At 71.4% G+C, this 54,757-nt stretch carries 58 protein-coding genes and 1 pseudogene (2 of these 59 only partly in view); 31 read left to right on the top strand and 28 right to left on the bottom strand.

What is annotated here, in order from left to right; all coding sequences use genetic code 11:
- From dnaK to SY2F82_RS34555, 3 genes are all read left to right on the top strand, one after another.
- Positions 1-1,743 carry the 3' portion of a molecular chaperone DnaK gene (gene dnaK / locus SY2F82_RS34565; RefSeq protein ID WP_200423018.1) on the top strand. 123 nt of this gene lie to the left of the window's left edge, so 1,743 of the gene's 1,866 nt are visible here — the last part of the coding sequence; its start codon lies beyond the left edge, outside the window; it ends in the stop codon at positions 1,741-1,743.
- A gap of 2 nt (positions 1,744-1,745) precedes the next feature.
- Positions 1,746-2,270 (top strand): nucleotide exchange factor GrpE, encoded by a 525-nt coding sequence (gene grpE, locus SY2F82_RS34560; protein WP_200423017.1) that lies wholly within the window; start codon positions 1,746-1,748, stop codon positions 2,268-2,270.
- 437 nt (positions 2,271-2,707) lie between these two features.
- Positions 2,708-3,142, top strand: coding sequence for a protease inhibitor (locus SY2F82_RS34555; RefSeq protein WP_200423016.1), 435 nt, complete (start codon positions 2,708-2,710; stop codon positions 3,140-3,142).
- A gap of 139 nt (positions 3,143-3,281) precedes the next feature.
- On the opposite strand, the gene SY2F82_RS34550 is transcribed toward SY2F82_RS34555, so the two are convergent.
- Positions 3,282-3,470, bottom strand: coding sequence for a hypothetical protein (locus tag SY2F82_RS34550; protein ID WP_200423015.1), 189 nt, complete (start codon positions 3,468-3,470; stop codon positions 3,282-3,284).
- Positions 3,471-3,544: 74 nt separating this feature from the next.
- Positions 3,545-5,782, bottom strand: coding sequence for a glycoside hydrolase family 3 N-terminal domain-containing protein (locus SY2F82_RS34545; RefSeq protein ID WP_200423014.1), 2,238 nt, complete (start codon positions 5,780-5,782; stop codon positions 3,545-3,547).
- Between the two features lie 282 nt (positions 5,783-6,064).
- Between SY2F82_RS34545 and SY2F82_RS34540 the strand changes: the two genes are divergently transcribed.
- Genes SY2F82_RS34540 through SY2F82_RS34525 form a run of 4 tightly spaced genes read left to right on the top strand, consistent with a single transcriptional unit; the run spans position 6,065 to position 10,354 of the window.
- Positions 6,065-7,357 carry an extracellular solute-binding protein gene (locus SY2F82_RS34540; RefSeq protein WP_200423139.1) on the top strand — a complete coding sequence of 431 codons (1,293 nt, stop codon included), beginning with the start codon at positions 6,065-6,067 and terminating at the stop codon, positions 7,355-7,357.
- Positions 7,358-7,363: 6 nt separating this feature from the next.
- Complete coding sequence (locus SY2F82_RS34535) at positions 7,364-8,362, top strand: carbohydrate ABC transporter permease (RefSeq protein WP_200423013.1); 999 nt, start codon at positions 7,364-7,366, stop codon at positions 8,360-8,362.
- Positions 8,359-9,231, top strand: a complete 873-nt coding sequence (locus SY2F82_RS34530; RefSeq protein WP_200423012.1) for a carbohydrate ABC transporter permease — start codon at positions 8,359-8,361, stop codon at positions 9,229-9,231. The genes SY2F82_RS34535 and SY2F82_RS34530 overlap by 4 nt, the downstream gene beginning before the upstream one ends.
- A gap of 58 nt (positions 9,232-9,289) precedes the next feature.
- Positions 9,290-10,354 carry an endo-1,4-beta-xylanase gene (locus SY2F82_RS34525; RefSeq protein WP_200423011.1) on the top strand — a complete coding sequence of 355 codons (1,065 nt, stop codon included), beginning with the start codon at positions 9,290-9,292 and terminating at the stop codon, positions 10,352-10,354.
- Between the two features lie 51 nt (positions 10,355-10,405).
- On the opposite strand, the gene SY2F82_RS34520 is transcribed toward SY2F82_RS34525, so the two are convergent.
- Positions 10,406-11,458, bottom strand: coding sequence for a LacI family DNA-binding transcriptional regulator (locus tag SY2F82_RS34520; protein WP_374707230.1), 1,053 nt, complete (start codon positions 11,456-11,458; stop codon positions 10,406-10,408).
- A 294-nt stretch (positions 11,459-11,752) separates the two neighbouring features.
- Here SY2F82_RS34520 and SY2F82_RS34515 point away from each other — a divergent pair, with 294 nt between their 5' ends.
- Positions 11,753-12,616 (top strand): Cof-type HAD-IIB family hydrolase, encoded by an 864-nt coding sequence (locus SY2F82_RS34515; protein ID WP_200423009.1) that lies wholly within the window; start codon positions 11,753-11,755, stop codon positions 12,614-12,616.
- 3 nt (positions 12,617-12,619) lie between these two features.
- Here the strand turns inward: SY2F82_RS34515 and SY2F82_RS34510 are convergent, their stop codons facing one another.
- Positions 12,620-13,624 (bottom strand): zinc-binding alcohol dehydrogenase family protein, encoded by a 1,005-nt coding sequence (locus SY2F82_RS34510; RefSeq protein ID WP_200423138.1) that lies wholly within the window; start codon positions 13,622-13,624, stop codon positions 12,620-12,622.
- A gap of 130 nt (positions 13,625-13,754) precedes the next feature.
- Between SY2F82_RS34510 and SY2F82_RS34505 the strand changes: the two genes are divergently transcribed.
- Complete coding sequence (locus SY2F82_RS34505) at positions 13,755-14,444, top strand: ribonuclease H (protein WP_200423008.1); 690 nt, start codon at positions 13,755-13,757, stop codon at positions 14,442-14,444.
- A 58-nt stretch (positions 14,445-14,502) separates the two neighbouring features.
- Positions 14,503-14,937, top strand: coding sequence for a PPOX class F420-dependent oxidoreductase (locus tag SY2F82_RS34500; RefSeq protein WP_200423007.1), 435 nt, complete (start codon positions 14,503-14,505; stop codon positions 14,935-14,937).
- A gap of 97 nt (positions 14,938-15,034) precedes the next feature.
- On the opposite strand, the gene SY2F82_RS34495 is transcribed toward SY2F82_RS34500, so the two are convergent.
- The gene (locus SY2F82_RS34495; protein WP_200423006.1) at positions 15,035-15,859 is read right to left on the bottom strand and encodes a tyrosinase family protein; all 825 of its coding nucleotides are present in this window, start codon (positions 15,857-15,859) and stop codon (positions 15,035-15,037) included.
- A 35-nt stretch (positions 15,860-15,894) separates the two neighbouring features.
- The gene (locus tag SY2F82_RS34490) at positions 15,895-16,326 is read right to left on the bottom strand and encodes a tyrosinase family oxidase copper chaperone (protein ID WP_200423005.1); all 432 of its coding nucleotides are present in this window, start codon (positions 16,324-16,326) and stop codon (positions 15,895-15,897) included.
- 410 nt (positions 16,327-16,736) lie between these two features.
- On the opposite strand from SY2F82_RS34490, the gene SY2F82_RS34485 reads away from it, so the two are divergent.
- Both SY2F82_RS34485 and SY2F82_RS34480 read left to right on the top strand, forming a co-directional pair.
- Positions 16,737-18,203, top strand: a complete 1,467-nt coding sequence (locus tag SY2F82_RS34485) for an MFS transporter (RefSeq protein WP_200423004.1) — start codon at positions 16,737-16,739, stop codon at positions 18,201-18,203.
- On the top strand, positions 18,200-18,781 hold the full coding sequence (locus SY2F82_RS34480; RefSeq protein ID WP_200423137.1) for a TetR family transcriptional regulator: 582 nt from the start codon (positions 18,200-18,202) through the stop codon (positions 18,779-18,781). Before SY2F82_RS34485 ends, SY2F82_RS34480 begins: the two co-directional genes overlap by 4 nt.
- A 6-nt stretch (positions 18,782-18,787) precedes the next feature.
- On the opposite strand, the gene SY2F82_RS34475 is transcribed toward SY2F82_RS34480, so the two are convergent.
- Complete coding sequence (locus SY2F82_RS34475) at positions 18,788-19,414, bottom strand: alpha-ketoglutarate-dependent dioxygenase AlkB (RefSeq protein WP_200423003.1); 627 nt, start codon at positions 19,412-19,414, stop codon at positions 18,788-18,790.
- 67 nt (positions 19,415-19,481) lie between these two features.
- Positions 19,482-20,153, bottom strand: coding sequence for an AIM24 family protein (locus tag SY2F82_RS34470; RefSeq protein WP_200423002.1), 672 nt, complete (start codon positions 20,151-20,153; stop codon positions 19,482-19,484).
- 146 nt (positions 20,154-20,299) lie between these two features.
- Here SY2F82_RS34470 and SY2F82_RS34465 point away from each other — a divergent pair, with 146 nt between their 5' ends.
- From SY2F82_RS34465 to SY2F82_RS34450, 4 genes are all read left to right on the top strand, one after another.
- Complete coding sequence (locus SY2F82_RS34465) at positions 20,300-21,052, top strand: L,D-transpeptidase family protein (protein WP_200423001.1); 753 nt, start codon at positions 20,300-20,302, stop codon at positions 21,050-21,052.
- Positions 21,053-21,168: 116 nt separating this feature from the next.
- Complete coding sequence (locus tag SY2F82_RS34460) at positions 21,169-21,861, top strand: response regulator transcription factor (protein WP_200423000.1); 693 nt, start codon at positions 21,169-21,171, stop codon at positions 21,859-21,861.
- Positions 21,858-23,684 (top strand): HAMP domain-containing sensor histidine kinase, encoded by a 1,827-nt coding sequence (locus SY2F82_RS34455; RefSeq protein WP_200422999.1) that lies wholly within the window; start codon positions 21,858-21,860, stop codon positions 23,682-23,684. The genes SY2F82_RS34460 and SY2F82_RS34455 overlap by 4 nt, the downstream gene beginning before the upstream one ends.
- Before the next feature lie 160 nt (positions 23,685-23,844).
- Positions 23,845-25,332 (top strand): FGGY-family carbohydrate kinase, encoded by a 1,488-nt coding sequence (locus tag SY2F82_RS34450; protein WP_200422998.1) that lies wholly within the window; start codon positions 23,845-23,847, stop codon positions 25,330-25,332.
- Between the two features lie 47 nt (positions 25,333-25,379).
- Here the strand turns inward: SY2F82_RS34450 and SY2F82_RS34445 are convergent, their stop codons facing one another.
- A complete protein-coding gene (locus SY2F82_RS34445) occupies positions 25,380-26,582 on the bottom strand; it encodes an ABC transporter substrate-binding protein (RefSeq protein ID WP_200422997.1) in 1,203 nt (400 codons plus the stop codon).
- Positions 26,583-26,967: 385 nt separating this feature from the next.
- Between SY2F82_RS34445 and SY2F82_RS34440 the strand changes: the two genes are divergently transcribed.
- The 4 genes and pseudogenes from SY2F82_RS34440 (at position 26,968) to SY2F82_RS34425 (ending at position 30,403) form a co-directional block, all read left to right on the top strand.
- Positions 26,968-27,828: a cache domain-containing protein gene (locus SY2F82_RS34440; protein WP_236041965.1), complete on the top strand. Its 861-nt coding sequence runs from the start codon at positions 26,968-26,970 to the stop codon at positions 27,826-27,828.
- Between the two features lie 357 nt (positions 27,829-28,185).
- Positions 28,186-28,470: pseudogene (locus SY2F82_RS34435) on the top strand (LysE/ArgO family amino acid transporter); the annotation flags it as partial.
- 126 nt (positions 28,471-28,596) lie between these two features.
- The gene (locus SY2F82_RS34430) at positions 28,597-29,904 is read left to right on the top strand and encodes an MFS transporter (protein ID WP_200422996.1); all 1,308 of its coding nucleotides are present in this window, start codon (positions 28,597-28,599) and stop codon (positions 29,902-29,904) included.
- Between the two features lie 109 nt (positions 29,905-30,013).
- Positions 30,014-30,403: a DUF6479 family protein gene (locus SY2F82_RS34425; RefSeq protein ID WP_200422995.1), complete on the top strand. Its 390-nt coding sequence runs from the start codon at positions 30,014-30,016 to the stop codon at positions 30,401-30,403.
- A gap of 32 nt (positions 30,404-30,435) precedes the next feature.
- On the opposite strand, the gene SY2F82_RS34420 is transcribed toward SY2F82_RS34425, so the two are convergent.
- The 3 genes from SY2F82_RS34420 to SY2F82_RS34410 all read right to left on the bottom strand — a co-directional run bounded on the left by SY2F82_RS34420 (position 30,436) and on the right by SY2F82_RS34410 (position 34,094).
- Complete coding sequence (locus SY2F82_RS34420; protein ID WP_200422994.1) at positions 30,436-31,407, bottom strand: ATP-dependent DNA ligase; 972 nt, start codon at positions 31,405-31,407, stop codon at positions 30,436-30,438.
- A gap of 130 nt (positions 31,408-31,537) precedes the next feature.
- Positions 31,538-33,259, bottom strand: a complete 1,722-nt coding sequence (locus SY2F82_RS34415; protein ID WP_200423135.1) for a phospholipid carrier-dependent glycosyltransferase — start codon at positions 33,257-33,259, stop codon at positions 31,538-31,540.
- Between the two features lie 334 nt (positions 33,260-33,593).
- Entirely contained in the window at positions 33,594-34,094 is a 501-nt protein-coding gene (locus SY2F82_RS34410; protein WP_200422993.1) for a hypothetical protein, read from the bottom strand.
- A gap of 228 nt (positions 34,095-34,322) precedes the next feature.
- Here SY2F82_RS34410 and SY2F82_RS34405 point away from each other — a divergent pair, with 228 nt between their 5' ends.
- Positions 34,323-34,853, top strand: coding sequence for a hypothetical protein (locus SY2F82_RS34405; protein ID WP_200423134.1), 531 nt, complete (start codon positions 34,323-34,325; stop codon positions 34,851-34,853).
- 30 nt (positions 34,854-34,883) lie between these two features.
- Here the strand turns inward: SY2F82_RS34405 and SY2F82_RS34400 are convergent, their stop codons facing one another.
- Both SY2F82_RS34400 and SY2F82_RS34395 read right to left on the bottom strand, forming a co-directional pair.
- Positions 34,884-35,339 (bottom strand): hypothetical protein, encoded by a 456-nt coding sequence (locus SY2F82_RS34400; RefSeq protein WP_200422992.1) that lies wholly within the window; start codon positions 35,337-35,339, stop codon positions 34,884-34,886.
- 56 nt (positions 35,340-35,395) lie between these two features.
- Entirely contained in the window at positions 35,396-36,262 is an 867-nt protein-coding gene (locus tag SY2F82_RS34395; protein WP_200422991.1) for an alpha/beta fold hydrolase, read from the bottom strand.
- A gap of 90 nt (positions 36,263-36,352) precedes the next feature.
- Here SY2F82_RS34395 and SY2F82_RS34390 point away from each other — a divergent pair, with 90 nt between their 5' ends.
- Complete coding sequence (locus tag SY2F82_RS34390) at positions 36,353-36,811, top strand: MarR family winged helix-turn-helix transcriptional regulator (protein WP_200422990.1); 459 nt, start codon at positions 36,353-36,355, stop codon at positions 36,809-36,811.
- A gap of 463 nt (positions 36,812-37,274) precedes the next feature.
- On the opposite strand, the gene SY2F82_RS34385 is transcribed toward SY2F82_RS34390, so the two are convergent.
- Complete coding sequence (locus SY2F82_RS34385; RefSeq protein ID WP_200422989.1) at positions 37,275-37,535, bottom strand: hypothetical protein; 261 nt, start codon at positions 37,533-37,535, stop codon at positions 37,275-37,277.
- Positions 37,536-37,696: 161 nt separating this feature from the next.
- The gene (locus SY2F82_RS34380; RefSeq protein WP_200422988.1) at positions 37,697-38,089 is read right to left on the bottom strand and encodes a helix-turn-helix transcriptional regulator; all 393 of its coding nucleotides are present in this window, start codon (positions 38,087-38,089) and stop codon (positions 37,697-37,699) included.
- Between the two features lie 231 nt (positions 38,090-38,320).
- Here SY2F82_RS34380 and SY2F82_RS34375 point away from each other — a divergent pair, with 231 nt between their 5' ends.
- The 4 genes from SY2F82_RS34375 (at position 38,321) to SY2F82_RS34360 (ending at position 41,659) form a co-directional block, all read left to right on the top strand.
- Positions 38,321-38,536 carry a hypothetical protein gene (locus SY2F82_RS34375; protein ID WP_200422987.1) on the top strand — a complete coding sequence of 72 codons (216 nt, stop codon included), beginning with the start codon at positions 38,321-38,323 and terminating at the stop codon, positions 38,534-38,536.
- Positions 38,537-38,743: 207 nt separating this feature from the next.
- Positions 38,744-38,962 carry a hypothetical protein gene (locus SY2F82_RS34370; protein ID WP_200422986.1) on the top strand — a complete coding sequence of 73 codons (219 nt, stop codon included), beginning with the start codon at positions 38,744-38,746 and terminating at the stop codon, positions 38,960-38,962.
- Between the two features lie 80 nt (positions 38,963-39,042).
- Entirely contained in the window at positions 39,043-40,932 is a 1,890-nt protein-coding gene (locus SY2F82_RS34365; RefSeq protein WP_200422985.1) for a hypothetical protein, read from the top strand.
- Positions 40,933-40,984: 52 nt separating this feature from the next.
- Positions 40,985-41,659: a hypothetical protein gene (locus SY2F82_RS34360; protein ID WP_200422984.1), complete on the top strand. Its 675-nt coding sequence runs from the start codon at positions 40,985-40,987 to the stop codon at positions 41,657-41,659.
- 173 nt (positions 41,660-41,832) lie between these two features.
- On the opposite strand, the gene SY2F82_RS34355 is transcribed toward SY2F82_RS34360, so the two are convergent.
- Positions 41,833-42,303 carry a peroxiredoxin gene (locus tag SY2F82_RS34355; RefSeq protein ID WP_236041964.1) on the bottom strand — a complete coding sequence of 157 codons (471 nt, stop codon included), beginning with the start codon at positions 42,301-42,303 and terminating at the stop codon, positions 41,833-41,835.
- Between the two features lie 358 nt (positions 42,304-42,661).
- Between SY2F82_RS34355 and SY2F82_RS34350 the strand changes: the two genes are divergently transcribed.
- Complete coding sequence (locus SY2F82_RS34350; protein WP_200422983.1) at positions 42,662-43,480, top strand: SAM-dependent methyltransferase; 819 nt, start codon at positions 42,662-42,664, stop codon at positions 43,478-43,480.
- Positions 43,481-43,543: 63 nt separating this feature from the next.
- Here the strand turns inward: SY2F82_RS34350 and SY2F82_RS34345 are convergent, their stop codons facing one another.
- Positions 43,544-44,464, bottom strand: coding sequence for a helix-turn-helix transcriptional regulator (locus SY2F82_RS34345; protein WP_200422982.1), 921 nt, complete (start codon positions 44,462-44,464; stop codon positions 43,544-43,546).
- Between the two features lie 98 nt (positions 44,465-44,562).
- Positions 44,563-44,793 carry a DUF397 domain-containing protein gene (locus tag SY2F82_RS34340; protein WP_200422981.1) on the bottom strand — a complete coding sequence of 77 codons (231 nt, stop codon included), beginning with the start codon at positions 44,791-44,793 and terminating at the stop codon, positions 44,563-44,565.
- Between the two features lie 202 nt (positions 44,794-44,995).
- Here SY2F82_RS34340 and SY2F82_RS34335 point away from each other — a divergent pair, with 202 nt between their 5' ends.
- The 3 genes from SY2F82_RS34335 (at position 44,996) to SY2F82_RS34325 (ending at position 46,604) form a co-directional block, all read left to right on the top strand.
- Complete coding sequence (locus tag SY2F82_RS34335; protein WP_236041963.1) at positions 44,996-45,469, top strand: hypothetical protein; 474 nt, start codon at positions 44,996-44,998, stop codon at positions 45,467-45,469.
- Between the two features lie 273 nt (positions 45,470-45,742).
- Positions 45,743-46,252, top strand: a complete 510-nt coding sequence (locus tag SY2F82_RS34330; RefSeq protein WP_236041962.1) for an ATP-binding protein — start codon at positions 45,743-45,745, stop codon at positions 46,250-46,252.
- Between the two features lie 61 nt (positions 46,253-46,313).
- Positions 46,314-46,604 carry a hypothetical protein gene (locus tag SY2F82_RS34325; RefSeq protein ID WP_200422980.1) on the top strand — a complete coding sequence of 97 codons (291 nt, stop codon included), beginning with the start codon at positions 46,314-46,316 and terminating at the stop codon, positions 46,602-46,604.
- 93 nt (positions 46,605-46,697) lie between these two features.
- On the opposite strand, the gene SY2F82_RS34320 is transcribed toward SY2F82_RS34325, so the two are convergent.
- The 8 genes from SY2F82_RS34320 to SY2F82_RS34285 form a co-directional block, all read right to left on the bottom strand.
- Positions 46,698-47,129, bottom strand: coding sequence for an ATP-binding protein (locus SY2F82_RS34320; RefSeq protein ID WP_200422979.1), 432 nt, complete (start codon positions 47,127-47,129; stop codon positions 46,698-46,700).
- Between the two features lie 108 nt (positions 47,130-47,237).
- Positions 47,238-49,004, bottom strand: coding sequence for a PP2C family protein-serine/threonine phosphatase (locus SY2F82_RS34315; RefSeq protein ID WP_200422978.1), 1,767 nt, complete (start codon positions 49,002-49,004; stop codon positions 47,238-47,240).
- A complete protein-coding gene (locus SY2F82_RS34310; RefSeq protein ID WP_200422977.1) occupies positions 49,001-50,071 on the bottom strand; it encodes an ATP-binding SpoIIE family protein phosphatase in 1,071 nt (356 codons plus the stop codon). Before SY2F82_RS34310 ends, SY2F82_RS34315 begins: the two co-directional genes overlap by 4 nt.
- Complete coding sequence (locus SY2F82_RS34305) at positions 50,068-50,463, bottom strand: anti-sigma regulatory factor (protein WP_200423130.1); 396 nt, start codon at positions 50,461-50,463, stop codon at positions 50,068-50,070. The genes SY2F82_RS34310 and SY2F82_RS34305 overlap by 4 nt, the downstream gene beginning before the upstream one ends.
- Positions 50,464-50,510: 47 nt before the next feature.
- Positions 50,511-50,930 (bottom strand): STAS domain-containing protein, encoded by a 420-nt coding sequence (locus SY2F82_RS34300; protein WP_200422976.1) that lies wholly within the window; start codon positions 50,928-50,930, stop codon positions 50,511-50,513.
- Positions 50,927-51,826: an STAS domain-containing protein gene (locus tag SY2F82_RS34295; protein ID WP_200422975.1), complete on the bottom strand. Its 900-nt coding sequence runs from the start codon at positions 51,824-51,826 to the stop codon at positions 50,927-50,929. Before SY2F82_RS34295 ends, SY2F82_RS34300 begins: the two co-directional genes overlap by 4 nt.
- A gap of 356 nt (positions 51,827-52,182) precedes the next feature.
- Entirely contained in the window at positions 52,183-52,560 is a 378-nt protein-coding gene (locus SY2F82_RS34290) for an anti-sigma factor antagonist (protein ID WP_374707229.1), read from the bottom strand.
- A gap of 368 nt (positions 52,561-52,928) precedes the next feature.
- Positions 52,929-54,122: a hypothetical protein gene (locus SY2F82_RS34285; RefSeq protein WP_200422974.1), complete on the bottom strand. Its 1,194-nt coding sequence runs from the start codon at positions 54,120-54,122 to the stop codon at positions 52,929-52,931.
- Positions 54,123-54,359: 237 nt separating this feature from the next.
- Between SY2F82_RS34285 and SY2F82_RS34280 the strand changes: the two genes are divergently transcribed.
- Positions 54,360-54,659 (top strand): DUF5133 domain-containing protein, encoded by a 300-nt coding sequence (locus SY2F82_RS34280; protein WP_200422973.1) that lies wholly within the window; start codon positions 54,360-54,362, stop codon positions 54,657-54,659.
- On the opposite strand, the gene SY2F82_RS34275 is transcribed toward SY2F82_RS34280, so the two are convergent.
- Positions 54,648-54,757 carry the 3' portion of a hypothetical protein gene (locus SY2F82_RS34275; RefSeq protein ID WP_200422972.1) on the bottom strand. It continues 97 nt past the right edge of the window, so only the last 110 of its 207 coding nucleotides appear in the window; its start codon lies off the right edge, out of view — the gene reads right to left on this strand; its stop codon occupies positions 54,648-54,650. The two genes, SY2F82_RS34280 and SY2F82_RS34275, sit on opposite strands and share 12 nt — an antisense overlap.

The raw sequence follows: 54,757 nt of genomic DNA, 5'->3' as shown, positions 1-54,757 counted from the left end.
TTCGCCAAGAACGGCGAGGTGCTGGTCGGCGAGGTCGCCAAGCGGCAGGCGGTGACCAACGTCGAGCGCACCGCGCGCTCCGTCAAGCGCCACATGGACGACCAGAGCTGGCGCTTCCCGGAAAGCGGCACCATCGACGGCAAGCAGTACCGCGCACAGGAGATCTCCGCGCGTGTGCTGCAGAAGCTGAAGCGGGACGCGGAGGCCTACCTCGGTGAGGACGTCACCGACGCCGTGATCACCGTGCCCGCGTACTTCGACGACACCCAACGGCAGGCCACCAAGGAGGCCGGGGAGATCGCGGGGCTCAACGTCCTGCGGATCATCAACGAGCCGACGGCGGCCGCGCTGGCCTACGGACTCGACAAGGAGAACGACCAGACGGTCCTCGTCTTCGACCTCGGCGGCGGCACCTTCGACGTGTCCCTGCTGGAGATGGGCGAGGGCGTGATCGAGGTCAAGGCCACCAACGGCGACACCCACCTGGGCGGCGACGACTGGGACCAGCGCATCGTCGACCACCTGGTCAAGCAGTTCAAGAACGCCTACGGCATCGATCTGTCCAAGGACAAGATGGCGGTGCAGCGGCTGCGTGAGGCCGCCGAGAAGGCCAAGATCGAGCTGTCGAGTTCCTCCGAGACCACCATCAACCTGCCCTACGTCACGGCCTCTTCGGAGGGCCCGCTGCACCTGGACGAGAAGCTGACTCGCGCCCAGTTCCAGCAGCTGACCGCCGATCTGCTGGAGCGCTGCAAGAGGCCGTTCCACCAGGCGATCAAGGACGCCGGAATCGAGCTGTCCGACATCGACCACGTGATCCTCGTGGGCGGTTCCACCCGGATGCCCGCGGTGACCGACCTGGTGCGGGAGCTGACCGGCAAGGAGCCGCACAAGGGTGTCAACCCGGACGAGGTCGTGGCCGTCGGCGCGTCGCTGCAGGCGGGTGTGCTCAAGGGTGAGGTCAAGGACGTCCTGCTCCTCGACGTCACCCCGCTGTCCCTCGGCATCGAGACCAAGGGCGGCATCATGACCAAGCTGATCGAGCGCAACACCACGATTCCGACGAAGCGTTCGGAGATCTTCACGACGGCGGAGGACAACCAGCCGTCCGTGCAGATCCAGGTCTTCCAGGGCGAGCGCGAGATCGCGGCGTACAACAAGAAGCTCGGCATGTTCGAGCTGACCGGTCTGCCGCCGGCGCCGCGCGGAGTGCCGCAGATCGAGGTGTCCTTCGACATCGACGCCAACGGCATCATGCACGTGACGGCGAAGGACCTCGGCACCGGCAAGGAGCAGAAGATGACCGTCACCGGCGGCTCCGCCCTGCCGAAGGACGACATCGACCGCATGGTCCGCGAGGCCGAGCAGCACGCCGAGGAGGACCGCAAGCGGCGCGAGGCGGCCGAGACCCGCAACCAGGGCGAGCAACTCGTCTACCAGACGGAGAGGCTCATCGCCGACAACGCGGACCGGATCCCCGCCGACGCGAGGAGCGAGACGGAGAGTGCCATCGCCGAACTGAAGGAGCAGCTCAAGGGCGACAACACCGCCGCGATCCGGCAGGCCGTCGACAAGGCCGCCACCGCGGCCCAGAAGATCGGCAGCGCCATGTACGACAAGGCGCGCGCCGAGGGCGGCACGACATCGGAGCAGGGTGCCGCGGCAGGAAGCGGCGCCAAGGCCGACGAGGAGGTCGTGGACGCCGAGATCGTGGACGACGACGACACGTCACGGGCGGGCTGACCATGGACCGGAGCCGGCCGCAGAGCACGGAGCTGCGACGCCTGCTCGACGAGCGCACCGCCGACCTGCAGCGGGTGAAGGCCGAGTACGACAACTACCGCAAGCAGGTGCGGCGCGACCGCATGGCGGTGCGCGAGATCGCCGTCGAGAACGTCCTGCGCTCACTGCTGCCCGTGCTGGACGCCGTCGAGGCCGCCCGCAGACAGGAGGCGATGACGCCGGGGCTCAAAGCCGTCGCGGAGGTCCTCGAGACCCAGCTGGGCTCGGTGGGCCTGCAGGCGTTCGGGGAGGAGGGCGAGCTCTTCGACCCCGAGTGGCACGAGGCGGTCACGCATGTGGTCGCCCCGGACGCCGACCGCCTGACGTGCACCGAGATCCTCACGCCCGGCTACCGGGTCGGCGATCGCCTGCTGCGCCCGGCCCGCGTGACCGTCACGGGACCGCCGCCCTCCGGGGCGACTCGGGTCGACGAGGGGACCGCCGCGGAGCGGGCCGCCGCCGAACGGGGTGATCCCGCCGCAGGGTGACAGGGGGACGCAGAAGTCCGTGGAGGAGGGGGCCGACCCGGCGGGTTCGGCCCCCTTTCTCGGCCGCCTCTGTCCTGAGGGGCGCGGGCCTCGGCGAGCCGTGGCGGCGGCCGGCCGCTCGCCCCGACGGAAGACAGCGCTTGCTCAAGCCGATAAGCGGAATGTTTCAGGCCGATTGCCGAGGCGGGGGAATCCGGCCATCCGACCGATTCCAGCGACTCTCACCCGCTCAGTTTCAGGCCTCGAGCGGTCGATTTCTGTGACATCACGCCACTGCTTCAACACTCAAAGTTACTGAAATGTGAGGGGTCGATGTGAGTTTCGTGTCAGGAGTCGGCAGACTCGCGCTCGCCGAACCGGCACCCGACCGGACGGCTCCGGCACAGGCTCCGTCGGGGCTGTGCCGGCGACCCGACCCGAGCGGAAGGATGCACACAATGCCGAACACCGCGCGCTGGGCAGCGACCCTCACCCTGACGGCCACCGCCGTCTGCGGCCCCCTCACGGGGGCCGCGCTCGCCGCCCCGACCGCTGCCCCCGCGACCCTCTACGCCCCGTCGGCGCTCGTGCTGACCGTGGGCCACGGTCAGCAGGCTGCCACCGTCACCCCCGAGCGCGCCGTCACCTTGAACTGCGCCCCGACCGCCTCCGGCAGTCATCCGGACGCCCCCGATGCCTGCGCTGAACTCCGCGCCGTCGGCGGCGACTTGGACGCCCTGTCGTACCAGGAGGGCGTGATGTGCACCAAGCTGTACAGCCCGGTGGTCGTCACCGTGCAGGGCGTGTGGCAGGGCAAGCGCGTCGACTACCAGCGCACCTTCGCCAACGAGTGCGTGAAGAACTCCTACGGGACCGCCGTCTTCGAGTTCTGACGGACCGGGGTCGCGCGGACTGACGCGAGCATGGATCCAAGGCTCGTGACTGGGGAGTGCGAGCCCTGTCGCGACACGCCACGCGATCCCCCGCCGGGGGCCGGCCGGACAGAGTGGGGCTGCCGGCCGGCCCCCGGAATCACTCGGCCGTGACGGCCCAGTGCCCCACCTCCCGGTAGGCGGAGTCGTATACGGCCGACTCGTCTCCGGGCCTCATCTCGTAGTGCTTCAGGTTCCCGCCCCAGTACCGCAGGATCCGCCCCAGCTCCTCGGCGGCGTTCCCGTCCCAGCCGTTCTCGCCCATGTCGACCTCGAGGACGAACCTCACGCGGGCGCCTCCCTTTCATGGTGACGATGTGGTCCCGCGGTCATCGTTGCACCCAGGTGGCCGGGACGGCTCGGCTATTTCACGCTCACCTCGCATCCGAAGCGGCGGTCGTGCCCGAGCACCCGTTTCTCGCCCGTCAGCGTCAGCTCGACCGTGTGGCGGGTGTCCGTGCTGGAGCCGGCCAGATCGACGAACAGGCGCCCCGGCTCGAGGATCCGTGAGCCGTCGGGGCCCGTGTACGCCGCCGCGTCGGCCGGGACCGTGACATGGACCACCGCGGACTCCTGTGGCCGCAGCGGCACCCGCGCGTAACCGATCAGCCGCGACACCGGACGCGCCACCCGGGCCACGGGGGTGCGGAGGTAGATCTGTACGACCTCGGTGCCTGCCCGGTCACCTGTGTTGCGGACCGTGAGCCGCAGCGACGTCTCGCCGTCCGTGGCCGGAGCGGGGTCGTCGACCTGTGGCGCCTCCCAGTCGAACCGCGTGTACGACAACCCGTGCCCGAACGGGAACAGCGGCGTCGGGTCGATGGAACTCGCGTCATGCACCTGTCCCAGCGGCGGGGTGAGGTACGTCCACGGCTGCCCACCGGGGTCCCGCGGCACGCTCACCGGCAGTCGCCCGGACGGGTTGACCCGGCCGGACAGCACCCCCGCGACGGCCCGGCCGCCCTCCTGACCGGGGAAGAACGCCTGCACCACGGCGGCCAGCCGGTCGGCCCAGCGACCCAGCGCGTAGGGCCGCCCCGTCAGCAGGACCAGGACCACCGGAGTCCCGCTCTCCAGCAGGGCGTCCAGCAACTCGCCCTGGCCTTCCGGAAGCTGGAGGTCGGGTGCGTCACAGCCCTCGCCCGAGGTGCCGCGCCCGAACAGCCCGGAGCGGTCGCCGAGCACCGCGACGCACAGATCCGCCCCGGCGGGGTCGTCGACGAGCCGGGCACCCGGGAACTCGGCTGCCAGTGCCTCCCGTACGGTCGGCACCGTCACCCCCATCGGCACGTCCGGGTGTTCCACGCCGACGTGGCGCGGGAAGGCGTAGCAGCCCATCATCCCGGCCGGATCCTCGGCGAGAGGGCCCACCACGGCGATCCGCCCGCCGTCGCCGAGCGGCAGCACACCGCCCGCGTTCGCGAGCAGCACCACCGACTCCTCGGCGACCCGCGCCGCCAACTCCCGCAGCCGCGGCGGGTCAAGATCGAGGACCGGCGGCGGCTGCGGCTCCCAGTCCGGGTCCAGCAGCCCGAGTTCGCACTTCTGGGTCAGTACGCGCAGCACGGCCCGGTCGACCGCAGGCTCGGGTGCCTCACCCGACCGGACCGCCTCGAGCAGGGGAGCGCCGAAGCAGCGTACGGCGGGCAGTTCCACATCGACGCCCGCGGTCAGGGCCAGCGCTGCGGCCCCGCCCGGCGAGTCCGCCACGCGGTGGGCGGACTCGAGCAAGGTCACGCCGAAGTAGTCGGAGACGACCGTGCCCTCGAACCCCCATGCCTCTCGCAGTAGTCGGGTCAGCAGAGGGGTGTGGGCGTGGGCGGGCAGCCCGTCCAGGTCGTTGTAGGCGGGCATCACCGACCGTGCCCCGCCGTCGCGCACCGCCATCTCGAACGGCGGGAGGATCACGTCCGCGAGCTCCCGGGGGCCGATCGACACGGGCGCGTGGTTGCGGGCGCCGCGCGAGGCGGAGTAGCCCGCGAAGTGCTTCAGTGTGGCGATGACCCCGGCCGACTGCAGGCCGCGTACATAGGCTGTGCCGATGGTCCCGACCAGGTACGGGTCCTCGCCGATCGACTCCTCGGTACGGCCCCAGCGGGGATCGCGCACCACGTCGAGCACGGGCGCGAGCCCCTGGTGGATGCCGGCCTCACGCAGGCCGTCTCCGATGCCCGCCGCCATCTCGGCGATGAGCGCGGGATCGAAGGAAGCGCCCCACGCCAGCGGTGTCGGGAAGACGGTGGCGCGCCAGGCGGTGAAGCCGGTCAGGCACTCCTCGTGGGCCAGGGCGGGGATGCCGAAGCGGTTCGCCGCCGCCACCCTGCGCTGCAAGTCCGCCAGACGAGCGGCCCCCTTGGCCGGGTCCACCGGAGCGGTACCGAACGGGCGGGTCAACTGACCGAGTCCATGGGGGAGCAGGGCATCGAGGTCGACGTCCTCGGACATCTCGTGCTGGAGCGGCGCCACGTCCTCGCCGTCGGTGGAGGAGCCGGGCCAGACGCTGTACAGCTGGGCGAGTCTCTCCTCCAGGGTCATCCGGGCCAGCAGATCGGCCGCGCGTACGGGGGCGGGCAGCGTCGTGTCCTGCCAGGGCTGGACCATGGAACTCCTTGATCCCAGGGGTTTCCGGAATCCGTCAGAAATTCTCGGACGGATGTGCTCGGAAGTTACGGGGCGGTTCCGGGGCTGTCAACGCCTCTCGGAGCGTTCCAGGTTGGGTGAGAATTCGCGGCGTACAGGGGGTTGCCACGTTTCGTGGGCTGTCTCTAGGGTGCGGCAGCAGTCCCATTTCCGGAGCGTTTCGGAAACTTTTCAGTCCTGACTGTTGTGATCACCTCGTCGGACGGATGTGGACGTTCCGTCCCGTACCCCAAGGAGCTCATGATGGGCGACCCGGCTCTGTCCCGCCGCGGCTTCCTGGCCGCCTCCGCCGCCGGTCTCGGAATGACGGCACTGAGCGCCTGCGGAGGCGGCGGCTCGGACGGAGGGTCGTCGGGGACGACCACGATCGAGTGGTGGAACATCACCACCACAGACCCCGCGAAGGGCGTCTGGGCCTCCCTCGCCCGGCAGTTCGAGGCGCAGAACCCCAAGGTCAAGATCAAGATCGTCGCGCTGGAGAACGAGGCGTACAAGTCGAAGATGACCGCGCTGACCGCTTCGGGGAAGCTGCCGGACATCTTCCACACCTGGGGCGGCGGCGTCCTCAAGCAGCAGGTCGACGCCGGGCTCGTCGAGGACCTCACCGACAGCACCAAGTCCTGGAGCAACTCGCTGCTGTCGGTCGCGCGGCAGCCGTATCTGCTGGACGACAAGGCCTACGGCATCCCGTTCGACATGGGAATGATCGGCTTCTGGTACAACAAGGCGCTCTTCAAGCGGGCCGGCATCAGCGCACCCCCGACCACCTGGAGCGCCTTCCTCGACGCCGTGCGCAAGCTGAAGTCCGCCGGCATCACACCTATCGCCCTGGCGGGCAAGGAGAAGTGGCCCGGTATGTACTACTGGGCCTACCTGGCCATGCGCACCGCCGGCATCGACGCACTCCAGAAGGCCAGTGACAGCAAGGACTTCACCGCAGACGGGTTCGTACAGGCCGGGCAGCACCTGAAGGACCTCGTCCAACTCCAGCCGTTCCAGACGGGCTTCCTCGGTGCCGCCTACTCCACCCCCACCGGCCAGGCCGCTGCCGTCGGCAACGGCAAAGCGGCCATGGAGCTGATGGGTCAGTGGGCGCCCCAGACGGAGAAGAGCGAAGGCAGGGGCATCGGCAAGGATCTCGGCTTCTTTCCCTTCCCCACGGTCGAGGGCGGCAAGGGCTCCCTCACCGAGGTGTTCGGCGGAGGCGGCGGTCATGCCGTCCGCAAGGGCGCTCCGCAGGCCGCGATCGACTTCCTGAAGTTCTTCGCCTCCGCCGCCAACGACCGCACCCTGGTCACCAAGACCGGAGTCATCCCGGTCGTCAACGCGGCCGCGGACGCCCTGACCGACCCCAACCTCAAGGCGGTGAACGAGCAGTTGAAGACCGCCACCGGCTTCCAGCTCTATCTGGACCAGGCGTACGCGCCCGCCGTCGGCCAGGAGGTCAACGACAGCGTCGCGGCCCTCATCGCCGGCTCAAAGTCGCCCGAGCAGGTCACGCAGTCGATCACCAAGACCGCGAAGGAAGAGCAGTAGCCGGCGATGACCTCCACCTTCCTCCCGGACAAGCGGTCCGGCCCCGGTGTCGTCGTCCCGCCCCCGCCCGCCGCCGCGGCCCGCGGGCGGGCACGGCGTCGCGCGCTGCACTGGCTCACCGCGGTCTCCTTCCAGCTCCCCGCCCTGGTGCTGTTCGGCGTGCTGGTCCTGTCGCCGCTGCTGTTCGCCGTGTACGCGGCGTTCTTCCGCTGGGGCGGCTTCGGCATGCCCTCGGACTACACGGGCGTCGACAACTTCACGCGGCTCTTCCAGGACCCGGTGTTCCTCGGCGACCTGTGGCGCTGCCTGGTGCTCGTCGTCCTGTCGCTCGCGCTGCAGCTGCCCTTCGCGCTCGCCATGGCCGTCCTGCTCAACCAGCGGCTGCGCGGCCGGGCCGTGTACCGGATGCTGTTCTTCGCCCCCTATGTGCTGTCCGAGGCCATCACCGGCGTGCTGTTCAGCATGCTCTTCGCCCCGGACGACGGCCTCGCCGACCACCTGTTGAGCGACATCGGCCTCGGCGGTCTCGGCGGGAAGTGGTTCTCCGACCCCTCCACCGTCATGGCGACCCTGTTCCTCGTCATGATGTGGAAGTACTTCGGTTTCCACATGATGCTGTACCTGGCCGGACTGCAGTCCATCCCGGCCGAGCTGACCGAGGCGGCGCTCATCGACGGCGCCGGGCCCTGGCAGCGCTTCCGCAGCGTGACCCTGCCGCTGCTGGCCCCGACCCTGCGCATCAGCGCGTTCCTGTCGGTCATCGGCTCCATCCAGCTCTTCGACCTGGTGTGGGTGGTCACCACGGGCGGCCCCGACCACCACTCGGAGACGATGGCCGTGACCATGTTCCAGTACGGCTTCAAGCGCTACCAGGTCGGCTACGCCAGTGCCATCAGCGTGGTCATGTTCGGCATCAGCCTCGTCTTCGCCCTCGCCTACCAGCGGTTCGTCCTGCGCCGCGACCTGGAAGGAGCCACCACCACGATGCGAGGAGGCGGCGCATGACGCTCACCAGGACCGGTCGTCCCACCACCGGGCGACCGCGCAAGGGCGCCACCCGGACGCGCACCCTGCCCGTGCACGCCGTGCTGGTCGTCGTGGGCGCGGTGATGGCCGTGCCCGTGCTGTACGCCCTGCTGTCCGGCTTCAAGTCCACCGACCAGCTCTCCCGCAACCCGATCGGACTGCCCGACCCGTGGGTGACGTCCAACTACACCGGCATCCTCGGCTCGGGCTCGTTCTGGAGGATGGTCGGCAGCAGCACGTTCATCGCGGTGGCCACGACCCTCCTCGTCGTCGCGGTCTCCGCACTGGCCGCCTTCTCCTTCGCCCGGTTCGCCTTCCGCGGCCGGGAGGTGCTGTTCACCCTGTTCACCGTGGGGCTGATGTTCCCCTTCGCGGTCGCGGTCCTGCCGCTGTTCCTGCTGCTGCGCTCCATGAACCTGCTCGACAACCCGCTCGGGGTGATCCTGCCGCAGGCCGCCTTCGGACTGCCGGTGACGATCGTCATCCTGCGCGGCTTCTTCCGCCAGATCCCCGGCGAACTGGAGGAGGCGGCCACCCTCGACGGCTGCGGCCCGTACGGCTTCTTCTGGCGGGTCCTGCTGCCCATGGCGCGGCCCGCGCTAGGCACCGTCTCCGTCCTCGCCGTGGTCGGCAGCTGGAACAACTTCCTGCTGCCGCTGCTCGTGTTCAACGAACCCACGTGGTGGACGATCCCCGTCGGCGTCCAGCAGTTCCAGGGCCAGTACGCCTCGGACACCGCACGCGTCTTCGCCTACCTCGTGCTGGCCATGGTTCCCGCGCTCGCCTTCTACGCGGTCGCCGAACGCCAGCTCGTCGGCGGCCTCACCACGGGCGCCACCAAGGGGTGACGCACCCGTCCCGCGAACGTACGGCTCAAGCACACACCTGACTGTGAGGAGTCGCACCATGCGCACCACCACCCCGTCCCGTACTCGGCTCGGACTGGCCGGCGCTCTCGCCGCGCTCCTCCTGGGCGCCGGCCTCGCCACCGGACCGGCGGCCCAGGCGAAGGAGAAGCCGCCGACCCTGGCCGAACTCGCCCAGCGGCACGGCCGCTACTTCGGCAGCGCGACGGACAACCCCGAACTGACCGACGGCGCCTACACCGCGCTCCTCGGCAGCCAGTTCGACATGATCACCCCCGGCAACGGCATGAAGTGGTACGCCACCGAGCCGGAGCGGGGCGTCTTCGACTGGACCAAGGGCGACGAGATCGTGAACCTCGCCCGGAAGAACCACCAGCGCGTCCGCGCGCACACCCTGGTCTGGCACAGCCAGTTGCCGAACTGGCTCACCTCGCGCGACTGGACGCCCGACGAGCTGCGCGCGGTGCTGAAGAAGCACATCACCACAGAGGTACGGCACTACCGCGGCAAGGTCTACTCCTGGGACGTCGTCAACGAGGCGTTCAACGAGGACGGCACCTACCGCGAGACCATCTGGTACAAGACGCTCGGCCCTGGCTACATCGCCGACGCGCTGCGCTGGGCCCGCCAGGCCGACCCGCACGCCAAGCTGTACCTCAACGACTACAACATCGAGGGCACCGGCCCGAAGAGCGACGCCTACTACCGACTCGCCCAGGACCTCAAGGCGCAGGGCGTCCCGCTCGACGGCATCGGCTTCCAGGCGCATCTTGCCCTGCAGTACGGCTACCCGTCCACGCTGGAGGACAACCTGCGCCGCTTCTCGCGGCTCGGTCTCGACACCGCGCTCACCGAGGTCGACGTCCGTATGCAACTGCCCGCCACCGACGAGAAGCTGGCCCAGCAGGCGACCTGGTACCGCGACCTGACCAAGGCGTGCCTCGCGGTGCGGCGCTGCGTGGGCGTCACGGTGTGGGACTACACCGACAAGTACTCGTGGATCCCGGCGGTCTTCCCAGGCGAGGGCGCCGCCCTGCCGTGGGACGAGCAACTGCGGCCCAAACCGGCGTACTTCGCGCTGCGGGAGGCGCTGGGAGGGAAGTGAGGGCGTCCCGCGTCGTGGCCCGTCGGTGTCCGCACCGCCGGGCCACGCGTGTCAGCCCGTCTTCCGCGGCGGCGCCGTGCTGGCCCGCACCACCAGCTCCGTGCCCAGCTCCACGCGCGGCGAGTCCGGCTGCTCGTCGCGGGCCAGTCGCAGCACCGTACGCACGGCGAGCTTGCCCATCTCCGCCAGCGGCTGGCGCACGGTGGTCAGCGGCGGAGCCGACCAGCGGACTTCCGGAAGGTCGTCGAAACCGACCACGCTCATGTCCTCCGGCACCCGCAGCCCGCGCCGCCGCAGCGCCTCGATCGCGCCCAGCGCCATCTGGTCGCTCGCCGCGAAGATCGCGGTCGGCGGCTCCGGCAGGTCCAGGAGTGTGTTGCAGCCGGTGAAGCCGGACTCGTGGTAGAAGTCGCCGGGCACGATGAGGGACTCGTCCACGGCGATCCCGGCGCCCTCCAGTGCCGCCCGGTAGCCGTCCAGCCGGGCCCGCGAGCACAGCAGCCGGGGCGGGCCCGCGACCAGGCCGATGCGGCGGTGCCCGAGGCTCAGCAGATGCTCGGTGGCCGCCATGCCGCCCGACCAGTTGGCCGCGCCGATGGTGGGCGCGTCCAGGGCGGGGGAGCCGGCCGGGTCGACGACCACGATCGGCACGCCCAGGATGCGCAGCTCCTCGTGCAGGACGGGCTCGAGCACCGAGGTGACGAGGATGACCCCGTCGGAGGCCCGCGCCCGCAGGTTCTGCATCCACTCCCGGGCGTCGCCGGAGCGCCCGTGGATCGCCGACACCACCGTGCCCACACCGGCGGCGTGGGCCACCTCCTCGACCCCCCGGATGATCTCCACGGCCCAGGGGCTGTCGAGGTCGTTGAAGACCAGGTCGAGCAGGGCGGCGCGGGTGCCGGCCGCAGAGGCGCGCTTGCGGTAGCCGTGCCGGCGCAGCAGGTCCTCGACCCGGGCACGGGTCCCCGGGGCCACGTCGGAGCGTCCGTTGACGACGCGGGACACGGTGGGCACCGAGACCCCCGCCTGCCGGGCGATCTCCGTGATCGTGACCTTGCCGCGCTCCTCGCCTGCCTCCTCCGCGTCGGCCTCGTGCGCTGCCACTTGCCCCACCTCCGTTGCTCCGGGACGCACTGTCGAAACTTTGCAGAAGTCTTCCGGAAAAACGGCGGTCGTGTGAAGCCGTGTGAGAGGGACGTCCTGCGCGCCCGAGCCTAGAGCCTGGCCCGTTCGATATCCCGGCCGAGGTCGCGTCGGGGCTGCCGGTCTGCCAGGAGCACCCTCGATCACCTCTGAAAAGAGCGCCGACTATCATCGGGTGCCTGACGAGGCAATGGCGCCGAGGACAGCCGACCCCGGGCCGAGTCCCCACCCTCGGTCTCCCATAGAAAGCAGGACATGTCCGCCACGCCCGCTTGCCTCCTCACCGCCCCCGAGCTGCCGAGCGACCCCGTCGACATCCGGCTCGTCGTGACCGACATGGACGGCACGCTCCTCGACGGCAGCGGACGCATCCCCGACGGACTGTGGCCCCTCCTCGCCGAGCTGCGCCGCCGCGGCGTGCTGTTCAGCCCCGCCAGCGGCCGCCAGTACGCCACGCTCGCCCGGCAGTTCGCCGACGCGGACGACGGCATGGTGTTCGTCGCCGAGAACGGCACGTACGTCGTCCGCGACGGCGTGGAGCTCAGCTCCGACCCCCTCGACCCCGCGGTGGCCGCCCGCGTCATCGGGACCGCACGGCGGCTCGCGGCCGACGGCGTGGACGTCGGAGCGGTCCTGTGCGGGAAGAACTCCGCCTACGTCGAGCGCACGGACGACGCCTTCATGGCCGAGGCAAGCAGGTACTACGCCCTGCTGAAGCCCGTGGACGACCTCACCACCGTGGAGGACGAGTTCCTCAAGGTGGCCCTGTTCGACTTCGGACCCGTCGAGCGCACCACCGCCCCCGCTCTGGAGCCGCTCACGGCCACCCACCAGGTCGTGGTCTCGGGCGAGCACTGGGTCGACATCATGAACCGCACCGCCAACAAGGGCGCCGCCCTGCGCAGGCTCCAGCGCGACCTGGGCATCACACCCGCGCAGACGCTGGCGTTCGGCGACTACCTCAACGACCTGGAGATGCTCGACGCCGCCGAGTGGTCCTTCGCCATGACCAACGCCCACCCGGACGTGGTCCGCCGCGCCCGCTACCTCGCGCCCCCCAACACCGAGAACGGCGTTCTGCGCACCATCACACGCCTGATGCACCTGCCCACCGGCTGACACTCAGAGGTCGTTCACCAGCACGGCCGCCCCGTCGAAGCGCCCCGCCTTCAGGTCGCCGAGGGCCCGCTGCGCCTCGGACAGCGGGTACGGGTGCGTGGTCGCCCGTACGCCGTACCGGGCGGCGAGGTCCAGGAACTCCCGGCCGTTCTCGCGTGTGTTCGAGGTGACGCTGCGCAGCTCCTTCTCGTAGAACAGTTCGCTCTCGTACCGCAGTGCCGGGACGTCGCTCAGGTGGATGCCCGCGACCGCCAGCACGCCGCCCCGGTCCAGCGCCCGCAGCGCCACCGGGACGAGATCACCGGCCGGCGCGAACAGGATCGCCCCGTCCAGCGGCTCCGGAGGCGCGTCGTAGGCACCGCCCGCCGACGCGCACCCGAGCTGGAGCGCGAGCTCCCGCGAGGCCTCGTCCCGGGTCAGCACATGCACCGTGGCCCCCTGCGCCAGCGCCACCTGCGCACACAGGTGCGCGCTGCCGCCGAAGCCGTACAGCCCGAGGCGACCGCCCGGCGGCAGGGACGTCCGCAGCAGCGCCCGGTAGCCGATGATGCCGGCGCACAGCAGGGGCGCCAGTGCCACGCCGTCCACCGCCTCCGGCAGCCGGTAGGCGAAGGCGGCCGGCACGGTCGTGTACTCGGCGTAGCCGCCGTCGGCGTCCCAGCCGGTGTACTCGGAGACCGGGCAGAGGTTCTCGGCGCCGCGCACGCAGTACCGGCACGTGCCGTCCGTACGGCGCAGCCACGCCACGCCCGCCCGGTCGCCGCTCGCCCACCCGCTCACGCCCCCGCCGATCCCGGCCACCACGCCCACCACCTCGTGCCCGGGGGTCACCCCCGGCCGCCGCACCGGCAGGTCGCCCTCGGCCACGTGCAGATCCGTACGGCACACACCGCACGCCCGCACGTGCACCAGCAGCTCACCGGGGCCCGGCACCGGGGCCGGCCGCTCCACGAACGTGAGCGGCTCCCGTTCCACGGGCCCCGGCCGGTCCACCACCCATGCGCGCATCACATGCCCCGTCCCGTCCACGACTGCCTCCTTCCAGTGTCGCCACGCCGACGGTCCGGCGCGCGGCACGACCCCTTCCGCAACAGCGCGGGTGCCAGGGCCGGGATCTGGGCGGCGGCCGGGGCGTGGCATGATCAGGGGCATGCCTGAACGTGTTGTGGCCGCCTGCGACGGGGCTTCGAAGGGAAACCCGGGACCCGCCGGATGGGCCTGGGTCGTCGCCGACGTCGACGAGATCCCGAGCCGCTGGGAGGCCGGCCCGCTGGGCACCGCGACCAACAACGTCGCCGAACTCACCGCACTCGAGCGGCTGTTGAGCGCGGTGGACCCGGGGATCGCGCTGGAGATCCGCATGGACTCCCAGTACGCGATGAAGGCGGTCACCACCTGGCTGCCCGGCTGGAAACGCAACGGCTGGAAGACCGCCGCCGGCAAGCCCGTCGCCAATCAGGCACTGGTCGTCCGCATCGACGAACTGCTCGCGGGCCGCGAGGTGGAGTTCCGCTACGTGCCCGCCCACCAGGTCGGCGGCGACCGCCTCAACGACTTCGCGGACCGCGCCGCCAGCCAGGCGGCCACCGTGCAGAAAGGGGCGGGCAGCGCCTACGGCTCCCCGGAGCCGCCGCCGTCGCCCGAGCCGGCCACCGCCGTCCCGGCCCGTCGTGGCGCGCCGGCGCGGAAGCGGACCACCTCCCGCACGATCAAGGCGAAGTTCGCGGGCCGCTGCGTCTGCGGCCGCCCGTACGCGGCGGGCGAGCCCATCGCCAAGAACGCCCAGGGCTGGGGCCACCCGGAGTGCCGTACGTCCGGCGACACCTGAGACGACTTTCTCCGGGCTTCCGGACGCCCTCGCGCGCGGAGCGGTACGTTCCTGAGTCATGAACGGGTACAGCCGTCTGCCGGATGATCTGCGGGAGCTGATCGAGTCCGGCCCCATGGCGCATCTGAGCACCATCAACCCGGACGGGAGCCCTCAGGTGACCGTCATCTGGATCGGACTGGACGGCGACGACATCGTCAGCGGTCATATGGCGCGGCACGTGAAGCTGCGCAACATCGACCGGGACCCGCGGGTGGTGCTGTCCTTCGACGCCCCACGCGTGCCCGGGGTCTTCCTGAACGAGTACGCCGTACTGCGGGCGCGGGCCGCGGTGGAGCCGAGCGACGGCACCTGGGACCTGCTCAACCGCCTCGCCAAGGTCTACATGGCCCCGGACGCCGAGTTCCCGGCGCCCAAGGGGCCCGGGTACATCGTGCGCTACACGATCGAGCGCATCGGCGGCGTGGGGCCCTGGGCGTCGTCCTCGCGCTGACAGAGCCCGGAACCCCTGTCACAGCCCCGCGAAAGCCGGCTGTCCGCTGCCCGGGGCCCCAGCCGTCAGCCGGTGGCGAACGTCCGCGCCCCGCCCGTCAGTCGGTGTCGAACGTGTAGTACGCCCTGTGGTCCAGCAGGTCGGCGGGGCGCACGTCGTTCCACGGCCTCATCGGCTCCTCCAGGTCGACGACGTCCGGTGTGCCGCCCGTGGGAAGGTAGCCGGATGCGGGGTGGCGACGCTGCCACTCGGCCCACAGCTTGTCGACGTAGGCGTGGTGCAGCCAGAAGACCGGGTCGTTGGGGGAGACCCCGGTGGCCATCTGACCGCCCACCCACACATGGACGCGGTTGTGCAGGTTGACGCCCCGCCATCCCTCGAGATGGTTCCGGAAGCCGTCCGACGCGCTGTTCCAGGGCGCCATGTCGTAGGTGGACATCGCGAGCACGGAGTCGACCTCGGCCCGGGTGGGCAGGTCGCGTCCGCCACCGCCGAGCGAGCGCCGCAGATATGTGCGGCCGTCCACGCGCACCGTGAGGGGCCAGTTGCCGGTGGACGCGGCGAACGGCCCGTCCAGCACCCGTCCGTCCAGGGGTCGCCCGGTGCCGCCGAGGAAGTCCGGTGCCCACAGCGAGGAGCGGGGCGAGCGGTCGGCGGTCCAGTCCCAGTACGGCAGGGCGACGGAGGAGTCGACGGACTGGAGCGCGCGCTCGAACTCGATCAGGAATCTGCGGTGCCAGGGCAGGAACGACGGCGAGCGGTGCCCCGTCCGTGGCCCCGTGTCGGTGTCGCCCATGATGAAGGCGTTGTGGGTGGTGACGAAGGCGTCGTAGCGGCCGCTGCGCTTGAGTTCGACGAGCGCGGCGACCAGCCGCCGCTTCTCGTCGGCCGTGAGCGTCGCCTGGTTCTTGCGTACGGTCATGTGCGGGTGGCTCCGAAAGGTGCTGGGGCGGGCGGTCAGGTGAGGGGGACGAGCGGGGCGCCCCGCAGTTCGACCACGGCTGCGCGCGCGGCGGCACGCGGGCTCGGCACCGGGTCGTAGTGGCCGACCACGCTGATCCAGCTGCCGTCCGCATTGCGCATCACGTGCAGCTCCACACCGTCGATGAACACGCCGTATCCACCACCGTGATGGTGGCCGCCCGCCAGGGGGCGGCCCTGTATGCGGCGGCCCAGATAGACCTCGTCGAATGCTTCGGGGGCACCGTGGTCGTGGTCGTGGTCGTGGTCGTGGTCGTGGCCGAGGTCGTGGTCGTGTCCGTGTTCGTGGCTGTGTCCGTGTTCGCGGCTGTGGCCCGGGGCCGCGGCCGACGGTGCGGGCAGGCCGCCGGTGGCGGCGACGGCGGCGGCGCCTGCCGCGAGGGCGCGGCGGCGGGTGAGTCGGGGCATACGAATCCTCCGGTCGAAGAGGGTTGATGTGACGCCCCTTGCCTATCCGTCGACCGGTGAGCCCTGGAAATCGACGGAAGGTGGTTGGCTACGATCAGGACAATTGCCGCCATCTCCTACAAAGTTGAACCAAGATGATCTTGTGGTCGTGCCTGAGCGCGGGCGTGCCGGTACAGGAAATTCCGCCCTCTCAGGGGGGTTTGGAAGTGGATCTTTCTCTCGCGGCGGCCGTCTCGTGGCCCGGCTCACGCCTCACATGTGACGCGAACTGCCGTCCCTGGATGGGTGGTTGGGGACTCGGGTGACGCCACCGGCGGCAAAACCTTGGGTGAATGGTCATTCACCGCTACGGTGAATTGCCATTCACCACGATTCCCGCGATTCCCTCTGGCCGATCCACTGGAGTGCGCATGGTCCCCATACCCACCGGACCGGCCACGCGTCCGGAAGCGCGCGACCGGCCCGCTGTCCCCGCGCTTGCCTTCGGCGGCATCCTCATGGCCGTCATGCAGACGGTCGTCGTCCCCCTGCTGCCCGACCTGCCCCGGCTCACCGGCGCCTCCCCGGGCGCCGTCTCCTGGACGGTCACCGCCACCCTGGTGTCCGGAGCGGTGCTCACCCCGGTGCTCGGGCGCGCCGGGGACATGTACGGCAAGCGACGGGTGCTGCTGACCGCACTGGCCCTGATGACGCTCGGCTCGGTGCTCTGCGCGCTCTCGTCCGACATCGGCGTGCTCATCACGGCGCGGGCGCTCCAGGGCGCGGCCGCCGCGGTCGTCCCGCTGTCGATCAGCATCCTGCGCGACGAGCTGCCGCCCGAGCGCACCGGATCCGCGGTCGCCCTCATGAGCTCCACCGTCGGGATCGGCGCGGCCCTCGGCCTGCCGCTGGCCGCGCTCGTCATCCAGTACGTGAACTGGCACGCCATGTTCTGGGTGACCAGCGGCCTCGGCGCCGTCGGTCTCGCCCTCGTCCGGTGGGCGGTGCGCGAGTCGCCCGTCCGCGCCCCCGGACGCTTCGACGTCCTCGGCGCACTCGGCCTCGCCGCAGGGCTGGTCTGTCTGCTGCTGGCCGTGTCGCAGGGAGGCCAGTGGGGGTGGAGGAGCGCGCGGATCCTCGGCCTGTTCACGGGCAGCGTGCTCACCCTGGCGCTGTGGTGCCTGCAACAGCTGCGCGCCGAACGGCCCCTCGTCGACCTGCGGTTGGCCGCTCGCCCCTGCGTCGCCCTGCCGCACCTCACCGCCCTGCTGGTCGGCTTCGGCTTCTACGCCAACTCACTGGTGACGGCACAGCTCGTCCAGGCGCCGAAGGCCACCGGTTACGGGCTCGGCCTGTCCATCGTCGGCGGAGGCCTGTGTCTGCTGCCCGGCGGAGTGATCATGCTGCTGTTCTCCCCGGTCTCCGCCCGCATCTCGGCCGCCCGCGGCCCCCGGATCACCCTCGCCGTCGGCGCGGCCGTGCTCACCCTCGGATACGCCGTGCGCATCGCGGACAGCCGTCACCTGTGGATGATCATCGTGGGCGCGTCCGTCGTCGCCACCGGCACGACCCTCGCCTACTCGGCGCTGCCCACCCTCATCCTGCGCGCCGTGCCGGCGGGGCAGACCGCCTCCGCGAACGGCGTCAACGTGCTGATGCGCACCATCGGCCAGGCCACCTGCAGCGCCTGTGTCACCGCCGTCCTGGTCCACCACACCGCTCTGGTGGGCGGCGCCCCCGTCCCCACGCTGCACGGCTATCTGCTGGCGTTCGCGATGGCGGGTACGGTCGCCCTCGTGGCGTGTGCCACGGCCCTCGCCATCCCGGGGGACCGCACCTCGGGCGGCACCCCCGGGCGCAGGACGCCGTCGCCCGACACGGCGCTGGAAGGAGCCTGAGCACCGTGACCACGTCACCGGCCACCGCCCCCGCCCGCCGCGACGCCGAGACCACCAAGGCCGCCATCCTGCGCGCCGCACGCCATCTGCTCGCCCGGCACGCGCACGCGGACATCACGCTCAAGGCGGTCGCGGACCGCGCCGGGGTCAGCCCGCCGCTCATCCTGAAGTACTTCGGCAACAAGGACACCCTCTTCTCCCAGGTGATGTCCTTCGAGGCGGACGCCGCCGCCCTGCTGGACGCACCGCTGGAGAACCTCGGCCGGCACATGGTCCGCCATGTACTGCTCAGCCAGACGCGACACGGCGCCGACCCGCTCCTGCGCATCGTCTTCGCGCCCCTGCACGGCGAGCAGGGCGACATCCTGCGCGCCAACTTCCGCACCCAGGTCAGCGACCGTCTCGCCGCGCTCCTGAGCGGTCCCGACGCGGGCCTGCGCGCCGAACTCGCGGTGAGCGCCCTGCTGGGCCTCGGCGTGATGTTCGGCATCGCGCGCGGCACCCATCTGCGCGCGGCGGACCTCGACGACATCGCCGACCGCTGGGCACCGGCCGTACAGGCGCAGCTGACCCCCTGATCCGGGTCAGCCCACCCCGGCCGGCCGGAACTGGATGCTGATCCGGGGCCCGGTCGCCCGGCTGCTCTTCGGGATCGAGTGCTCCCACGTCCGCTGGCAGGAGCCGCCCATCACGATCAGGTCCCCGTGCCCGAGCGGACGCCGGACGGCCTGCCCGCCGCCGCGCGGCCGCAGCGCCAGATCACGCGGCACGCCCACGGACAGGATGGCGACCATGGTGTCCTCCCGTGCGCCCCGGCCGATGCGGTCCCCGTGCCAGGCGACGCTGTCCCGGCCGTCCCGGTAGTAGCAGAGACCGGCCGTCACGAAGGGTTCGCCGAGCTCCGCCGCATAGTGCGCGGACAGGGCGTCGCGCGCCTCCTCCAGCACGGGGTGCGGCAGCGGGTCCCCGGCGTGGTAGAAGGCCAGCAGTCGCGGCACGTCCACCGTGTGGTCGTACATGTGCCGCCGCTCCGCGCGCCAGGGCACCTCCTCGGCCAGTTGCACGAACAGCGCGTCGGCCCCGCTGAGCCAGCCCGGCAGCACATCGATCCACGCCCCGGCGCCCAGCTGAGTCCGCCGCAGCCCGTCGAGCGGGCCGAGGCGGATGTCGTCGGTCTGGTCGAACAGCGAGCCCTGGAGGTGCGTGGCCATACAGGCAGCGTACTCCGCTGATTCGAAAATCTGTTCAGTCGCCTTCCGGTGGCGGGGCCCCTTTCCGTCAGTGCTCCTTCTGCGGAGTCAGCTCACTGGGCCGTACGACGACGTACCCCTCGCCCTCCAGCTTCAGCTGCACCGCCTCGCCCGAACCGCCACGCAGCATCGAGCCGATGGACTGCGACCGGTGCAGCGAGGTGTGCAGCCGGGCCGTCCAGCCCACCACCGCGTCGGTGTCGACGAACACCGGCAGCTCGGGCGAGACGGGTATCACCAGCGGATTGCCCTCGCAGATCAGGCCGAGCCGGCCGTGTCCGGTGAACAAGCTGTTGAACAGCCCGCCGCCGGCGATCCCGGCGCCCTTCACGGTCTTGATCTCGTACGACAGGCTCGCGTCGAAGCAGAGCACGTTGCGCCCGTTCACGGTGAACTCGTCACCCGGCTCGACGTCCACGATGAAGCAGTTCTGCGCCTCGTGCGCGAACCACGCCTCGCCCTGCCCGCGCACGGACATCAGCGGCAGCCCCTCACCGGTGACCGCCCGCTTGAGCATTCCGCCGACGCCCTGGCCCTTGCGCTCGAACCTCAGGTCACCGCGGTAGGCGACCATCGAGCCCTGCCGTGCGAACATCTCGCCGCCGACGACGTACCGGATGGACTTGGCGTTCTGGAGGGACATGCCCGGGGCGGCGGCGGGCTGCACCATGTGGTCACTGGAAAAGAGATCACCCTTCATGCGGGCATCCTGTCCCGGAGGGCTCCCCTCCGCCAAGATCACGGCTGTTCTGAAACGGCAACAACTCGGCGTTCGTTCATGTGCAGTTCGGTTCGAACGGGTCGCGTCCTGACCACTTCCTTACATGTTTCAGTCACTGTCGAAGCATGATCACAGCAATACGTGTACCGGCGGCCGTGCTCACCGCCTCCCTGCTGCTGGCCGGGTGCCACTCGGGCGGCGGGGCGGCACAGACGCGCGCGGCCGTCGCCGCCGACGGGGCCGAGGGCACGCCCGCACCCGCGTCCTCGCCCGCGGCGACACCGGACGCGCCCGGGGAACTGCCCGGCCTCGGGCCCAGGACCCGCGCCGGGATACCGTCGAACGCCCGCCAGGTCGTCGTGGTGACCGGGAAGGGCAGGAACTCGTCCGATTCCGCCGTCGTGTTGTACGAGCGGACCGACTCCGGCTGGAAGGCCGGCCGGCAGTGGCCCGCGCACAACGCCCTGAAGGGCTGGACCGACCACCACGTGTCCGGTGACCTGCGCTCACCGATCGGCGTCTACGCTCTCACCGATGCCGGAGGGCGCCTGCCCGACCCCGGCACCCGGCTGCCGTACGACCACTCCCACGGCTTCACCGCCCTCGGCACGGGCTTCGATGGCGAGTCCCTCGCCGGCGCCTTCGACTACGTGGTGGCCATCAACTACAACCGCAAGCCGGGCACCTCACCGCGTGACTGGACCCGCCCGCTCGGGGGCAGCCGGGGTGGAGGCATCTGGTTCCACGTCGACCACGGCGGCCCCACCCACGGCTGCGTCACCCTGAAGGAGGCCGACATGACGGCGCTGCTGCGCGCTCTGGACCCGGATCGGCACCCGGTGGTCGTGATGGGCGACGCCCCGTCCCTGGCGCGCTGAACCGCCCCGCGGCCGGATCCGCACACGGATGTCAGGAAGCTGTCAGCCTGTGGGAAGGCCCTCTTCGCGGGCCGTCCACGGGCCGTCCACGGTTCGTTGCGCCTAGCATCGGCCGCGTGTGCGCACATGTGCTGGTCGCCGAGGACGACGAGATGCAGGCCGAGCTGATACGTCTCTCGCTGGTGCGGGAGGGCCACACCGCTACCGTGGTCCACGACGGCGGGACCGCCCTCGAGGCGGTCCGGCGGCACCGGCCCGACCTCGTCGTCCTCGATCTGATGCTGCCGGTGATCGACGGATTCGGCGTGTGCCGGGTGCTGCGCCGCGACGACGACATCCCCGTGCTGATGCTCACGGCCCGCTCCACCGAGGACGACGTCCTGCTCGGCCTGGAGCTCGGCGCGGACGACTACATGACCAAGCCCTACAGCCCGCGCGAGTTGATGGCCCGCATCCGCACGGTGCTCAGGCGCAGCGGACGCCAGAGCGCCGACCAGCAGCACGCCGTGTGGGCGGCGGGCATCTCCATCGACCCGGTCAGGCACGAGGTGCTGTGCGACGGCGAGCCCGTCAACTGCACCCCGGGCGAATACGAGATTCTCCTCGCCATGGTCTCCGAACCCGACCGGGTCTTCTCCCGGCGGCAGTTGCTGCAGTGCACCCGCGGCATCGACCGGGCCTCCACCGAACGCGCGATCGATGTGCACATCATGAACCTGCGCAAGAAGATCGAGCCCGACCCGCGCCGTCCGATGCGGCTGCTGACCGTGTTCGGCGTCGGGTACAAGCTCAGCGGAGAGCGCGGGTGAGCCGTGGCATACCGCTGCGCAAGAGCCTCCTCGTCCGGCTGATGGTCACCTCGGTGCTCATCGCCATGTGCTCGGTGGCGGCCACCGCGTGGCTGGCGGTGCAGACCACCACCCGAGCCATCCAGGAGGAACAGGGCCGGGCACTCGCCGACGACACGGAGATCCTGCGGCAGTTGAGCGGATACGCCGCCACGCACACCGACTGGTCCGGCGTCGAGGCCACCGTACGCGCGCTGTCCGCCCGCACCCGCCGGCGCATCGCCCTGACCACGCCCGACCGGGTCCTGATCGCCGACTCCGCGCGCCACGGCACCTCCCTGCCGCCGCAGGCCGCCGCCACCGTCGACCCGCTGCGCACCGACACGTACTCGGAACCCGGGGCGCAGCTGAGCGGCATCGATCCCCGGGCGGTGGGACCGTACCGGCTGACGGCGAACGAGCGTGCACGGGTGCGGAAGCTCGCCCTGGTGCGGCAGGCGTGCTACCGGCGCGGCGGCTACGAGGCGACGCTCGAGACCGCGCCGAGCGGCCGGTCCGTGCTGACGGGCGCGGACGGAGCCGATTCCGACGCCCATGTGTCGGCCGAGTGCGCCGACGGAAGGCTGAACACCCCGACGCCCACCGAGGAGAAGGCCATTGCCGCAGTGACGAGCCTGGTCGGGGCGTGTCTGAAGCGGGAGGGTATGCTCTGGCAGTTGCCCCTCTCGGTGGCTTTCACCGTCAAGGGCGTCGAACTGAGCTACCTCCCCGCCAGGAAGGCGGGGAACGCGCGGCCCACGGCGGCGGAACCCAAGGGCGGCGACTGCATCGCCCAGGCCCGTCGCCGGCAACTCGACCCCTACGTCGCTCCGGCGGCCGAACTGTTCCTCGGCACCGGCGGCGGCACCCTGCCCCGCTTCGACATGTCGCCCGCCAACAAGGCCAAGGTCGTCGCGGTGACCGGACTCGTCCTCGCCCTGACCGTGGCCGTCACCGCCGTTGTCGCCACCCGGCTCGTACGACCGCTGCGTGCGCTCACCCATGCCGCACAGCAGCCGCCCGACCGGCACGTCCGCGTGCCCGTCACCACCCGCGACGAGACCGGGATCCTCGCCGAGGCGTTCAACGCGCTGACCGAGCGCCGCGAACGTCTCGAGGCGCAGCGCAGGGCGATGGTCAGTGATGTCGCCCATGAGCTTCGCACCCCGCTCACCAACATCCGCGGCTGGCTGGAAGTGACCCGCGACGGCGCCGTCGCCCCCGACGCCGAACTGCTGGCCTCGCTGCACGAGGAGGCCCTGATCCTGCAGCGGGTCATCGACGACCTCCAGGACCTCGCCGCGGCCGACGCGGGCACCCTGCGGCTGCACCGCGAACCCGTCCGCGCCGCCGAACTCCTCGCCCAGGTGGCCGCCGCCCACAAGGTCGCCGCCGACACCGCCGGGATCCGCCTGGTCACCCGGGTGGACGGCGACCCGTGGCTGGACGCCGACCCCGTCCGGATGCGGCAGGCGCTCGGGAACCTGGTCTCCAACGCGATCCGCCACACCCCGGCCGACGGCGTGATCACGATCGTCGCCCGCGCGGAGGACGCAAGTACGGTCTTCGAGGTCGCCGACACCGGCAGCGGGATCGCACCCGAGGACCTGCCTCACGTCTTCGACCGGTTCTGGCGAGCGGAGAAGTCCCGCAGCCGGCGCACCGGCGGCAGCGGTCTCGGACTCCCCATCGTCCGCCAGCTCACCACGGCCCACGGCGGAACCGTCACGGTCACCTCAGAGGTCGGCACCGGCTCGGTCTTCACCCTGCGGCTGCCGGCGACGCCCGCACCCGCGGACGTCTGACCCGGCCGCGCAGACGCCGACACGCCCCTTCTGCGGGGTCCTCCTGGGCCGACGCCACGCCGCTGAGCCCCGGCTTCTCCCGTTCGACCGGTGATCGGCGGCGAAGCGGGGAACGATGTCCCGGGAAGTGCGATGTCTCGATGCGGGAGGACGGGAACGCATGACGGTGCTCGGTGTCGACATCGGAACGTCCAGCGGCAAAGGGGTGCTGGTCGACGAGGACGGAACGGTTCTGCGCACGGCCACGCGCCCGCACACGGTCAGCCGTCCCACACCCGGCCATGTCGAGATGGACCCGCGCGTCTGGTGGGACGAGTTCGTCTCACTCGCCCATGAACTGCTGGCTCCCGGCACCGTCGTGGACGCGGTCGGCGTCAGCGGCATGGGCCCCTGCGTCGCCCTCGCCGACGACACGGACACCCCGCTGCACCCGGCGATCCTCTACGGCGTCGACACCCGCGCCACCGCTCAGATCGCCCGTCTGAACGCCGAGTTGGGCCGCGACGCCGTCCTGCGTCGCTGCGGATCCCTGCTGTCCACCCAGGCGGTGGGCCCCAAGATCGCCTGGCTCGCGGAGCACCGCCCCGATGTCGCCGCCCGCGCGCGGCGGCTGTACATGCCCAGCTCCTACCTGGTCAACCGGCTCACCGGCCGCTACGTCCTCGACCACCACTCGGCGAGCCAGTCCGTGCCGCTGTACGACTCCAACGCCCAGGACTGGTACCGGCCCTGGGCGCGCCGCATCGCACCGGACCTGGAGTTGCCGCCCCTGCGCTGGCCCGGTGACATCGCCGGCCAGGTGACCGCCGACGCGGCCGCGGCCACCGGCCTCCCTGCCGGCATCCCGGTCGTCACGGGGACGATCGACGCCTGGTCGGAGGCGCTGAGCGTCGGCGCCCAGCACACCGGCGACCTGATGCTCATGTATGGCAGCACCATGTTCCTCATCAACACCGTGTCGGAGCGGCTGCTCGTGCCCGAACTGTGGAGCACCGTCGGCGCGTTGCCGGGAACGCGCAGCCTCGCGGGCGGTATGGCCACCTCCGGGGTGATCACCGACTGGCTGCGGGACCTGCTCGGGGAGGGCGACCCGGACGCCTTGCTCGCCGAGGCAGAGGCGTCCGGAGCCGGCGCCGGGGGCCTGCTGATGCTGCCCTACTTCGCGGGGGAGCGGACCCCGGTCGCCGACCCGGACGCCCGGGGAGTGATCGCCGGACTGACCGTGGAGCACACCCGCGGCGACCTCTACCGCGCCGCGCTGGAGGCCACCGCGTTCGGCGTACGGCACAACGTGGAGGCGATGCGCGCCGCCGGTGCCGACATCCGCCGGGTGGTCGCCGTCGGCGGAGGCACCCGCGGCGGCCTGTGGACCCGTATCGTCTCCGATGTCACCGGCCTCGAACAGGAGATCAGGACCGTCACGCTCGGCGCCAGCTACGGTGCCGCGTTCCTGGCGGCGAGCGCGATCGGTGAGACCGACATCGACAGCTGGAACCCGGTGCGCGAGCGCGTCGCTCCCGACACCGGCCTGCGGTCCCGCTACGACGACCTCTACGACCTGTATCTGCGGCTGTACCCGGCGACCCGTGACATCGGGCATGCGCTCGCCCGTCACCAGCGCGCGACCGCGAAAGCCCCACCGGCGTGAGGTCCGCCGCGCCGAGGCGGCACGACGGACGCCCTTCAGAGCCCCGCTCAGCCCTTGATCTCGGTCCAGGCCTGCACCCACTTCGCGTACGGCACGCACTTGACGTCCGTACGTCCGTCGAGGCACTGCTCGATGGGCGTCGTCCAGAACGCGATGTCCTTCCAGTAGCTCTCGTCGGTGGCGTGGAAGGTGTCGCAGAAGGCAGGGTCGCTGGTCTGGTCGCAGGACTTGATGTTGGCGGGCGCCTCGCCGTAGTACTCGGCGACCTCCGCGTTGACCTTCGGGGAGATGATCCAGTTCATCCATTTGTAGGCGCAGTTGGGGTGCTTCGCCTTGGCCGAGAGCATCCAGGTGTCGGACCAGCCCGTGGCGCCCTCCTGCGGCAGCACGGCCTTCACCTTGGCGCCCTCGCTCTGGGCGAGGTTGGCGATGACCTGCCAGGTGGTGCCGATGACGGAGTCGCCGCTCTTGAAGGCGGCGATCTCCTTCAGGTAGTCGCTCCAGTACTCGCCCACGTTGGCGCGCTGCCGCTTCAGCAGGTCGACGGCCGCCTCGAACTGCTTCTGGTCGAGCGCGTAGGGGTTCTCGATGCCGAGCCCGGGCTGGGTCTCCTTCAGGTACAGAGCCGCGTCCGCGATGTAGATCGGGGAGTCGTAAGCGGTCAGGTGACCCTTGTACTTGGCCGCGTCGTCGAAGACCGCGGACCAGGAGACGGGGGCGGGCGAGACCTCCTTGGTGTTGTACATCAGCAGGTTCGCGCCGCGGCCGTGGGGGATGCCGTACGCCGTGCCGTCGACCGAGTTCCAGTTCTGGTTCTTCAGTCCGAAGAAGACGTCCTTGTAGTTGGGCACCAGGTCCGTGTTCACCGGGGCCGCCTCGCCGGAGGCGATGAGCCTGAGGGAGGCGTCGCCCGAAGCGGAGACGGCGTCATAGGCGCCGGTCTTCATCAGTTTGACCATCTCGTCCGAGCTGGCCGCCACTTTGTTGTGGACTTGACATCCTGTCTGCTTTTCGAAGGGGGTGACCCAATCCGCCTTCGGGTCCGAGGACCCGTCCTCGACATACCCCGCCCAGGAGATCAGATTCACCTGCCCCTCCGTCCGGCCCAGTTCCGACTGTGCCTTCAGGTCCGGAGGGTTGAAGCCGGCCGAGGAGGACGACGCGCTCGACTCGGCGAACAATCCGCAGGCACTCACGAGCAGAAGGGAACAGGCGGCGGCCGTCGTTTTGAAGGATCTGTTCAGACGCAAGGAAGTCTCCACGGGTGTGGGGGAGTGGGGGGAATCGGGGGTGAAAGTGTGACGGTGGGTGACAGTGGGTGCGCGGGCATACAGGATGCGACGCGGACGAGCGGCACGGCGGTGGGGTCGCGCACCGCGCCCGCATGGGGCCGGCGTGATGACAGGGGCGGCTCCGGTCGCCACAGGGTGCGGTGGTCCACGGACAATGCTCCAGGTCGCGGGCGGGTCGGTGGCCCTGCCCAGGGTTCGCCCGCAGGCCGGGGTGGTGCCTTCGGGCGACGGTGTGGCCAACACCTTACGGAGCGTCGCCGTCCGGTTCAACTTCTGGAGGGGCGATAAAGTTGACGCTGAGTCAAGATGCGGCGAGGCGAATCGGACGTATACGGTCGCGGTCATGTCCGACTCCCTGAAGCAGCCCGGCTCCTCGCCCTGCCTCGTCCCGTCCCCCGCCCCGACGGGTCCGAGCACGGCCGCGAGCCTCGGTAGCAGCCGTACGGGCGCGGCTACCGCACTCCTCGATCCGGTCACGGACAAGGGTGTCGCGGCCAGGGTGCGCGGCACCCTGGAGGCCGTCTTCGACACCGTCGCCCAGGTCCGCGCCGACACCACGGCGCTGCTGACCCGCATCGGCGCCCGGGGCCGCCGTCCGGCGACCGCCGACCTCGCGGCGCTGCGCCCCGGGCTGCATCTCCACCTCGCCCGGCAGGAGCTGGTCTCCGGGGTGGGCTTCATCGCGGCACCCGGTCTGCTCACCGACGTCCCGGCCTGGCTTGAGTGGTGGCAGACCCGCGCCGACGGCTCGGTACGCCCGCTGCTGCTCGATCTGGACCCGCGGCAGTCGGCGTACTCCGACTACACGCACTGGGACTGGTTCGCCCTGCCCCGCGACACCGGCCGCCGCGCGGTCGCCGGGCCCTACGTCGACTACCTCTGCTCCGACGAGTACAGCCTGACCCTGTCCGCGCCGGTCCACGTCGAGGGCCGCTTCGCCGGGGTCGCCGCCGCCGACGTGTATCTGCGGCACTTCGAGGCGGCCGTGATGCCCCTGCTGCGACGGCTGCCCGCACCTGCCCACCTGGTCAACGCCCGCGGCCGGGTGGCGGCTTCGGCCGACCCGGCCCACCTGGTCGGCTCCCTGACCAAGGGCCCCGACTTCGGAGCCCTCCTCGCCGACGCGCGACCGGGCCGCCACCAGGGGCTGCGGCTCGTGCCGTGCGACGACATCCCGCTCGTCCTCGTCGTGGCGGAGGGCTGACGGGGCTGCTGCCCGACGCGTCAGCCCGTAGGGACTGTCTTTCGGATCAGCTCGGCGTCGCGGGCCCTGGCAAGCACTCCCCCACTGCCTTGACGGCGCGGGGGCACCTCAGCGGCGTTGTCGTCACTCGCCGACTCCCCACGCTCGAACACGCTCGCCCGGGGGCCCCATCGCGTCACCCGCCGCGGTAGCGGCTGATGTCACAGCCTCCTCCGCCTCGCAGCTGCACGCACCAGACCCCGCTCGGCTGGGCCGAAAAGGTCCGTTCCTCACGGCCGACCTGATCCGAAAGCCAGGCCCTGGCCCAGCGCCTCCTCGGCCGCGGCCGCCGGCGCGGGCGAGTCCAGCTTCCACTGAAGGAGGCGTGCGGTCCTCACCTGCCTGGCGATGACCTGGCTCAATCCGCACATCTACCTCGACACCGTCTTTCTGCTCGGTTCCATCGCGGCCGACCACGGCGCGCCGCGCTGGACCTTCGGTCTCGGCGCGGCCCTGGCCCGCCTGTGCTGGTTCGCCTCGCTCGGCGTCGGCGCCCGGCTGCTCGCCCGCCTCCTGTCCCGCCCGTCCCCCTGGCGCGTCCTGGACGGCCTGGTGGCGGCGACGATGATCGCGACCGGCGGCATGCTCGTCGCCGGCGCCTGAGGCGCGGCCGTTCCCCGCCCGCCGAGGCCGCAGGAGCAGGCGGCAGGAGCGACCCGGGTGTCCGTCCGTCGCGCGGATCGGTGATAGTGAACCGGGAATTGAAACGTGTACGAGGCAAGGAAGCCCGTGGACACGAACGAGAGCACGACCGACAGCGGAGCGGCCCCGCACGAGGGCCCGCAACGGGCACAGGCCATGGCTCGCGGCTGGCGGCGCTGGGCGATGGACACCCGCCCGCTGCGCCGCCCCGCCTACCGCCGCCTGTGGTCCTCGACGATCGTCACGGCGGTCGGCAGCCAGCTCACCGCTGTCGCCGTGCCCAAGCAGATCTACGACATCACGGGCTCGTCGGCGTGGGTGGGGTACGCGAGCCTCGTCGGCCTGCTGCCGCTCGCGCTCTTCGCACTGTGGGGCGGCGCCATCGCCGACAGCATGGACCGCCGCAGGCTGCTGCTGATCACCAACTCCGGCCTCGCCGTCACCTCAGTGCTCTTCTGGGTGCAGGCCGCCACCGGCCTGCGATCGGTCGTCGTCCTGATGGTGCTGCTCGCCCTCCAGCAGGCCTTCTTCGGCCTCAACTCCCCGGCTCGCAACGCTTCCATCGCCCGTCTCGTCCCGGCGGATGAACTCCCCGCGGCCAACGCCCTCGGCTCCACCGTCATGCAGACCGGCCTGGTGGCCGGACCCCTCCTCGCCGGCGCACTGATCCCCGTGATCGGCCTGTCCGAGCTGTACCTGATCGACGCCCTCGCCCTGTGCGTCACGGTGTGGGCGGTCGTCCGGCTCCCCGCCCTGCCGCCCCAGGCGGCCGCGGCGAACAGCCGGGCGGGCTGGCAGGCGATCGCCGAGGGCTTCCGCTACATCTCCCTCCACAAGGTGCTGCTGTTGTCCTTCCTCGCCGACATCATCGCCATGGTGCTCGGCATGCCCCGCGCCCTGTTCCCACAGCTCGCCGCGCAGACGTTCGCGCCCTACGGGGAGGGCCTGGCGCTCGGCCTGCTGTTCGCCGCCATCCCCATCGGAGCGGTGCTCGGCGGCCTGCTGTCCGGCACGTTCTCCCGCGCCCGCCGCCACGGCCTCATGGTGATCGCAGCGGTGATCGGCTGGGGCGCGGCCATCACCGGCCTCGGCCTGACCACGAACCTCTGGGTGGCCGTCGCGTTCCTGGCGCTCGCCGGCGTGGCCGACATGGTCTCCATGGTCTTCCGCGGCGCGATCCTGCTGTCGGCGGCCACCGACGAGATGCGCGGCCGGATGCAGGGCGTGTTCACGGTCGTCGTGGCGGGCGGACCACGCCTCGCCGACGCGCTCCACGGCACCGCCGGCTCGGTCCTCGGCGCTCGCGCCGCCATCGCGGGCGGCGGCCTGCTGGTCATCGTGGCGACCCTGGTCCTGGCCCTGGCGACGCCCGCACTGCGCACGTACCGGATCTGAATCCGAAATCCGCGCCCCATACACGTCACCGGTAATTGCACAGTGATTTACAGGTTGACCAGGAAATACTCTCCGCGCGCATTCCCTTCGCCCGGGGTATCGTCAACATATGAATACGGTGGGCTTTGCAATACAGGCTGCTGCTCGCGATGACCGCGTCGCTTCCCAGTGGACGCTCAGCGTGTTCTTCATCCTCGTGGGCGTGATCGTCGCCGGAGCGCTGATCTGGGCGGTCCGGCTCGGCATGTCCGTCCGCGACCGGGAACCCGCACCGCCCCGCCCCGAGGAGCACCCACACCTGCCCGACGGCGGACCGGTCCTGGAGGAGCGCGAGGTCCGGGAGCCCGAGGAGATGCCGATCGCTGGACAGGAGAGCGACCGGCTCATGCCCTACCAGCTCCACCACGCGGCCTCCAGGCGGTGCGGCGATCAGCACCGCAAGCGCTGGCTGCCGGGTTCCAGCGGCGGCTTCGGCAGCGGCGGCCCCGGCCACGTGTGAGCCGGACGCCGACCACCTCGCCGCAGGTCCCGTCAGGGCAGGTCGGCCGCCGCGTCCTCCGGCGCCAGGTCCGGGCGCAGCCGCAGCCATGAGGCCTGTCGGAGCAGCCCCGACCGGGTGCGTGTGCTGTAGCGGACCTCGCCGACGAGTCTCGGCAGGACCCAGCGGGCCCCCGCCACCCGCGGATCCCGCTCGAACGGACACCGCGAGGTCTTCACCGCCTCCAGCAGCCGGGCGAGTTCGGCCCGCTCGCCCTCGCTCCAGCCGGTGCCCACCCGCCCGACGTAGCGCAGCCGTCCGGCCTCGGCCCGCTGCCCCACCAGCAGCGCCCCGGGCAGTCCCCGCAGCCGTCCCTGGCCGGGCAGCCAGCCGCCGACGATCACATCGACGGCTCGCACATTGCGGATCTTGATCCAGGCACGGGACCGCACCCCCGGCTCGTAGACCGAGTCGAGCCGCTTGCACACCAGCCCCTCCAGACCCGCCTCCCGGGTCGCCTCCAGCGCCCGCGCCCCGTGGCCGACGATCGCGCCCGGCGTCGACCAGTACGCACCGGCCAGCGCCAGCCCCTCCAGCAGCTGGCGCCGTCGGGCGTAGGCGAGCGCCAGAAGGCGCTCGCCGCGCAGGAACATGACGTCGAACAGCACCAGGTGCACCGGGATCTGCGCCGCGCGGCGCGCCGCCAGCACGGGGGAGTGGGCGAGGCCCATCCGGGACTGCAGTCGCTGGAAGTCACCGCGCCCCCGCTCGTCGAGCGCCACCACCTCGCCGTCCAGCACGGCGGCCGTGGCGCCCAGGACGCCGCCCAGCGGCCGCAGTTCGGGGTACGCGCCGGTGATCACCTCGCCCGAGCGGGCCCGCAGCTCGAGGCTGCCGTCGCCGGGCAGATAGACGACCACCCGCTGGCCGTCCTGTTTCGTCTCGTACGCCCACTGTGCGTCCTGCCCGGCGGGCGGCAGAGTGCCGGGGCAGGCGAGCATGGGGGCGATCAGCGGCAGTCTCACGGGTCAGTTGTGGACACCGCCGCACACCCTCACGCGTCCCGGCCGTGCGATTTCCCCCGAACGGGGCCCCGCTGTTCGGATCGGGTCGGCTGTAAGGGCCCAGGGTCTTTCGTCGTCCGGACGAGAGGCTTCAGGGCCGCCGGAAGATCGTGATGGAGTGACCGACGTCGTCGATCGCCCTGCTGCCGCGGAGCAGCTGCTTCAGCCGGGCATCGGCCTTGACGATCGACGTGTCGGAGACGACGAGCAGCCCGTGCACCCGGTTCGGAGGCACCTTCAGCGGGTCGCGCCCGTGGACGCCGTACCAGGAGGGCACACCGCTGCCCTTGTAGACGAGCCAGACGCTCTTCTCGTCCGGGTACCGCTCGCGCAGCCGGTCCGCCAGCCGTCCGAGGTCCTGACCCCAGTCGACGTTCGAGTCGTGCAGCCTGAGATACGTCTTCTTCGGCCCGCCGAACGCCTCGTTGGAGTACGGCAGATAGTACGGGTACGTCCGCACCGAACTGACCGCCACGAACGCGACCAGGGCCGCCGTCACCGCGTACACCCACCGCCGCCGCAGCGCGAGCACACAGCCCGCCGCGACGGCCAGGAACACCGGAACGAAGATCGCGTAACGCACCCCGAGGTCGCGTGAGCCCTGCATGGCCGCGGCCAGCAGCACCCCCGGCACGAGCAGCACATACGGGACGGCCGGGCGCAGCCGGGGCACCACCGCCATGGCCACCGCCCCGCCGAGCCACAGCGCCAGCATGCCGAGCGGCGTCTTCACCAGCAGCGCGGCCGGCAGGTAGTACCACCGGTTGCCGGTGTAGAGCCGGCCGAACAGATAGCCGCGCCACTGCGCGCTCTCGAACCCGAACTGGATCCGCATCCCGTCGCGGTACGGCTCCGGGAACGGCAGCGCGTGGACGAGCAGGGCGCCCGGACCGTGCACCGCGGGCGTGTGCGCGGGGGTCGTCCACCGCAGCCGGGGATCGACGACGAGATAGACGGCCCACACGACGGCCACGAGTACCAGCGCGACCCCGACGGCTGCCGCCCCGGCACGCGCCGCACGCCGCGAACGGGCCACGCCGGCGCCCTGTGCCTGCCAGTACGACCACCCGGCCAGCACCAGCAGCACCGGCACCGCGGGCAGCGTGCTCATCTTCGTGGCCACGGCCGCCCCGGTCGCCACCCCGGCGAGCGGCAGATACGGCAGCGCCCGCCGCCGCGCCCGCCACACCATCCAGGCCGCCGTCACCACGAAGCCCGCCGCGGGCACGTCCAGGGTGGCCAGGGAGCCGTTCGTGATCAGGTCGGGCGAGAACGCGTACAGGGCCAGCGCCGCCAACCCGCCGACGCAGCCGGTCAGTTCGCGGGCGAAACCGAACACCACGAGCCCGAACAGCAGCGTCACCACCATCACCGGCAGCCGGGCCCAGAACATCACCCGCCACGGGTCGTTGCCCGACGCGTACGGCAGCCGCCGCCCCAACTCTCCCTGATCGCCCCGGAAGCCGGGGTCGAGGTGCGGGTGTGCGAAGACCGTGCCGGTCGCGATGATCAGTTTGCCGAGCGGGGGGTGCTCCGGGTTGAAGCGCAGACTGTGCTCGCGCAGGTACACGACGGCCGTGCCGACGTACACGGGCTCGTCGATGGTGGGGGTCTGCCGCACCGCGGTGGTGGTCATGGCGAACGCCATCTGGACCAGCAGCGCGCACACCGCGAGCACGAGCAGCGGCCGCCGGTGCCGCCGCATCGCCGCCCGGCGACCCGGGCCTGCGGCGTCCGCCCCTGAGGGAGTGCCGGCCGGTTCCCGGGGACCGCCGCCGTCGGACGTGACGGACGGCTGCTGGTCGTGCGTCATCGTCCGCGCCCCCGGGTCGTACGTCGCGTCCGAGCCGTCCGCGCCCCTGCATGCTGCCATGACCCTTGCTACGTCGACACGGCATGACCTTGCTCAATCGTGCGCGTGTCGTGTTCGGAAGGACGTGGATGCGCGCACGCCGCCCCGGCCGACCGTGCGGATCACGGAGGCGGGCGGCTCCCCTGCCGCGAATGCCCGAAACCGGAGCGCCCAGGGGGCAATTCCCGTGCCGCAATGGGTTGTCATTGCCCCGGCGGCGTATTGCGCAGTGTGTCGCCGAACCGACTCACGGGCGGTGCGGTCGGCCGAAAATCAGCCGGAGCCGTGTGCCCGGTCACGGGCGGGCGTACTCCTCCCGGACGACGGCGGCGAGTTGGGCGAGGGCCTCCTCGGCGCGGGTGCGGTCGGCGGCGTCGAGCACCGCCAGCGCGTCCGCCGCGACCTCCCGGACGCGCTGGGGCACCTCGTCCAGGGCCGCCATCCGATAGGCGAGGGTGCGCCGCGCGGCACGCTCCTCGCGGGTGACCCCGAGGGGGCCCGTTCGGGGGAAGACCGCGGCCTCGTACGCGGCGACGTGCACCAGCACTCCGTGCGCGATCCCTTCCGCGTAGCCACGCATTCCCGCGTGCCGCCGGGCCGCGGCGAAGTGCGCCAGCGCACGTCGGCGGAAGACCAGGGCGCCGAGTGCGCCCGCCGCGCCCCCGCACACCGCGGTCACGAGGGCGACCCGCGCGCCACCGAAGAGGGCGCCGATCAGGGCACCGCTCGCGGTGGTCAGACAGACCAGCCCGGTGACGAGCAGAAGAAGGGCACGGGCGGGCGTGATCGGGGCCATGACGTGCAGTGTGCCAGCGGCGCGGGGGCCCGGTGCCCGGCCTGTCGTGCACGTGATGTGCGACACGTACGCGATCGCCTTTCCCACGGCCCTGAAGCGATTCATGCTGGGCACGGCTTGATCGGTGATCTAGCCAGGCAAATCCATCGGCCGTCCGATCTTGGTTGCATTTGACACTTTGTTGCGTGCGCGGATAGGAACATGGCCGCGGAAGTGGAGAGGTGGACCGTGCACGAGCCCCATGTGATCGGCGACTGGCAGGAATGCGGGGACGAGCATGCCGGTCTGCGTGTCCGTGTCCACGGACTGGAAAAGGCGGAGCCGCCGCGTGGGCGTGACGATTCGGCCGAAGGCCTCACCTATTTCCGCTTCCGGGTGACCGTGGAAAACCGGTCGGCGGAACCGGTCGGCATCCATCTGGAAGACGGTCAACTCGACGTGCGGACCGGTCCGGACGGCGAGAGCGCATTTCTCGACTGGCGCAACTCGCACTTCATCGAGGGCTTCGACGTCTATCCGCTGCGCCGTGCGACCGCCGTCCTGTACGCCGCCGCCCCGGAATCCGCCCTGAGCCTCGTGGACATCCAGGTCCAGCTGAAGGCGGACGACGAATGGATGGACCGGTATCTGTGGTCCGGCGACATGACCGTCCCGGACGGCCCGCAGGGCACGGCCACCCGCGCCGACGGCATCTCCGAGACCCTGGCCGGCCAGATCAGCACGTTCCTGCGCGAACAGGCGGAGCGCGGCCAGCACTGAGCGCCGGAGGCTCTGGTGCCTGCGGGGGCACTAGCGTCGGACGGAGCGGGCCAGCCACGGCGTGAGCGAGGTGCGCAGGATCAGCTCCTTGTACGTCTCGTCCCCGGGCAGTGGCACGATCAGCCACTGGCCGGGCGGGAAGAACCGCCCCGTCACATAGGCCAGACCGCCGTAGACGGACCGCAGGAACGCCGGGACCACGTCCCGGGGGAGGTCCTCGAAATCCACGTCGTCGACAGTGATCTTCGCGTCGTCGTCGGGGAAGAGCTGGACCGTGACGGCCGGTGAGCCTCCCAGCTCGACGAACGCCTCGTGCGGCAGCGAACCGTCCGGGTCGAGAACCGCGAACGCCCCGGCCGCGGCGCGGTGGGAGGTCTGGTCCGCGCCGATGTCGTGGGTGGCGGTCATCGCCAGGCCGTACTCCTGCGCGATCTCACGTATCGCCGTGACGGCCGACTCGGTGGTGGGCAGATGCGGATGCGTCATGGCCCGTCACGGTAGCGGGTCGCGTCGCCGTGTCGCTCGGCGAAGGGGGACGGCGCTCAGGCGAGGAAGTCGAGGACGAGTCGGTCGATTTCCTCCGCATGGGCGAGAGGCAGCGTGTGATGGGTCGCTGTGGGCAGCACATGGATCCGCGCGTGCGGCGCTCGTTCCCGTACGCGCTCACGGATCGTGCGGGTGTCGTGCGCGCGGCTGCGGGCTGCCAGCACCACCAGCAGCGGAACTGCGGAGCGGCGCAGGAGTTCCGGGCGGGGCGGGCGAGGATCGACGATCTTCGGGACGTATCCGGCCGTGCCGCGAGCGGTCACTTCCAGCCACCCCTCGTCCAGCGTCGTCCCACCCGTCTCCCACTCCAGCAACCCGCGCGCCGCCCGCTCGCCCGGCTTCAGGAACAGCGGCGCGGCCCGCAGCAGGTACTGCGCCCGGTATCCGCCGAAGCAGCGCGTGGGATCCAGAAGCACGGCCCCGCTCACCCGCTGCGGTGCGTGCAGGGCGTAGGTGAGGGTCAGCCAGGCCCCGTACGAGTGCCCGCAGAACGCCGCCCGCTCGATCCCCAGCTCGCGCAGCACCTCGTCCAGCCATGCCATCAGATCGCCGGTGTCGCGCGCCACGCGGCCGTCCGCGATGCTCCGTCCGGCCTGGCCGATGGTGTCCACCGCGTGGATCCGGTACCGCGCGCTGAGCCTCTCGACATCGGCCAGCCAGACCGTCGACGTCGCCCCTCCGCCGGGCAGCAGGACCAGCGCCGGTGCGTCGTGCGGGCCGCAGGAGTTCACGCGCGTCGTCCCGTACGTGGTGGGCACGTCGACGGAGTCGACCGGGACCGGCCAGCTCCCCAGCACGGCGTCGTACGCCGACAGAAAGCGCTCCTCGGCTTCCGGATTGCGGAAACGCGGCGCAGCGGACATGGGACCTCCCCCGGTCGAAGCGGCATTCGAGGCTATCTCACTGAACGATATACTCACTCACTGAGATATCCACCCACGGAAGGGCGCCACGTGGACCACCGGGACCCGCGTCTGCAACTGGTGCACCTGCTGCGCGGCATCACCGTCGAACTCGACCTGCTCGGCGCCGAATTCGCCGCGCGGAACAGCTTGCACCCCACCGATCTGCGCGCACTGATCCACCTGCTCGACTTCGACCGAACGGGGACCGACGCCACGCCCGGTCGGCTGGGTGCGCAGCTGGGACTGAACTCCTCGGCCGTCACGGCCGTCATCGACCGGCTGGAGCGGCGGGGCCTCGTCGACCGCGGACACGACCCGGGCGACCGGCGCCGGGTCCTCCTCACCGTCACCGACCAGGCGACCGACCTCGGTTGGTCCTTCTTCGGTCCGCTGATCAGCAAGCTGGTCGCGGCGGAAGGGGAGTTCGACGAGAACGAACTGGACGCCGTCCGCCGCTTCCTGCGGACGACGCAGTCCGTCCTGGTGGCGGCGCGTCAGGAGAAGTAGCCGCCTGTATCGCCCCCCGGGGCGCACCGCCGGCGAACCGCGGTGCTCCGCCGGCACGCCGGGCGGCCACGACACTCGCGATCAGTGCACCTGGTGCCGCAACAGGCAACGTTCGTTCCGTCGCGACGCCCGGCACTCCCCCAAGCTCTTCGAGCAGGGGGTGCCCCCAGAGCACGCACCGGACGCCGCTCCTTGACGGGCGAACGTCGCCTGCCGCGGCACTAGTCGCCGCGATGCCGCCAGTACCACAACGCGCCGGCCACCAGGGCGCACAGGAAGACCAACGGCATGATCAGGCCGGGGATGCGGGCCGGGCTCATCGGCGTGCCGGGGGAGCGGAGGGACGGCGCGGAGGTGTTGCCATGGCTTGATCGTGCCTCTGTTGGACGTGCGGAACCATGGTCTCGACACTTGGAATTGTGTACGAGCGGGTCCCCGGGCACCCGGCGGCCCGGTGCGCGGCTCACTCGCGGTAGACGGTGAGCACGGCCCCGTTGATCTGGATGCGTTGCGGCGTGGGGCCCTCACCGCGGCGCAGCAGGGCGAGGCACTGGTCGAAGAGGGCCAGTTCCTCCTCGCTGAGCACGGCCGCCGCGAGATCGAGGAGTTCCCCGATGGCGGCGTCGGTGAGGTCGGCCGGCAGTTCGCCGGAGAGCAGGACCACGGATTCTCCCGTCGGTCCCTTGACGATGGCGGTGGTGGGGCCGCCGTGTACGAAGAGCAAAGTTCCCCCCAGAGGACCCGGGGCGTGCGGCTCACGGGGGCCCGGGCAGGAGGAGAGACTAGCGGCGGATCATGCGTGTTCGGGTGGAAGTGACGTCTTCTGGTGCAAGTGACCGGTGGGGCGGCAGTCCGCTCGGCGTACCCCCGCTCGCGCGGTCGCGCTCAGGACGCGTCCGAGGACCGGCCGAGCAGTGACTCGACGAGGGCCGCGACATGGCGCCGGTCCTCGGCCGACAGGCGCTGCACACTCGCGATGAGCACGTCCACTTCGGGGTCCTGTGAGGCCTCCGAGGCGGGCGCCGGTTCGGCGGCGGGGGCGTAGAGGTGGATGCCGCAGGCCTCGGCGGCTGCCCGGCGGATCGTGTCCAACGGCAGACCCAGGCCCTGGGCCAGCCCCTCGAGGGTGGCCGGCTGCGGCATCCGGGCCATGTGCTCCGTCGTGGCGAGGTGGTGCACCGTCGAGCGGGGGATGCCTCCGCGGCGGGCGACGTCGCCGTACGACCAGCGCTCACCGTCCAGCCGGTCGCGGATGATCTGCTGCAGTGCGTTGGCCACCGATGGTCACTTCCTGCTCGCCGCCGGGCGGAACTCTTCCGCGTCGGATCATTCTAGGGGCGACTTGGGTGCACGACGGAAGGTGTTCTCCCGAACCGCTTGCGTCACAGTCGCCTCGGCCCCTAGTGTCCAATCTCGTTGGACAGCCCGTCCGACGGAGTTGGACACGATCCGGGGGGACCTGACCGTGTCCGACGGCACCGCATTGCGAACCCCGAGGGGGAATCGACCATGATGGATCCGCGTGAGCTGGACGCCGAGTCCGCCGAGCTGCTGCCGGGCCGGGAGGCCCTGGGCCGGCTGAAGTTCAGCTTCGGCAAGACGGTGAACGTCACCAAGCACGTCGCCAACGTCTCCGCGCACAACGAGTCGGCCGCGCTCAACGACCACTCGTCGTGGTCGGTGGCGGACTCCGGCGCCGCCCAGTCCATCAACATCACCCAGTGATCCGGTGCCGCACGGCCCGGCGCCCCGGCACCGTGCGGCACCCGGTACCGCCGCGGCGACACCTCACCACACCTCCGCTCGCCGCGGCGGTACCTCCACCGGGCGGCAACACCTGACGTTTTGTCACCCCACATCGGCCGGGCGGCGATCCACGTCCGCCCGGCCCCACCACGCCGTACAACGCACGTCTTCGAGAAAGGACACGCCATGAGCATGAACGCCCACGAGCTGGACGCCGAGACCGCCGAGCTGCTGCCGGGCCGGGAGGCCCTGGGTCGGCTGAAGTTCAGCTTCGGCAAGACGGTGAACGTCACCAAGCACGTCGCCAACGTCTCCGCGAGCAACCAGTCGGCCGCGCTCAACGACCACTCCGCGTGGTCGGTCGCCGAGTCCCAGGCCACGCAGTCCATCACCATCCACCAGTAACCCCCGCACCACGAGGGCACGTTCCGCGGACCGCGCCGGAGGGCAGGCGCGGTCCGCACCCGGGGGGAGGAAAGGCGCACATGACGCTGCTGGGGGACAACGCCGCGGCACTGTACGACACCGGACCGGTGCCGGGGCCCGGGGGAATCCCGGTGACGTACGAGCAGGTCGCCACCGGCGACCTCCCCGTCGTCGGCCCGGAGAAGCCGCTCGTACCGCGGCTGAGCGCTGGGCTCCAACTGCACGGCGAGTACCAGGGATCGGGGTTCACCGAGCCCAGGTACATCGCCCGTCGCGGGGACGGGCAGGTAGTGCAGCTCACACGCCTGCTGCATCTGGTCGCGTCGTCGATCGACGGCGGCCGCGACCTCGAGACGATCGCCCACCGGGTCAGCGCCCGGTTCGGACGCGAGGTCAGCGCGGACAACATCCGCTATCTGATCGAGAACAAGCTGGAGCCACTCGGCGTGACGGTCCCCGAGGGTCAGGAGGACGACCAGGTCTCCGCGCCCCGGTCGGACCTGCTCCTCGCGCTCAAGGGCCACCGCGTCCTGTTCAACGAGCGGCGCGTGGCCAAGATCGCCGGCGCGCTCGCCTGGCTGCACCGCCCCCTGGTCGTGGCGGCCGTCCTCGTGGGCGTCGCCGTCCTGGACGTGTGGCTGTTCGTGTTCTTCGGCGCGATCACCCCCGTGCTGCAGGTGCTGGACCAACCGGTCCTGCTGCTCGTCGTGTTCGTGCTGACCGTGGCCTCTCTGGTGTTCCACGAGTTCGGCCACGCCTCCGCCTGCCGCTACGGCGGCGCCCGGCCCGGCTGCATCGGCTGCGGGCTGTTCCTGATCTGGCCCTCGATGTACACGGACGTCACCGACGTCTATCGGATCGGCAGGGGCGGCCGGCTCCGCACCGACCTCGGCGGCGTCTACTTCAACGTCGTGTTCATGCTGGCCATGGCCGGCGCCTACGCCCTGAGCGGCCAGGCGTTCTTCCTGGCCGCCGTCTATCTCGGCCACTTCGAGATCCTCGAACAGCTCATGCCGGCCGTACGCCTCGACGGCTACTACATCCTCGGCGACCTCGCCGGAGTCCCCGACCTCTACGGCAAGATCAAGCCGATCCTGCTGGGCATGGTCCCGGGGGCCGCGGGGCGCAGGGCCCGTGCCGAGGTCGCCGCGCTCAAGAAGTCCGCGCGGGCCATCGTCGCCACCTGGGTGCTCACGATGGTGCCGCTGATCATCGGCGAACTCGGCTACGCGCTGTGGAACCTGCCCCGGATCACCACCACGATGATCCGCTCGCTGGCCGAGCAACTCCTCGGCACCGGCGGCGCGTTCGCACACGGACAGATCGCGGCGGGCCTGATGGGCGTGGTCGGCTGCGTCATGCTGCTGTGCCCGATGGCCGGCGTGGTCTATCTGTCGGTGAAGCTCGGCGGGCGCCTGTGGCGGGGAGGCGCGAAGACGACGGCAGGCCGGCCACGGCTGCGCCTGGCACTGTGCGCCCTGGTGCTGGTCGGCCTCGGCGGCCTGAGCTATGCCTGGGTCTCGGGTCTGACCCCGCGCCCGCTGCCGAAGCAACCGCCGATCGCCCCGATCCTGCAGCCCGGCGTGTCCACGTCGCCCCCGCCCGCCCGGCACGCCACGCTCCCGGACCGGAACAGCGCGACACCCTCGGCCACGGCCACCACCGTGCCGTCCGGCACGGCGTCCCCCAACGCCTCGGCCGATCCCTCGGACACGGCCGGCCCGTCGACTTCGGCGAGTCCGCACCCGAGCGACTCCAAGGCGTCACCGCACGGCACGGCCGGTGGGCCGTCCGGCAGCCCCGTCGCGAGCGGGCAGCCGCCCACCTCCGCCCCAGCGGTGCCCGGCTCCGGCTCCCCGTCCGCACCGTCGTCCCCGGCCGACAGCCCGTCCGCGCCGGTCAGTTCGAGCGCGCCGCCGGCCGGATCGCCGTCGCCCACCGCCTCTTGATCGCCCCGGCCAGGGCCCGGGGTCCAACGACACCACTCCAGCGGGAGACCATATGAACCAGCACCGCAAAGCCCGTCCCCAATCCGCCCTCACCAGGCGCGCCGTCCGCGTCGGGCTGTTCGCCGCCGGGGCGGCCGGACTCGCGACTGCCGTCCCGGCCCAGGCGGCGACCGGGATGCCGCACCACAGCGCGGTCGCCACCGACGAGACGTTCAGCCACGCCGATTTCCGGCATCACACACAGGCCAGGGACTCCTTCACCGTGCGCCAGCTCGGCACGGTCGACGCCGCGAGCGTACGCAACCAGGCGAACGCCGTCGGGGTGGGCTGCTCGGTCGACGACCACTGCCGGTCGGTCGCGCTGTCCTTCCAGATCGTCACGATGGCCGGGGAGCACATGCATCTCACCGCGGTCAACCGGGGCGACGCGGTCAACGAGCACTGCGACGGCTGCCAGACCCTCGCCGGGGCCTACCAGTTCGTCGTCTCCACCCCCCGCCCCTTCACGCTGGACCAGGGGACTCAGCGGCGGCTCGGCGACATCCACCGGCGGCTGGACGCGCTGACCCGCTCGAACCTGCCGGCCACCGACCTCAAGACGCGCGCCGACGCCCTGGCCGCCGAGGTGAACACCGTGCTGCGCGACGCGGTCGCCAACGCCCCCAAGGGCGATGAGCGACCCACCGTCACCCTCCACCGCCACCTGGACGGCTGGCCCGCCCACTGACCGGGCCGGCCCGGGCCCGCCGCCCCGAACCACGGGGCGGCGGGCCTTCTCCAGGCCGGCCAGGGGCGGCGTGCCGATCCGGCCCGCACGCGGACCGGCCCGGGCCACTCGCTGCCGAGCGGTCCGGGCCGGTCGAACACCATGCGGTGCCTCGCGGGTCGACGCACCGGCCGTCAGCTGCTGCGGGCACGCAGCGCTGCCAGCGCACGGTCGGCGTGCGCGCTCATGCGCAGTTCGCTGCGCACCACCTCCAGGATGGTGCGGTCCTGGTCGATGACGAAGGTGACGCGCTTGGTGGGAGCCAGGGAGAAACCCCGCCTGACCCCGAACCGCTCCCGAACGGTGCCGTCCGCGTCCGACAGCAACGGGAAGCCGAGCGTGTGGCGTCCGGCGAACTCCTGCTGCCGGTCGACCGCATCCCCGCTGACACCGACCGGTCGCGCACCGACGGCCGCGAACTCGGCGGCCAGGTCCCGGAAATGGCACGCCTCGGCGGTGCAACCCGGGGAGAGGGCGGCGGGGTAGAAGAACAGCACGACCGGCCCGTCGGCGAGGAGTTCGTCGAGGCGTCGCTTCGTGTTCGTCTCGTCCAGCAGAGTGAAGTCCTCCACCTTGGCGCCCACGTCGACACGACCCGCCGTCACTGGATCTCCTCGTCCTCGCCGATGCAGGCGCCCGTCCCCAGGGCCCGTCCGGGCTGATCCTACGGGGACGGTCCATCGGGCGCGCGGCGGGGTCCACTGCTGTCGGCGCCGAGGCCGCGCCGGGGCGGTGACCTCGAAAGGCCGGGTCTCCAGGTCGGCGACCGGCTGCACCTCAACCGGGAGGGATGCCGCGCACTGGCCACGGCAGTCCCTGCTGCCCTCTTCCGTAACACGGGGGAGCGGTAGCGGAGTTGGCGTCGTGTCCATCGTTCGGGGACTGGCACCGGTGAACACCGGTTCCCTAGGATGGTGTGCCCGCCGAGCCGGTTCGACGGCGCGGCCCGGATCTGGGGGAACGATGCAGTCTGGCAGGCAGTTGTCCACGTCGATCGACGCCACGGTGCCGACGGCCGCCCGTATGTACGACTACTACCTGGGCGGCAAGGACAACTACGCGGCCGACCGGGCCGCGTGTGAAGAACTCGACAAGGTCGTACCCAGCACGCGGGCGCTCGCGTTGAACAACCGGCGGTTCCTGCAGCGGGTCGTGCGGACGCTGGCGCAGGAGTACGGCATCCGCCAGTTCCTCGACCACGGATCCGGACTGCCCACCCAGGACAACGTCCACCAGGTCGCCCAGCGCATCGACCCGACCTCGCACGTCGTGTACGTCGACAGCGACCCCATGGTCCTGGTGCACGGCCGTGCCCTGCTGGAGCAGGACGAGCGCACCGTCGTGATCCAGGCCGACATGAGGGACACCGATACGATCTTCACCCACCCGGAGACCCGACGCCTGATCGACTTCTCGCAGCCGGTCGCCGTGCTCTTCAACTCGGTGATGCACTGCATCCCGGACAGCGAGACCGACGGACCGCCCGCCCTGGTCCGCCGGGTGGCCGAGCGGCTCGTGCCCGGCAGCTTCATGGTGATGTGCCAGCTCGTCAGCGAGGACGCCCAAGTCCGGGACTTCGTCACCGACTTCATGGACCAGGCCACCCAGGGACACTGGGGGCGGGTGCGCCAGGAGAAGGACGTGGAGGCCTGGTTCGACGGCATGGACATCCTGGAGCCCGGTCTGGTGGAGGTCTCCACCTGGCGGCCGGACTCCGAGGTCGCGCCCAGGCAACTCACCCAAGAGTGGATCGAGTTCGGGGGAGTGGGACGCATCCGCTGAACGGGCCACCCACACCGTGGCGTCCGCCGGCGCCCACGCCACCGGTCACCCCGCCGGGAAACGTCAGCCGGCCGGGTAACGCTCCCGAAGCGTCCTGCGCAACAGGGCGAGTGACTCACGCGGGTTGAGGGCCTCGTCGGCGAGCCGGTCCAGTACGACCCGGTACTCCTCCGTCTCGTCCGGGTCCTCCAGGAAGTTGGCGCTCCTGATGTGCTCCAGGTAGACGATGTCCTGCAGGTCCGCGCCACCGAAGCGCAGATAGGTGACCGGTATCGCCGGGGCCGACGCGTTGGTCACGTCCAACGGCACGACCTGTACGGTCACATGCGGACGCTGCGCCATCTCGACCAGGTGCTCGAGCTGCTCGCGCATCACCTCGCGGCCGCCCAGCACCCGCATCAGCACCGACTCGTCGACGACGGCCCACAGCCGAGGAGCGTCCGGACGCGACAGCAGCTCCCGTCGCCGCATCCGCAGCTCCACCCGGCGCTCCACCTCGGCGGCCGACGCCGTCGGCAGACCGCGCTCCACCACGGCCCGGGTGTAGGCCGGCGTCTGCAACAGCCCGGGTACGTACTGGATCTCGAAGGTACGGATCGCGGTGGCCGCCTCCTGAAGCCCGACCAGGCGGTCGAACCACTCGGGCATCAGCCGCTTGTCGTAACGCTGCCACCATCCCGGCTCACCGGCCCGCCGCAGCAACTGGACCAGGACCGAGGCCTCGTGGTCATCGGCCTGGTACAGCCGCAGCAGCGCATGGACGTCCTCTTCCGTGGGCGGCCTGCGTCCCTTGCCCGCCTCGATGCGCGACAGCTTCGCGGGACTGAACCCGAGGGCCCGCGCCGCCTGCTCCTGAGAAAGGCCGGCGTCCTCGCGCATGCCCGCCAACTGCACGCCGACCAGCATCTTCAGAAGAGTCGGAGCGGGCTGGGTCCGGGTGAGATACGGTTCGAGACGGGAGGCGCGGTTCGACGAGGCGGACATCCTGACTCCCGGTCAGCCGACGGACAACAGACCCTCATTATCGCATTCCGTCGCGCCGTGTCGCAGGGGACGGCAGGACCGAACCGGCGGGATCCCGCTCACACCAGATGATCGAACTCCCCGTCCTTGGCGCCGGCCAGGAACGCGGCCACCTCGGCGGGCGTGTACACGAGCGCGGGTCCTTCCGGATCGCGCGAGTTGCGCACCGCGATGGCCCCGTCGGCCAGGCGGGCCAGCTCGACACAGTTGCCCTCGGCGTTGCTGTGCCCGCTCTTGATCCAGCGGGCGTCCAACGAGCCCGCCTGCACTCCGTTCGGCACTGAAGGCACCACAGTCTCCTTCCGTTCCCCGTCGTGCAATTTCCCATGCAATTGCACGACGGTGCTGACTGCGTGGATAATAGCGGCGGCGTCCACCGCTTCACAGACGTCCGCGTGCTGACGTCCCATCAGAGCGGTGCCGTGCCCTAGCAATGCCGTGTCGTAGCAATGCCGTGTCGTTCTTGGCCCCACACTGTCTGCGGGAGTGGAAATGGCCACATCACTGAAGGACCTGGGGCACGTGCCGTGGGACTCCATCAAGGACTCCAGCGGCTCCGCCGAGGCCATCCCGGTCCTGCTCCACGACGTCGCCCGGGGCGACGAGGCCACCGCCCGGGCGGCACTCGGCCGCCTGCGGGAGCGCATCTGCCAGTACGGCTTCGTCGTCGACCAGGCCACGGCGGCAACGGTCCCGTTCCTGTGGGAGCTGGCCCGGCTTCCCCAGGTGACCTGCCGCGTGGAGATCCTTCACCTGCTGAGGAGCATCGCCGACGCCCACCAGTGGGAGAGCACCGCCTCCGCCTACCCCAAACTGCTCAACTACCCCCAGGACTACGTGGGGTGGGAGCGCGCGGCCCGCCGTGCCGTGCACGCCGACCGGGGGGTACTGCGTCAACTGCTCGCGGAGCAGGACGTCGAACTCGTCGAGGCCGCCGCCGAACTCGCCGCCGCACTGGCCGACTGAGGCGTCGGACCGGTCACCAGAGGTCTCCGGACCGGTTGCCAGGGGCTGCCGAAGGCTCGCCGACCCTGCGAACCGGTCGGCCGAGGGCGACAGATCCCGCGCCGAGCATTTTTTCGCACTCATGGCTTGCCCAAGGACGGGTATGCGTGGGGCGATGAACGAACGACACCACGCCACGCCGATCCTCGACACAGGCTCCGAGGCCCGGTGCCGTCCTCGCGACGCCACGGGCCCCGCAGGCCTGCCCGACTCCTTGCGCGCGCGATGAAACCGGTGGACCTTCCCCCGCGGGACGGCGGGAACCCTGGAGCCGCCGACGAGCGCGACATCAGCGCCCCCGTACGCCCGCGGCACGCGCACGCGCCCGACGGCGTGCGGCAGAGCGACCCGTCCCCGCCCCGCGTCCCGGTGACCAGCGCGGCAACGGCGCGCGCGCACGTGCTCGCGGTCGTCCGGAGCCACTGGGACACCGCACCCGTGCAGCCGACCGAGCAGGCCGTCGCCGACCTGCTGCTCGTCACCTCGGAACTGGTGTCCAACGCCATCCGCCACGGGGGCGGACTCGCCGGTTTCGAGGCCGTCCCCACGCGGGAGGGCGTCCGCCTCGTCGTGCGCGACCGCAGCCTGGACATCCCCGCCGTGGCGTTCGGTACCGGCGAGCTTCCCAACAGGCAGGAGCGGGGCGGGTTCGGCTGGCCGTTGATCATCAAGCTGGCGCGCGACATCGTCATCGAACCCCGGGCGGACGGCAAGACCGTCAGCGTGTTCGTGCCACTCGGCTGAACCGTGTTTCCAAGGGCGAAGCGGGGCAACGCGGAACAGGACGCCCTGTGAAGGAGCCCACATGATCGCCGTAGCCCTGCTCATGCCGGTGTCCATGCTGTGCCTCATGCTTGCGCTCGGCAGCTATGAGGAACGCCTGCTCACCCCGGGCGGCACCAGGAAGGCCCGTGGCGCGGGACGCCGCCGGCTGCGCGCCGTGCCCCGCTCCTCCCAGGACGGCGCGGTCGGCGCGGACGGCGCCGCCACCGGGTCCCGGGTCCGCGAGAGGCCTACGGCGCAGAAGGCGGGAGACACGCGGGCCGCCGGCAGCACCGTCCCGGACGGCTCCGGGGCACGGTGGCGGGCGGCCTGATCCCACGAGCCGCCCCGCGCTCACCGTCGGTCGGCCGACGGCACCGCGGGGGGCTCCCGCCCCGGCAGGGCGTGGACCGGAAGGGCCCGCGCCCTACCAGGGCAGGAACACGTGCACGTCCTTGCCCTCCGGCTGGACGACCACGCTCACCTGGTGGCACAGCGTGTGCACCAGGTGCCAGCCGATGCCTCCGCTCTGGCCCGGCTTGAAGGGACGCGGTGCCGGAGGCGTCGTGCTGGTGTCGTGCAGCGTCACATGGACACCGTCGTACGTCGGACGCATCCGCAGGCCGAACGGCCCGGGCGCGTACTGGACGGCGTTCGCCGCCAGCTCGTCGACCACCAGGAGTATGTCGTTCCAGTACTCGGGACTCGTCGGAGGCGAAGCCCGCGCCAACCGTCGCAGAAACTCCTCGGCGGCCAGCCGTGCCCCGGTGACGTCGGGCAGGTCACCGCCGAAATCCGCCACCAGGGCCTCGACCGTCTCGAACGGCCAGGCCTTGTCCCAACGCGGCTCGGTTGCCATGCCGTCCTTCCCCCGGCCGGCACTCCGGCCGGTTCTCGTCGTTCGTCGCGCCGTCGCCCGGCCCCCCTTATGACGGTTGCCAGAAAGCCGGAGGATACGCATCCAGGATCACGGTACGGCCGCCTCCCCGGCAGTCCCGGCGTTCTCGGCAATCTCGTCGTCCACGTGACACAACAAGAGACACACGTCGTCCTCGCCCTCCGAGTCCCTCAGCATCGGTTCGAGTACCCGGTCCGCGGCGCCCTCCAGGCCGCCGTTCCGGTCGGGCACGGCGAGCGTGGACATCGCCTCGGTGAGACGTTCGATGCCCGGGTCGATGCCGTACGCCCGCCGCTCCACCAGGCCGTCCGTGTACAGGGCCAGCGTAGAGCCGGGTGGCAGGGGAGCGGTGTGGTCCTCGATCTCCTGCTGCACCGGAACGCCCAGCATGGCGCCCGGCTTGGCGTCGAGGGTGTGCACCCGGCCGTCGGGCGTGCGCAGCACCGGGGGCGGATGACCGGCCGCGGCCCAGGTCAGCACCGGTTCGCCGGGCCGGAAACGGGCGATCACCGCGGTGGCGTACAGATCCGGCTGGAGATGGTGCAGGAACAGGTGCAGCCGGGTGAGGAGCCGGCCCGGGCTGCCCCCGTCGACGGCGTACGCGCGCAGGGCCGTCCGCAGCTGGCTCATCATCACCGCCGCGTGCAGCCCGTGCCCGGTGACATCGCCGATGACCGCGATCAGGCTCCCGTCGGGCTGCCGGAAGGCGTCGTACCAGTCGCCGCCGATGTTCAGACCGTGGGTCGCCGGCAGATAGCGGGCGGCGAGCTGGAGCCCGGGGGTGGCGGGCAGCTCGGTGAGCAGCGCCCGCTGCAGCGTCTCGGCGATGTCGCGGCTGTGCTCGAAGCGCTGGGCGTTGTCGATCGCGATGGCGGCCCTGCGGGCCAGTTCGATCAGCATCACGGCGTCATCCGGATCCCACCGGTCGCCGGGCGGAGTGAGGGTGATCACACCGAGCGGCACCTGCCGGGCCGACAGGGGGAGGCACAGCAGCGGCCGGGTGGGGTGCAGGGCGGAAGGCGGCCGGTCCTCCACGCCGGGCAGACCGCCCGGTTGGGGCGCCGCGTACTGCGGGCGGCCCGTGCGGGCGGCGAGCACGGCGGCGGCCGGGCGTGGCGCGTGGCTCGGCTCCGCCTCGTCGTCGCCGAGCAGCCACACGTCGGCGGTCCGCGCGTACGTCGGGGTGAGCAGTTCGGGGAGCAGACGGACGATCTCGCCGTGGTTCAGGGACGCCGTCAGCGCCGCGCTGGCGTCGGCGAGGAAGGTGAGCCGGCGGCGCGCCTCCTCGGCCTCCGTGCGCGCTGCCCGCTCGGCGGCGAACAGCTCGCGCTGCGCCTGGCCGGCGGCGTCGAGCTCGGCGTGCAGCGCGAGGACGCCCTGGTTCGTCTGGTGCAGCTCCTCACGGTGGAACGCGACCAGCGCCTCCTGCTCCGTCAGTGCCTCCAGTACGCGCGCGGTGTCGTCGTCGGCGCTGAACAGCGCTTCGGCGAGGTCCGGCGGGGAGGCGCGCACCGCCACCGTGTCCGCCCGGCTGCCCCGTTCCGGTGCCGGAACCTGCGCCTCCCACGTCGGCTCCTCTTGGGGGCGTTCGTCCGGGTCCGGACGGACGGTGACCCACAGCCGTGCCTGCTCCTCGCCCCGCGACGGGGGAGTGGTCCCGAGGACCAGCCGCCAGGCGCCGCCCTTGGTGAGGCACTGGCGCAGCTGCTCGGTGAGCGCGGTGACCAGGCGGGTGCGGTCGACCACGGAGACACCGAGATCGGCCGCGAGCCGCGCGGTGGCGATCCGGGCCCGGGCGGCATCGACGACGGTGATGATCTGCCAGGTGTGGGTCATGGTTCACGCTTCGGCGGGGTGGGGGACAGCACGGTCACCGTGGTGTCGTCGCGGACGGTCCGGGCGGCACTGCTGGCGTCCCGCACGATCACCGCAGCCGTCACCCCGGGGTCCAGCTCCGCGGAGGGCACGTCCTCCCGCAGGGACCACCGGCTGGGCAGTCCGTCGCTGTGCAGGACGAGGAGACAGTCGGGCGACCAGGGCAGCCGCTGACAGGGGATGCGTGTCGGTCGGTGGGCGCCGACTATGCCGGGATGCGACAGCAGGTGCTGCCAGCCACCGCCGGAACGGAACCGGGCGCCGACGTTGCCGATGCCGGAGAACTCCAGAGTCCCTTCTGCGAGGTCGACCTGGGCGACCGCGACGGCGGCGCCCCGGGTGCTGCGCAACACCGTGTGCAGGACGCTGAGCAGCTCCGCCGGCGGCAGATGGGCGCTGTCCCGCAGTTGCCGGACCGCCGCGTCGGACGCCTCGGCCGCGGCCGGGCCGTGCCCCAGCCCGTCGGCGAGGAGCAGCGTGACCCGCTCCCCGAACCTCACAGACGCCCAGGCATCACCCGAATGGGGTCCCGCCAGGGCGATGTTGACGCCACCGGCCCGCACCGGGGCGTGGTCGCGCCGGGCGCGCCCCTGCCGCCGGCGACCGGACCCGGCCCTTATCCGGGCCAGGGCGACGGTGCCCCTCCCGGGCGCGCTGTGCACGTCGAAGTCGTCCGCTATGCGCCGGCAGGTGCCGAGGCCGGCACCCAGCGAGGACGTGGTGGAGAAGCCGTCGCCCAGCGCGGCCGCGAGGTCGGGGATGCCCAGGCCGTGATCGATCGCGACGATCTGCAGCGCCGGCTTTCGGGCGGCCGCGTCCGAGGTGAGGTCCGCGTCCACCGTGTCGATGAGGATGCGACCTCCACCGGCGTGCTTGAGCAGGTTGGTGGAGAGCTCGGTGGCGACGAGCACGGCCGCGGCCGTACGGCCGTCGTCGAACCCCGCGTGGCCGCAGCTGTCCTGCACCGCCACCGCGACGTCCCGGACCCGGGTCGAGTCGTGCACGGGCACGTCCCAGACGCGGGTCATCGGACCCCCTCGCGGGGCCGGGGCGGTCCGGCGGCCCAGCAGATCACGGTGACCCGCGTGCCTTCGCCGGGACGGGAGTCGATCGAGAACTCGTGGACCAGCCGCCGGGCTCCGCCGAGCCCGAGGCCGAGACCGCCGCCCGAGGTGTAGCCGTCGGTGAGGGCGCGCTCTATGTCGGGGATGCCGGGTCCCTCGTCGACGAAGGACAGGCGCAGACCGCGGGCGCGGCCGTTGTCCAGGAAGGCGAACTCCACCTGTCCGCCTCCGCCGTGGACGAGTGTGTTGCGTGCGAGCTCGCTGGCCGCGGTGATCAGTTTGGTCTGCTCCACCAGCCCGAAACCGATCTCGGCAGCCGCCTGCCGCACATGCTGCCGCACCCACGCCAGATCCATGTCCGTGCGGATGGGCAGGCATGTGGTGACGCGGCCCGATGTCTCCGTCACGCGCTCTCCTGGCGTGCTGGACCGTGGGACAGGGGCGTGGACGCCCGTGTCAGCATCCGCAGTGCGTCGTCGGTGTCGAGCGCGGTGCGCAGACCCGGCAGCGTGAGGCCGAGTTCGACCAGGGTGATGGCCACAGCGGGGCGCATGCCGGCCACCACGGTCTCCGCGGCGAGCAGCTTGGCGCTCGCCGCGATCTCGGCGAACACGCGTCCGAGGAAGGAATCGACGATCTCGACACCGGAGACGTCGATGACGACTCCGGTGGCGGAACTACCCGCGATGGCCTCGCTGATGTCCTGCTGCAGCTGTTCGGCGGACTTGTCCTCCAGTTCGCCCTGAAGGGTGACGAGGAGAACGTCGCCGAGCCTGAGTACGGGGACGGAAGCACCCGTCGGATCCTGGAAACCGCCGGTCACCGCTGGCCTCCTCCGTGGCCCGCCCGGTCGACGATCACGGCGCCCAGCTCGTGGAGGGCGTAGGCGAGGGCGTCGGCCAGGCTCGCCCGGGTGAGGACCGAGCCCAGGTCGATCCCCAGGTGCACGATGGTCTGGGCGATCGCCGGCCGGATGCCGGAGACGATGCACTCCGCGCCCATGAGGCGGGCCGCCGCGACGGTCTTCATCAGGTGCTGCGCCACCAGGGAGTCCACGGTGGGCACTCCGGTGATGTCCAGGATGGCGAACCGGGCCTGCTGGGTGACGACGGCCTCCAGCAGGCTCTCCATCACGACCTGGCTGCGGGCGCTGTCCAGGGTGCCGATGAGCGGTACGGCGACGATGCCGTTCCACAGTTTGATGACGGGCGTGGCGACTTCGAGGAGTTGCAGGCGCTGCCGCTCGATGATCTCCTCGCCCGTGCTCAGGGCGGTCTCCATGACGAGCACCCGAAGCGTGCCCAGCAGGGCGGTGAGCGCGACGGCGTGCGATCCGTTCGCCTGCCCGTCCGACCCGGACAGTTCGGCGCTCAGCAGCTCCCTGACCGAGGGGCCCAGGGCCGCCACCTCGTCGGCGATCTGCGACGGCGTCGCACCCGCGCGGGCCCGCGAGGCCGCCATGCGCGTGAGTTGTTCGCGCATCCCCGCGAAGCCCGGGGCCCGGAGATCCTCGATCCGCCCGGAGGCGGCCACCGCGGCGAGCGCCTCCACCAGAGAGCCCGCGGCTTCCACGGCCTCGTCGCGCGACACCGTGAACACCGTACGGAAAAGCGTCTGGTCGGCCCAGCGCTGAGAGATCTGCTCCCGACGGAGTAGCAGGAAGTCCCCCACGACCCGTGTCGACGCTCCTGGGTTCGTTGCCGACTCCTGGTCCGTCACGTCCCTGTCTCCTTCGTACGTACCCTCCCCCGACGGCTGGGGAGCCTGCCCGGAGAGCGCGGTTCCTTGTCGCGCGACCACTGTAATGATGGGAGATCCCCTCGGCACCCGAGGGCGCCACGGAGATCATCCAACGATCGGGGGACCCGACCAACTGCCGTCCGTATAAACGGCGTCGGACCGTTGGAGGCGGGCGACGACGAACACGGAGACCATGCGGGCGGACGACGTTCCCTTCGGAAGCACGCCATTTGACCGGCCGTCAGCACACCCGGCCGTCACCCGCACGGTGACCGGTCTCGCCGGCACACCCGTGGTCCGGCCCGGCGCCCGAGAGGAACGCCCCGCCCGTGAGCCTAGGGCCGGCTCAACGCATCGCCCGTGTCGTCCAGGGCGTCCTGAACGGTCTTGAAGGAGGGGACGGTCAGGCTCACCCCCGTCAGGTCGAGGATCCGCTGGACGGCCGGAGCCGGGTCGATGAGGCCGATCGAGCCGCCGACCTGACGGGTCTCCTTGTAGGCGTTGAGAATGATGTTGATGCCCGACGAGTCCATGAACGGCACCTCCGACAGGTCGAGCAACAGGTGCTGCCGGCCGTGGTGCATCTGGTTGGCCAGGTGGTGCTGCAACTCCGTCGCTGTGTCGACGTCCAGGAAACCCTTCACAGTGACCAGCGCGACATCCTCCCGGGGCATCGTCACATCGATGGACAGCGGGGTCTGCTCAGCCGACACAATGTCCTCCCATCCGTACGGTGTGGCGGGGCTCGCCTACCCCGGGGCGGACAACAGATGCACCGCGATCCGCGCTCCGGAGGTGATCAACATCTCGCTGCCGGAGTGGCACCCGACAGCGAGTTCACGCCCGGGTACCCCCTAAACCTCCGCCTACACCCGGCCCTCACGGATGGGTGACACAAGACGCGGAAAACGGCCACGCATACTTCCCGGGAAGTCGGGCACCAGCATGTCAGACCGCTCGTGGGTGCCCTCCCCCCCGGCGCCTCGAGCCGTCGGCCCCGCCGATGTCTCTCCCCCCGGCACGCGGCGGGGCCCTCTGCTGTCGGCAGGGGGGCCCGCCTGCCGATCCGGACGTCGGGGCTCTACGGCTGCTTCGAGTCCCCGGAGTCGGGCGGCCCGGCCGGGGAGGTGTCCGCGGAGGTCTCCGCCTCGGGGGCGGTGTCACCGTTCTGCGGGCCGGGTACACCGAGCGACTTCACGCCGTCCACCACGCGCTCCAGGGGCTTGGCCAGAGTACGCAAGGAGAAACCTTCCCTCTTGCGTGGCCGACGGGGTGCGGGCAGCGCGCCGGCCTCCTGGTAGGCCGCCAGCGCCTCGTGGGCGAGTTCGGCCGCCTCCCGGTACATGTCCCGCGACTTCGTCATGGCCTCGAGCGCCTCGGCGTAGGCGGCGAGCCGGCGGTGCGCCATGGCCAGTTCCTCCTCGAGGGTGGTCAGATGCCACTGCTCGCGCAGCGCGGACAGGGCCTCCTCCGCGCCCTCGGGCAGGGGTGCGGGCTGCTCGGCGAAGCGCCGCACGGTGTCGAGGAGTTCCGTGGGGTGCGAACCGTCGAGGAAGACCGTGCGGACGCTGAACCCGTTGTCGTCGGCGCCGGGACCGGACGGTGCCGCGGGCAGCACCACGGCACCGCCACGGGGCACCCGGGCCCCGAGGTCGTAGAGGGCCCAGTTGACCACCTGGAACTGCTCCGGTGCGGCCCGGTGTTCCACGACGCGGTGCCTGAGGCCGGGCGGCAGCAGCGGTGCGAGGGGGCGCAGCCCGCGCTCGTCGGGGGTCATCGCCTCGTGGACGACCACGTGGATGCTCCAGGAGTGGCGCGCGCAGTCCTTCAGCAGGCGCCGCAGCGCCCGGTCCTCCGTGGGCAGCGGGTTGATCTCCCTGAAGCGCAGCCCCGGCACCACGTCGTGGTCCCAGGGTACGTCGGGGTCGTCTGGCCAGAACACGGTGGCCGGAGAGGGCCAGTGCAGGTCCCAGGACCGGTCCGCCTCGGCCACCAGCACCCAGTCCTGGGCGCCGTCCTTGTCGTCGGGCGCCCCGACGTCGAGGCGGGCCCGTACGACGACATCGTCCGCGACGAGCCACCGCGCCTCGAAGGCGCGCGCGGGCGCGCCCTCCCGGGAACCGTCGTACTCGGTCTCGTCCTGGATGACCTTCTCGCTCTTCAGCTCACGCAGGCGGCGGCGGACGGCGTCCTCGGCGCCCGGGCCGGGGTGTCGCCCGCGGGCCAGCCACACGGTGTCGGGAGCCGTGGCACGGACGGTGGAGGACTTTGCCATGGATCACTCTGGGGAAAGGGGACAGGGGCGCTCCCAGTATGGTCCGCGCACGTCAACGGCCGGGAGGGGAGGGGTGGGTCGTGATCGCGTGTCGCGCCGTCTTCCGGACCGCCGTGGGGTGGCCGTGGGGGAGAGGAGGGTCGAGATCGCGCCAAAAGCGGGCCGTGTGAGAGGAGTTGTGCATGCTTCACCCGAGACGGGGGAGCCGGGACGGAAAAACGAGAGAAAGGCACGACTGTGCTCGTTCCCGATCCGAAGGCCGTCAGAAGACTGCTGACCCGGTACGCGTCCCTGCGGATCGCGCTCGCCGAGCGGGAGACACCCGAAGCGGCACGAGAGCTGGCGGATGTCAGCTACACGCTGTGCGTCATGACGGCGACCAACGACGTGCGCGACGCCGTCGCCGCCGCCGACGCGCTCCTCGAGGGCAGCCTGAAGCACGCCCCGCAGCAGCCGCACCGGTCCGGAATCACGGCCCCGGGGCCCGGCCCCGTCCCCGGCGCGGTGATTCCGGACCGGGAGTCACTAAGGCAGTAGCTTGTCCAGCGCGGCGTGCCCCTCGGAGGCGAGCTTGCGCTCCGCCCAGGCGAGGGTCCTGGGGGTGATGTCCCGCCCCGAGGCGAGGACCAGATCCT

The organism is Streptomyces sp. Y2F8-2 (genome assembly GCF_014905555.1).
GTDB lineage: Bacteria > Actinomycetota > Actinomycetes > Streptomycetales > Streptomycetaceae > Streptomyces > Streptomyces cynarae.
The sequence above is the reverse complement of the archived record's forward strand: the minus strand, read 5'-3'. Positions and strand labels throughout refer to the sequence as shown.

Coding starts and splice junctions, on each gene's coding strand:
- SY2F82_RS34555 (WP_200423016.1), top strand. CDS start 2,708: ATGCCGAACACCGCGCGCTGGGCAGCGACCCTCACCCTGACGGCCACC.
- SY2F82_RS34535 (WP_200423013.1), top strand. CDS start 7,364: ATGACCTCCACCTTCCTCCCGGACAAGCGGTCCGGCCCCGGTGTCGTC.
- SY2F82_RS34525 (WP_200423011.1), top strand. CDS start 9,290: ATGCGCACCACCACCCCGTCCCGTACTCGGCTCGGACTGGCCGGCGCT.
- SY2F82_RS34310 (WP_200422977.1), bottom strand. CDS start 50,071: ATGACCCGCGTCTGGGACGTGCCCGTGCACGACTCGACCCGGGTCCGG.
- SY2F82_RS34395 (WP_200422991.1), bottom strand. CDS start 36,262: ATGTCCGCTGCGCCGCGTTTCCGCAATCCGGAAGCCGAGGAGCGCTTT.
- SY2F82_RS34505 (WP_200423008.1), top strand. CDS start 13,755: ATGATCAGGGGCATGCCTGAACGTGTTGTGGCCGCCTGCGACGGGGCT.
- SY2F82_RS34285 (WP_200422974.1), bottom strand. CDS start 54,122: ATGGCAAAGTCCTCCACCGTCCGTGCCACGGCTCCCGACACCGTGTGG.
- SY2F82_RS34425 (WP_200422995.1), top strand. CDS start 30,014: ATGAATACGGTGGGCTTTGCAATACAGGCTGCTGCTCGCGATGACCGC.
- SY2F82_RS34490 (WP_200423005.1), bottom strand. CDS start 16,326: ATGCCCCGACTCACCCGCCGCCGCGCCCTCGCGGCAGGCGCCGCCGCC.
- SY2F82_RS34365 (WP_200422985.1), top strand. CDS start 39,043: ATGACGCTGCTGGGGGACAACGCCGCGGCACTGTACGACACCGGACCG.
- SY2F82_RS34370 (WP_200422986.1), top strand. CDS start 38,744: ATGAGCATGAACGCCCACGAGCTGGACGCCGAGACCGCCGAGCTGCTG.
- grpE (WP_200423017.1), top strand. CDS start 1,746: ATGGACCGGAGCCGGCCGCAGAGCACGGAGCTGCGACGCCTGCTCGAC.
- SY2F82_RS34335 (WP_236041963.1), top strand. CDS start 44,996: ATGGCCACATCACTGAAGGACCTGGGGCACGTGCCGTGGGACTCCATC.
- SY2F82_RS34375 (WP_200422987.1), top strand. CDS start 38,321: ATGATGGATCCGCGTGAGCTGGACGCCGAGTCCGCCGAGCTGCTGCCG.
- SY2F82_RS34400 (WP_200422992.1), bottom strand. CDS start 35,339: ATGACGCATCCGCATCTGCCCACCACCGAGTCGGCCGTCACGGCGATA.
- SY2F82_RS34470 (WP_200423002.1), bottom strand. CDS start 20,153: ATGAAGGGTGATCTCTTTTCCAGTGACCACATGGTGCAGCCCGCCGCC.
- SY2F82_RS34410 (WP_200422993.1), bottom strand. CDS start 34,094: ATGGCCCCGATCACGCCCGCCCGTGCCCTTCTTCTGCTCGTCACCGGG.
- SY2F82_RS34540 (WP_200423139.1), top strand. CDS start 6,065: ATGGGCGACCCGGCTCTGTCCCGCCGCGGCTTCCTGGCCGCCTCCGCC.
- SY2F82_RS34345 (WP_200422982.1), bottom strand. CDS start 44,464: ATGTCCGCCTCGTCGAACCGCGCCTCCCGTCTCGAACCGTATCTCACC.
- SY2F82_RS34545 (WP_200423014.1), bottom strand. CDS start 5,782: ATGGTCCAGCCCTGGCAGGACACGACGCTGCCCGCCCCCGTACGCGCG.
- SY2F82_RS34440 (WP_236041965.1), top strand. CDS start 26,968: ATGTCCGACTCCCTGAAGCAGCCCGGCTCCTCGCCCTGCCTCGTCCCG.
- SY2F82_RS34485 (WP_200423004.1), top strand. CDS start 16,737: ATGGTCCCCATACCCACCGGACCGGCCACGCGTCCGGAAGCGCGCGAC.
- SY2F82_RS34475 (WP_200423003.1), bottom strand. CDS start 19,414: ATGGCCACGCACCTCCAGGGCTCGCTGTTCGACCAGACCGACGACATC.
- SY2F82_RS34500 (WP_200423007.1), top strand. CDS start 14,503: ATGAACGGGTACAGCCGTCTGCCGGATGATCTGCGGGAGCTGATCGAG.
- SY2F82_RS34350 (WP_200422983.1), top strand. CDS start 42,662: ATGCAGTCTGGCAGGCAGTTGTCCACGTCGATCGACGCCACGGTGCCG.
- SY2F82_RS34320 (WP_200422979.1), bottom strand. CDS start 47,129: ATGGCAACCGAGCCGCGTTGGGACAAGGCCTGGCCGTTCGAGACGGTC.
- SY2F82_RS34360 (WP_200422984.1), top strand. CDS start 40,985: ATGAACCAGCACCGCAAAGCCCGTCCCCAATCCGCCCTCACCAGGCGC.
- SY2F82_RS34510 (WP_200423138.1), bottom strand. CDS start 13,624: ATGCGCGCATGGGTGGTGGACCGGCCGGGGCCCGTGGAACGGGAGCCG.
- SY2F82_RS34465 (WP_200423001.1), top strand. CDS start 20,300: ATGATCACAGCAATACGTGTACCGGCGGCCGTGCTCACCGCCTCCCTG.
- SY2F82_RS34450 (WP_200422998.1), top strand. CDS start 23,845: ATGACGGTGCTCGGTGTCGACATCGGAACGTCCAGCGGCAAAGGGGTG.
- SY2F82_RS34495 (WP_200423006.1), bottom strand. CDS start 15,859: ATGACCGTACGCAAGAACCAGGCGACGCTCACGGCCGACGAGAAGCGG.
- SY2F82_RS34315 (WP_200422978.1), bottom strand. CDS start 49,004: ATGACCCACACCTGGCAGATCATCACCGTCGTCGATGCCGCCCGGGCC.
- SY2F82_RS34415 (WP_200423135.1), bottom strand. CDS start 33,259: ATGACGCACGACCAGCAGCCGTCCGTCACGTCCGACGGCGGCGGTCCC.
- SY2F82_RS34305 (WP_200423130.1), bottom strand. CDS start 50,463: ATGGATCTGGCGTGGGTGCGGCAGCATGTGCGGCAGGCGGCTGCCGAG.
- SY2F82_RS34515 (WP_200423009.1), top strand. CDS start 11,753: ATGTCCGCCACGCCCGCTTGCCTCCTCACCGCCCCCGAGCTGCCGAGC.
- SY2F82_RS34530 (WP_200423012.1), top strand. CDS start 8,359: ATGACGCTCACCAGGACCGGTCGTCCCACCACCGGGCGACCGCGCAAG.
- SY2F82_RS34325 (WP_200422980.1), top strand. CDS start 46,314: ATGATCGCCGTAGCCCTGCTCATGCCGGTGTCCATGCTGTGCCTCATG.